At 62.4% G+C, this 57671-nt stretch carries 46 protein-coding genes and 1 other RNA gene (2 of these 47 cut by a window edge); 25 read left to right on the top strand and 22 right to left on the bottom strand.

Features of this window, described 5'->3' with window-relative positions:
- On the top strand, positions 1 to 369 hold the 3' portion of the coding sequence (locus tag IC234_RS11440; RefSeq protein ID WP_190924599.1) for a leucine-rich repeat-containing protein kinase family protein. 948 nt of this gene lie to the left of the window's left edge; 369 of the gene's 1317 nt are visible here — the last part of the coding sequence; its start codon lies beyond the left edge, outside the window; the stop codon is at positions 367 to 369.
- A 9-nt stretch (positions 370 to 378) separates the two neighbouring features.
- On the opposite strand, the gene IC234_RS11435 is transcribed toward IC234_RS11440, so the two are convergent.
- Positions 379 to 1305: an alpha/beta hydrolase gene (locus IC234_RS11435; protein ID WP_190924597.1), complete on the bottom strand. Its 927-nt coding sequence runs from the start codon at positions 1303 to 1305 to the stop codon at positions 379 to 381.
- 140 nt (positions 1306 to 1445) lie between these two features.
- Here IC234_RS11435 and IC234_RS11430 point away from each other — a divergent pair, with 140 nt between their 5' ends.
- Both IC234_RS11430 and IC234_RS11425 read left to right on the top strand, forming a co-directional pair.
- The gene (locus IC234_RS11430) at positions 1446 to 2267 is read left to right on the top strand and encodes a transporter (protein WP_190924595.1); all 822 of its coding nucleotides are present in this window, start codon (positions 1446 to 1448) and stop codon (positions 2265 to 2267) included.
- Positions 2268 to 2366: 99 nt separating this feature from the next.
- Positions 2367 to 2819: an META domain-containing protein gene (locus IC234_RS11425; protein ID WP_190924593.1), complete on the top strand. Its 453-nt coding sequence runs from the start codon at positions 2367 to 2369 to the stop codon at positions 2817 to 2819.
- 59 nt (positions 2820 to 2878) lie between these two features.
- Here IC234_RS11425 and IC234_RS11420 read toward each other — a convergent pair whose 3' ends face one another.
- The gene (locus IC234_RS11420; RefSeq protein ID WP_190924591.1) at positions 2879 to 4231 is read right to left on the bottom strand and encodes a M20/M25/M40 family metallo-hydrolase; all 1353 of its coding nucleotides are present in this window, start codon (positions 4229 to 4231) and stop codon (positions 2879 to 2881) included.
- Positions 4232 to 4235: 4 nt separating this feature from the next.
- The gene (locus IC234_RS11415) at positions 4236 to 7676 is read right to left on the bottom strand and encodes a pyruvate carboxylase (RefSeq protein WP_190924589.1); all 3441 of its coding nucleotides are present in this window, start codon (positions 7674 to 7676) and stop codon (positions 4236 to 4238) included.
- A gap of 202 nt (positions 7677 to 7878) precedes the next feature.
- Here IC234_RS11415 and IC234_RS11410 point away from each other — a divergent pair, with 202 nt between their 5' ends.
- From IC234_RS11410 to IC234_RS11380, 7 genes are all read left to right on the top strand, one after another.
- Entirely contained in the window at positions 7879 to 8595 is a 717-nt protein-coding gene (locus tag IC234_RS11410) for an SDR family NAD(P)-dependent oxidoreductase (RefSeq protein WP_190924587.1), read from the top strand.
- Positions 8596 to 8727: 132 nt separating this feature from the next.
- The gene (locus IC234_RS11405; protein ID WP_190924585.1) at positions 8728 to 10053 is read left to right on the top strand and encodes a cryptochrome/photolyase family protein; all 1326 of its coding nucleotides are present in this window, start codon (positions 8728 to 8730) and stop codon (positions 10051 to 10053) included.
- A gap of 50 nt (positions 10054 to 10103) precedes the next feature.
- Entirely contained in the window at positions 10104 to 10733 is a 630-nt protein-coding gene (locus IC234_RS11400) for a TetR/AcrR family transcriptional regulator (RefSeq protein WP_190924583.1), read from the top strand.
- 89 nt (positions 10734 to 10822) lie between these two features.
- Positions 10823 to 12127: an ABC1 kinase family protein gene (locus tag IC234_RS11395; RefSeq protein WP_190924581.1), complete on the top strand. Its 1305-nt coding sequence runs from the start codon at positions 10823 to 10825 to the stop codon at positions 12125 to 12127.
- Between the two features lie 71 nt (positions 12128 to 12198).
- Positions 12199 to 12744 (top strand): hypothetical protein, encoded by a 546-nt coding sequence (locus IC234_RS11390; protein WP_190924579.1) that lies wholly within the window; start codon positions 12199 to 12201, stop codon positions 12742 to 12744.
- Between the two features lie 41 nt (positions 12745 to 12785).
- Positions 12786 to 13664, top strand: a complete 879-nt coding sequence (locus IC234_RS11385) for a dienelactone hydrolase family protein (RefSeq protein ID WP_190924577.1) — start codon at positions 12786 to 12788, stop codon at positions 13662 to 13664.
- Positions 13665 to 13791: 127 nt separating this feature from the next.
- On the top strand, positions 13792 to 14262 hold the full coding sequence (locus IC234_RS11380) for an Mpo1 family 2-hydroxy fatty acid dioxygenase (RefSeq protein ID WP_190924575.1): 471 nt from the start codon (positions 13792 to 13794) through the stop codon (positions 14260 to 14262).
- A 16-nt stretch (positions 14263 to 14278) separates the two neighbouring features.
- Here IC234_RS11380 and IC234_RS11375 read toward each other — a convergent pair whose 3' ends face one another.
- From IC234_RS11375 to IC234_RS11315, 13 genes are all read right to left on the bottom strand, one after another.
- Positions 14279 to 14695 (bottom strand): hypothetical protein, encoded by a 417-nt coding sequence (locus IC234_RS11375; protein WP_190924572.1) that lies wholly within the window; start codon positions 14693 to 14695, stop codon positions 14279 to 14281.
- A gap of 86 nt (positions 14696 to 14781) precedes the next feature.
- Positions 14782 to 16122, bottom strand: coding sequence for a helix-turn-helix domain-containing protein (locus tag IC234_RS11370; RefSeq protein ID WP_190924570.1), 1341 nt, complete (start codon positions 16120 to 16122; stop codon positions 14782 to 14784).
- 131 nt (positions 16123 to 16253) lie between these two features.
- Positions 16254 to 16970 carry a phenylalanine-4-hydroxylase gene (locus IC234_RS11365; RefSeq protein WP_190924568.1) on the bottom strand — a complete coding sequence of 239 codons (717 nt, stop codon included), beginning with the start codon at positions 16968 to 16970 and terminating at the stop codon, positions 16254 to 16256.
- A gap of 271 nt (positions 16971 to 17241) precedes the next feature.
- The gene (aroF, locus tag IC234_RS11360) at positions 17242 to 18246 is read right to left on the bottom strand and encodes a 3-deoxy-7-phosphoheptulonate synthase (protein WP_190924566.1); all 1005 of its coding nucleotides are present in this window, start codon (positions 18244 to 18246) and stop codon (positions 17242 to 17244) included.
- Between the two features lie 159 nt (positions 18247 to 18405).
- Positions 18406 to 19185, bottom strand: a complete 780-nt coding sequence (trpA, locus tag IC234_RS11355; protein WP_190924564.1) for a tryptophan synthase subunit alpha — start codon at positions 19183 to 19185, stop codon at positions 18406 to 18408.
- Between the two features lie 28 nt (positions 19186 to 19213).
- Positions 19214 to 20416 carry a tryptophan synthase subunit beta gene (trpB, locus tag IC234_RS11350; protein ID WP_190924562.1) on the bottom strand — a complete coding sequence of 401 codons (1203 nt, stop codon included), beginning with the start codon at positions 20414 to 20416 and terminating at the stop codon, positions 19214 to 19216.
- A complete protein-coding gene (locus IC234_RS11345) occupies positions 20413 to 21147 on the bottom strand; it encodes a phosphoribosylanthranilate isomerase (protein WP_190924560.1) in 735 nt (244 codons plus the stop codon). Before IC234_RS11345 ends, trpB begins: the two co-directional genes overlap by 4 nt.
- Before the next feature lie 9 nt (positions 21148 to 21156).
- Positions 21157 to 21984, bottom strand: a complete 828-nt coding sequence (trpC, locus tag IC234_RS11340) for an indole-3-glycerol phosphate synthase TrpC (protein WP_190924558.1) — start codon at positions 21982 to 21984, stop codon at positions 21157 to 21159.
- A gap of 149 nt (positions 21985 to 22133) precedes the next feature.
- Positions 22134 to 23129, bottom strand: a complete 996-nt coding sequence (gene trpD, locus IC234_RS11335) for an anthranilate phosphoribosyltransferase (RefSeq protein WP_190924556.1) — start codon at positions 23127 to 23129, stop codon at positions 22134 to 22136.
- 90 nt (positions 23130 to 23219) lie between these two features.
- The gene (locus IC234_RS11330) at positions 23220 to 23792 is read right to left on the bottom strand and encodes an anthranilate synthase component II (RefSeq protein WP_190924554.1); all 573 of its coding nucleotides are present in this window, start codon (positions 23790 to 23792) and stop codon (positions 23220 to 23222) included.
- 15 nt (positions 23793 to 23807) lie between these two features.
- Entirely contained in the window at positions 23808 to 25235 is a 1428-nt protein-coding gene (locus IC234_RS11325; RefSeq protein WP_190924552.1) for an anthranilate synthase component I family protein, read from the bottom strand.
- 304 nt (positions 25236 to 25539) lie between these two features.
- A complete protein-coding gene (locus tag IC234_RS11320; RefSeq protein WP_190924549.1) occupies positions 25540 to 26769 on the bottom strand; it encodes an alpha/beta hydrolase in 1230 nt (409 codons plus the stop codon).
- A 3-nt stretch (positions 26770 to 26772) separates the two neighbouring features.
- Positions 26773 to 27468: a hypothetical protein gene (locus IC234_RS11315; RefSeq protein ID WP_190924547.1), complete on the bottom strand. Its 696-nt coding sequence runs from the start codon at positions 27466 to 27468 to the stop codon at positions 26773 to 26775.
- 628 nt (positions 27469 to 28096) lie between these two features.
- Here IC234_RS11315 and IC234_RS11310 point away from each other — a divergent pair.
- From IC234_RS11310 to IC234_RS11295, 4 genes are all read left to right on the top strand, one after another.
- A complete protein-coding gene (locus IC234_RS11310) occupies positions 28097 to 31108 on the top strand; it encodes a SusC/RagA family TonB-linked outer membrane protein (protein ID WP_190924545.1) in 3012 nt (1003 codons plus the stop codon).
- Between the two features lie 12 nt (positions 31109 to 31120).
- Positions 31121 to 32773 carry a RagB/SusD family nutrient uptake outer membrane protein gene (locus IC234_RS11305; protein ID WP_190924543.1) on the top strand — a complete coding sequence of 551 codons (1653 nt, stop codon included), beginning with the start codon at positions 31121 to 31123 and terminating at the stop codon, positions 32771 to 32773.
- A gap of 147 nt (positions 32774 to 32920) precedes the next feature.
- The gene (locus IC234_RS11300) at positions 32921 to 33736 is read left to right on the top strand and encodes a SusE domain-containing protein (RefSeq protein WP_190924541.1); all 816 of its coding nucleotides are present in this window, start codon (positions 32921 to 32923) and stop codon (positions 33734 to 33736) included.
- A 170-nt stretch (positions 33737 to 33906) separates the two neighbouring features.
- Positions 33907 to 34755 carry an N-acetylglucosamine kinase gene (locus IC234_RS11295; protein WP_190924539.1) on the top strand — a complete coding sequence of 283 codons (849 nt, stop codon included), beginning with the start codon at positions 33907 to 33909 and terminating at the stop codon, positions 34753 to 34755.
- A gap of 98 nt (positions 34756 to 34853) precedes the next feature.
- On the opposite strand, the gene IC234_RS11290 is transcribed toward IC234_RS11295, so the two are convergent.
- Complete coding sequence (locus IC234_RS11290; protein ID WP_190924537.1) at positions 34854 to 37682, bottom strand: DUF4961 domain-containing protein; 2829 nt, start codon at positions 37680 to 37682, stop codon at positions 34854 to 34856.
- Positions 37683 to 37818: 136 nt separating this feature from the next.
- Here IC234_RS11290 and IC234_RS11285 point away from each other — a divergent pair, with 136 nt between their 5' ends.
- From IC234_RS11285 to rnpB, 5 genes are all read left to right on the top strand, one after another.
- Entirely contained in the window at positions 37819 to 38802 is a 984-nt protein-coding gene (locus tag IC234_RS11285) for a DUF2279 domain-containing protein (RefSeq protein WP_223827612.1), read from the top strand.
- A gap of 134 nt (positions 38803 to 38936) precedes the next feature.
- The gene (locus tag IC234_RS21800) at positions 38937 to 40169 is read left to right on the top strand and encodes a Smr/MutS family protein (RefSeq protein ID WP_223827611.1); all 1233 of its coding nucleotides are present in this window, start codon (positions 38937 to 38939) and stop codon (positions 40167 to 40169) included.
- A gap of 151 nt (positions 40170 to 40320) precedes the next feature.
- On the top strand, positions 40321 to 41241 hold the full coding sequence (locus IC234_RS11275; protein ID WP_190924535.1) for a metallophosphoesterase: 921 nt from the start codon (positions 40321 to 40323) through the stop codon (positions 41239 to 41241).
- Positions 41242 to 41325: 84 nt separating this feature from the next.
- A complete protein-coding gene (locus IC234_RS11270) occupies positions 41326 to 43182 on the top strand; it encodes a M1 family metallopeptidase (protein WP_190924532.1) in 1857 nt (618 codons plus the stop codon).
- A gap of 353 nt (positions 43183 to 43535) precedes the next feature.
- An RNA gene (gene rnpB / locus IC234_RS11265) (RNase P RNA component class A) lies at positions 43536 to 43933 on the top strand.
- A gap of 89 nt (positions 43934 to 44022) precedes the next feature.
- Here rnpB and IC234_RS11260 read toward each other — a convergent pair.
- Positions 44023 to 44469, bottom strand: a complete 447-nt coding sequence (locus IC234_RS11260; RefSeq protein WP_190924530.1) for a c-type cytochrome — start codon at positions 44467 to 44469, stop codon at positions 44023 to 44025.
- An 8-nt stretch (positions 44470 to 44477) separates the two neighbouring features.
- Positions 44478 to 45758 (bottom strand): PQQ-dependent sugar dehydrogenase, encoded by a 1281-nt coding sequence (locus IC234_RS11255; protein WP_190924528.1) that lies wholly within the window; start codon positions 45756 to 45758, stop codon positions 44478 to 44480.
- 234 nt (positions 45759 to 45992) lie between these two features.
- On the opposite strand from IC234_RS11255, the gene IC234_RS11250 reads away from it, so the two are divergent.
- The gene (locus IC234_RS11250) at positions 45993 to 47156 is read left to right on the top strand and encodes a sigma-54-dependent transcriptional regulator (RefSeq protein WP_190924526.1); all 1164 of its coding nucleotides are present in this window, start codon (positions 45993 to 45995) and stop codon (positions 47154 to 47156) included.
- Positions 47157 to 47224: 68 nt separating this feature from the next.
- Here IC234_RS11250 and IC234_RS11245 read toward each other — a convergent pair whose 3' ends face one another.
- Together IC234_RS11245 and IC234_RS11240 are read right to left on the bottom strand one after the other, a co-directional pair.
- Positions 47225 to 47722, bottom strand: a complete 498-nt coding sequence (locus IC234_RS11245) for an SHOCT domain-containing protein (protein WP_190924524.1) — start codon at positions 47720 to 47722, stop codon at positions 47225 to 47227.
- Between the two features lie 118 nt (positions 47723 to 47840).
- Positions 47841 to 48839, bottom strand: coding sequence for an acyl-CoA synthetase family protein (locus IC234_RS11240; protein ID WP_190924522.1), 999 nt, complete (start codon positions 48837 to 48839; stop codon positions 47841 to 47843).
- Between the two features lie 118 nt (positions 48840 to 48957).
- Here IC234_RS11240 and IC234_RS11235 point away from each other — a divergent pair, with 118 nt between their 5' ends.
- Positions 48958 to 49521 (top strand): hypothetical protein, encoded by a 564-nt coding sequence (locus IC234_RS11235; RefSeq protein WP_190924520.1) that lies wholly within the window; start codon positions 48958 to 48960, stop codon positions 49519 to 49521.
- A 72-nt stretch (positions 49522 to 49593) separates the two neighbouring features.
- On the opposite strand, the gene IC234_RS11230 is transcribed toward IC234_RS11235, so the two are convergent.
- Positions 49594 to 52014 carry an alpha-ketoacid dehydrogenase subunit alpha/beta gene (locus tag IC234_RS11230; protein ID WP_190924518.1) on the bottom strand — a complete coding sequence of 807 codons (2421 nt, stop codon included), beginning with the start codon at positions 52012 to 52014 and terminating at the stop codon, positions 49594 to 49596.
- A 248-nt stretch (positions 52015 to 52262) separates the two neighbouring features.
- Here IC234_RS11230 and IC234_RS11225 point away from each other — a divergent pair, with 248 nt between their 5' ends.
- The 4 genes from IC234_RS11225 to IC234_RS11210 all read left to right on the top strand — a co-directional run.
- Positions 52263 to 53033 (top strand): DUF1573 domain-containing protein, encoded by a 771-nt coding sequence (locus tag IC234_RS11225; RefSeq protein ID WP_190924516.1) that lies wholly within the window; start codon positions 52263 to 52265, stop codon positions 53031 to 53033.
- Between the two features lie 495 nt (positions 53034 to 53528).
- Complete coding sequence (locus IC234_RS11220; protein WP_190924514.1) at positions 53529 to 55046, top strand: tetratricopeptide repeat protein; 1518 nt, start codon at positions 53529 to 53531, stop codon at positions 55044 to 55046.
- On the top strand, positions 55030 to 56655 hold the full coding sequence (locus tag IC234_RS11215; protein ID WP_190924512.1) for a glycosyltransferase family 2 protein: 1626 nt from the start codon (positions 55030 to 55032) through the stop codon (positions 56653 to 56655). Before IC234_RS11220 ends, IC234_RS11215 begins: the two co-directional genes overlap by 17 nt.
- Before the next feature lie 37 nt (positions 56656 to 56692).
- Positions 56693 to 57671: the 5' portion of a glycoside hydrolase family 26 protein gene (locus IC234_RS11210; RefSeq protein ID WP_190924509.1), read on the top strand. 194 nt of this gene lie beyond the right edge of the window; the window shows 979 of its 1173 coding nt (coding positions 1–979); the start codon lies at positions 56693 to 56695; its stop codon lies beyond the right edge, outside the window.

The following is a 57671-nucleotide window of genomic DNA, read 5'->3' as shown; positions in this document are numbered from 1 at the left end:
ACCCTAAAAACGGCCCTTTGCATTGCGCAGGGTATTGCCGCTGCGGCCGGTCATTTGCACGCGCAGGGCATTCTGCACGGCGATTTGTACGCCCACAACGTGCTGACGACCGCCGACGGCAATGCGCTGCTGGGCGACTTTGGCGCGGCCAGCTTCTTCGCACCTGAGGGCGAGGCCACCCCTGCCCTGCAACGGCTGGAAGTACGAGCCTTTGGCTGCCTGCTGCAGGAATTGCTGGCGCATTGCCCCGAAGCGGAGGGCTCCCCGCAGGCATCAAGTCTCCAGCGGCTCGAGCAGCAATGCCAGCAGCCTCACGTGGCCGCCCGGCCCTCCTTCGGCGAGATTCAGCAGGTGCTGGCTGGTTTGTAGCAACGCCTCCTACTTATTCAGCCAGCCGTTGGCGTCCATCCAGTTGCGCAGGCGGTCGGTCCAGAGGTCTTTGGTGGTTTTGTTGTTGAGGCCGAAGCCGTGGCCGCCTTTGGGGTAGAGGTGCAGCTCGGCGGGCACGCCGTGGCGCAGGCAAGCCTGGTAGAACACGATGCTGTTGTTGACGGGCACGGTTTTGTCGTCCTGGGCGTGCACCAGGAAGGTGGGCGGCGTTTGGGCCGATACCTGCAACTCGTTGGAATACCGGCGAATTTGTTCCGGCGTGGGCGTTTTGCCCAGCAGGTTATCCCGTGAGCCGCCGTGTTTGAGCGTGTCGCTGAAGCTGATGACGGGGTACATCAGCACCAGAAACGCCGGCCGCACCGACTCGGGACTGGGCTTGTCGCCCACCGGTTTTGCAAACTGCGTGCCCGCCCACGCCGCCAAGTGTCCCCCGGCCGAAAAGCCCATCAGGCCGATGCGCTCGGGGTTGAGGCTGTATTTGGCCGCCTGCTGGCGCACCAGGCGCAGGGCCTGTTGGGCATCGAGCAAGGGCGCGATGGATTTGTCGGGCTGGCTTTGGTCGTTCGGCAGGCGGTACTTGAGCACGAAGGCCGTGACGCCCATTTCGTTGAGGCGCTTGGCCACGTCGTAGCCTTCGCTGTCGATGGACAGGCGGGCGTAGCCGCCGCCGGGGCAAATGACCACGGCCGTGCCATTGGCCGTGCCCGCCGGCGGCACAAAAACCGTGAGGTTGGGCTGCACCACGTTGGAAATGCGCACCCCGCCGTTGGCCAGCGTGAGGCTGGTTTCCTGCACCGCGCTGGGCTTGGAATCGGGAATGGTGCCAGTGTATAGCGGGAGAGTTTGCTGGGCGTGTACGTGTACCGGAACAGCAGCAGCAAGGGCCAGTAAGCCGAGGACAAAGGACTTTTTCATAAGCAGCGCAATTGTACGCAGAAAATAATTTTATGGCCAATGAGTGGCACAATATGAAATCTAAGTAGAACTTTTCAAATAAATTTCCAGAAAACGCAACCCTGAATGAACCATGCCGTAGCGGGGCGGGTCTGGAGAACATGCGAAAGACCACTCTGCTGGCCGCCGCCGCCCTGCTGGGCAGCCCCGGCCTCACCCTGGCCCAAAACACCGCCGAGGAAAACAACCCCAATGTGGATGCCCCCTTTGTGCGGAACATTCGCGCCGACCGTCCCGGCCAAACCATCACGGCCCAGGTACTGCAGCCCGGCCGCTTTCAGCTCGAAACGGGCTTCCAGCGGCAGTTTGGCGGCAGCAGCCTGGCCCAGAGCTTGAGCGCGGCCACGCTGCGCATCGGTTTTTTCAATAGCATGGAGCTGCGCGTGACGCAGGGCTACCGCCATAATGGCCCCACCATGACCACCGAGGCCGGCTTGGTGGAGGCCCGGGGCTACGCGCCCACGGTCATCGGCACCAAGCTCATGATTTCGCCTAACTACGACACTCGCACCCAGGTCGCCATCATGGTAGAATCGGCCGTGCCGGGCACGGGCAGCGCGGCCCTCAAGGCCACCACCTGGGCCCCCACCGGCCGCCTGCTGGTGAGCGAGCAACTCGGCGAGCGGTTTGGCCTGGAAGGCAACTTTGGCTTCAGCCAGCCCGGCATCACGACAGCCGATATCAGCAAAGGCCAGTTCCTCGGCTCGCTGGCTCTCAACGGGCCGCTGAGCCAGAAAGCCGGCTTTTTTGTGGAAGCATTCGGCTACGGCCGTAGCGGGCTCAACATGGGCACCACGGCGGGCCTGTACATTCGCCCCGTGCCCGCCATGCGCCTCGACGTAACGGCCGGGCAGGTGCTGGGCGGCACGGCGGCCGGCACCACCACGGTAGGCGCCGGCCTCACGTTCAAAGTGGGCAACTAACGCAAGCTCATCCTTAGCGGCGCCAACATTCAGCAAAAGCCTGCGTAATCACGCAGGCTTTTCGCGTTTGGAAAGGCCTTCCTTTAGTTGCGTTCTGCTATGCGTTCTTCCGTTCTGATTCTGGCCCTGCTGGCCACTGGCTGCAATACCCGCCCTGCCCAGGAAACTGCGGCAACTGCCCCAGCTGCCCCCACTACTCCCAACGCCCCGCTCCGCGAAACCCACTGGGTGCTGCGGCAAGTGGCCGGCAAGCCCATTTCGGTGCCCGCCAACACCCGCGAGCCTTACCTCACGCTCCGCGCCGACGGTACGGCCGAAGGCAACGGCAGCTGCAACCGCTTCCGGGGCAGCTTCTTCAGCGAAAACGAGAGTGAGCTGAAGTTCAGCCCGCTGATGAGCACGCGCATGAGCTGCCCGGCCATCGATACCGAAAACGCCTTCACCGGGGCCCTGGCCAAGGCCAACAGCTACGAAATCAGCGGCGACACCCTGCGGGTGCTGGATGCCAGCGGTGCAGCTGTGGCCCGGCTGGAAGCCGTATATCTGAAATAGGCGAATGGGCGAATGGCTAAATTGATGTCGAACTAACTCATTCACCAGTCGCCCATTGCCTAGTTCCGGTCGTCCGTCAGCGGGGGAATGCGGCTGGGCGTTTGCTTGCCGGCCACGATGCCGCTGGCGCTCTGGGCAATGGCCTGAATGACGGCCGTCATGTTGGTGAGGTCGAGGGTTTCCACTTCATCGTCGACGGAGTGATAAAGGCCGTCGGTCGGAATCTGGTCGGTGCTGATGGTGTGGGCCGGCACGCCTAGGCGGGCCAGGGTGGCATTATCGGACCGATAAAACAGGTTTTGCTCGGGGTACGGGTCGGGCTCGAAGCGGAACTTGCTGCCCGTCAGGTTGGCTTGCAGCAGCTTGCCGAAATCAGACCTCTCGTAGCCCGTGATGAAGGCCGTATTGGGGCCGAATTTGGCTTCCTTGCCAATCATCTCGATGTTGAACATGGCCGTTACCTGCGCGGGGTCGAGCTGACGGGAGAAGAACTGCGAGCCAAAACCGCCCACTTCCTCGGCGGCGAAGGCCACGAAGATGAGCGGGCGGGCATTGTCGTTGCGCTTCTTAAAGTATTCGGCCAGGGCCACCACGGCCGTCGTACCGCTGGCGTCGTCGTCGGCGCCGTTGGCAATGGAGTCGCCGGCAGCCGTGGGCTTGAGAATGCCCAGGTGGTCGTAGTGGCCCGAAAACACCACGTTTTCCTTGGCGCGCTTGGGGTCGCGGCCGGGCAGCTGGCCCACAATGTTGCGCAGCTCCACGGGCACCACCACGGCGTTGGCACTGATGCGGTAGGTGAGCGTGGCCGGGCGGGCGCCCAGCACAAATACCGTGGCGAAGGGCTTGGGCGGCTCGGCGCTAGTGGTGCCCCGGCCCAGGTAGCCCTGCAGCTGGCGGAAGGCCTTGGTCTGGGCCGTATCGACAAACACCAGCGTGTTGGCCGTGGGGTTGAGGTAGCCAAACAGCTTGCGGCGCTCCACGGGCTCGGCGCCAATGACGGCCACTGTGGGCGGCTGCGCATCTTCGCTCGACCAGTTGATGGCGGGCTGGCCAGAAACGGCCACCACCTGCGCGGGCGCCAGGGCTTGCCCGTTGATGAAGGCCCCTACCGGGCCGGTCTGGCTCTGGTACACGGTGAGCTTCTGCTCAAAGCCCGCCTGGCCCGCCAACGGCTTCAGGCCGATGCGCTTAAACTCTCCGGCCAGAAAATCGGCGGCGCGCTGGCCCCCGGGCTGGCCCGTGCCGCGGCCCTGCATGTCGTCGGCGGCCAGGGTTTGTACCACACGCGTCACGGTGGCGCCGGAAACGGCAACGGCTTTGGCAACCGGTTTGGCGGCGGGTTTGGCGGCTTTTTTCTGCGCGGCGGCGGGCAAGGCAGCCAGCATGCAGCCCAGCAAAAGAATTTTGTTCATCGGGTTAGTTAAGGGTCAGCACCAAGTCGTCGGCAGCCACGCGGGTGCCTTCGTGCAAAACTATGTCGGCCACGGTCAGGTCCTGCGGGGCGGTGATGGTGGTTTCCATCTTCATGGCCTCGATGACGAAGAGCGGCGTGTTTTTGGTGGCCGTCTGGCCGGGCTTCACCAGCACTTTGCTCAGCATGCCTTGGAGCGGGGCGCCCAGCTGGCGCGGGTTGGCCTTGTCGGCCTTGGCGTTGCTGATTTTGGTAACGGCCACCGACTGGTCGCGCACCTGCAGGTTGCGGGTCTGGCCGTTGAGGGTGAAGAAGATGGTGCGGCAGCCTTCCTCGTTCAGCGTGCCCACCGACTCCAGGCGCACGATGACAGACTTGCCCCGGGCGATTTCGATGATGGTTTCCTCGCCCGGCTTCAGGCCGTAGAAGAACACCGACGTGGGCACCTTGCTCACGTTGCCGAACTTCTGGCGGTGCGCCCAGTATTCCTCAAACACCCTGGGATAGAGCAGCGACGACAGCAAATCGGTGAACTTGGCGCCGGGGAATTTCTCCTGAAAAGCTGTCCACTCTTGGTCGAAGTCGATGGGCGCGAGGTGCTCGTTGGGCCGGTCGGTGAAGGGCGTTTCGTTCTTCAGAATGAGCTTCTGCAGCTCCTGGGGCCAGCCGCCTTCGGGCTGGCCGATGTCGCCGCGAAACAGCTCGCGCACCGACTCGGGGAAGTTCAGCCCCTCCCCGCGTTCCATCACGTCCTGGGGCGTGAGGTTGTTCGACACCATGAACAGGGCCATGTCGCCGACCACCTTGCTGCTCGGCGTCACCTTCACGATGTCGCCGAACATCTGGTTCACGTCGGCAAAGCGCTGCTTCACTTCCTCAAACTTATCAATAAGGCCCAGCGAGGCCGCCTGCGGGCGCAGGTTGGAGTATTGCCCGCCCGGAATCTCGTGCTGAAATACCTCCGACGTACCCGCTTTCAGGCCCGATTCAAAGGGGTAATACATCTCGCGCACGGCCTCCCAGTAGTTGCTGAACTCGTTGAGCGAGGGCTGGTCGAACTCGCGGTGGCGCGGCGTGCCCCGAAACATTTCCACCACCGAGTTGAAGTTGGGCTGCGAGGTGAGCCCCGACAGCGAGCCAATGGCCACGTCGATGACGTTGACGCCAGCCTCCACGGCCTTGGCGTAGGTGGCGGGCTGCAGCGACGACGTATCGTGCGTGTGCAGGTGGATGGGCAGCTTCACCGTATCGCGCAGGCCCTGAATGAGCTCGGTGGCGGCGTAGGGCTTCAGCAGGCCCGCCATGTCCTTGATGCAGAGAATGTGGGCGCCGGCGTCTTCGAGCTGCTTGGCCAGCCGGAGGTAGTAGTCGAGGGTGTATTTGGTGCGCTTGGGGTCCAGAATGTCGCCGGTGTAGCAGATGCTGGCTTCGGCCAGCCGGTCGGTTTTGTTGCGCACAAAGCCAATGCAGGCTTCCATGCCCTTCATCCAGTTCAGCGAGTCGAAAATGCGGAAGATGTCGACGCCGGTTTCGGCCGCCTGCTGCACAAACCGCTCGGTCAGATTGTCCGGGTAAGCCTTGTAGCCCACGCCATTGGCCCCGCGAATGAGCATTTGGAGCAGAATGTTCGGAATGGCTTCGCGGAGCCTGGCCAGGCGCTCCCAGGGGTCTTCGTGCAGGAAGCGCAGGGCCACGTCGAAGGTGGCACCGCCCCACACCTCGAGGCTGAAGGTCTGGGGGTGCATTTTGGCGTAGGCGCCGGCCACTTTCAGCATGTCCCAGGTGCGCATGCGGGTGGCCAGCAGGCTCTGGTGGGCGTCGCGCAGGGTGGTGTCGGTGTAGTGCACCAGCGGCTCGTCGCGCAGCCATTGGGCAAAGCCTTCGGGGCCCAACTCGTGCAGCTTCTGCTTGGTGCCGGGCGCGGGCGCCTCGTGGCCCGAGTGCGGGATGTGCGGCCGGCGCGGGTTGGCGCGCGGGTCGAGCAGGTTTTTCACGTCGGGGTTGCCGTTCACCACCGTCTCGCCGATGAAGCCCAGCAGGCGGGTGGCGCGGTCGCGCCGGGTTTCGAACTTGAACAGCTCGGGGTGGTCTTTGATGAAGTCGACGGTGGCGTGACCGGTCTGAAACTCCTCGTTGCCGACGATATTCTTGAGGAATTGAATGTTGGTTTGCACGCCGCGCACGCGGAATTCGTCGAGTGCGCGCAGCATTTTCTGGGCCGCGGCGTGCAGCGTTGAGGCGTGGGCCGACACCTTCACGAGCATTGAGTCGAAAAACGGCGACACCACCACGCCCTGATACACCGAGCCCTCGTCGAGGCGAATGCCGAAGCCGCCCGCCTGCCGGTAGGCCACAATGGTGCCGTAGTCGGGCTTGAAGTCGTTTTCGGGGTTTTCGGTGGTCACGCGGCATTGCATGGCAAAACCGGCGCGCAAGGGCTTCACGTCGGGCCCGAGGCCAATTTCGGGGTCGCTGAGCTTGTAATCGGCCGCGATGAAAATCTGGGTTTTGATAAGGTCGATGCCCGTAATCATCTCGGTCACGGTGTGCTCTACCTGGATGCGCGGGTTCACCTCAATGAAGTAGATGCGGTCGTGCTCGGGGTTCACCAGGAATTCCACGGTGCCCACGTTGTCGTAGCCCACGGCCCGCCCGATGCGCAGGGCGTACTCGTACAAGAGGTGGCGCTGGTGGTCGGGCAGGTTCATGGCCGGGGCCACTTCCACCACTTTCTGAAAGCGGCGCTGCACCGAGCAGTCGCGCTCGTAGAGGTGCACCAGGTTGCCGTGGTGGTCGCCCACCAGCTGCACTTCGATGTGCTTGGGCTTCTCCACGAACTTCTCCAGAAACACGGTGTCGTCGCCGAAGGCGTTCAGGGCCTCGTTGCGGGCTTCAAAAAAGCCCTTCTCCAGCTGCTCGTCGTCGCGGATGACGCGCATGCCGCGCCCGCCGCCGCCGGCCGCCGCCTTCAGCATCACGGGGTAGCCGATGCGGTTGGCCTCGGTTTTGGCGGTGGCGAAGTCGACCAGCTCGGCCTCGCTGCTCTCGATTTGGGGCACCTGGCACTGCTGGGCCACTTCCTTGGCGCGCACCTTGTCGCCGAGGGCTTCCATCACCTCGGGGCGCGGGCCCACGAAAATGATGCCTTCCTCGGCGCAGCGGCGCGAGAGCGTGGCGTTTTCGGACAGGAAGCCGTAGCCGGGGTGAATGGCGTTGGCCCCGTTTTCCTTGGCCACCCGCAGGATGCTCTCGATGTCGAGATAAGGCTTCAGGGGCTCGTCGTCGCGGCCTATCTGGTAGGCCTCGTCGGCTTTGTAGCGGTGCAGCGAGTACCGGTCCTCATAGGTGTACACGGCCACCGTGGGGATGTTGAGCTCGGTGGCGGCGCGCATGACGCGAATGGCAATTTCGCCGCGATTGGCGACCAGGAGTTTAGTTATGTTCATATGCGAGTAGTGGGATAAACGCGCTTACGGCGAAACTACGCCAAAGGCTGCTACCAACCTGCGTTTCCCCATTTTTTCCAGCGAAATTTCGCTATAAGAGAATCTTCGGCAAACGTTTGCATTTTCATTTGGCAGCCTTTCCGCCGAAACTTTCGCCCTGATACAGGGTTAGCAAGGCATTCGCACAGCTAAGCTTTCCCGCATGGATTTTACCGACAAAAACATTCTGCTCATCGGCGCCTCGTCGGGCATTGGCCTGGCCACGGCCCGGCTTCTGAGCTCCCTCCACGTCAACTTATTTACGGCCTCGCGCCACCTGTCGCCGGAGCTAGCCGAGCTGGGCACCACCCACATAGCCTACGACGCCACCCAGCCCGTGGGCACCGCCTTCGATGCCCTGCCCGACGTGCTGCACGGCGTGGCTTATTTCCCCGGCAGCATCAAGCTGCGGCCGTTTGAGCGCATCCCGACCGATGATTTCCAGGCCGATTTCGACCTGAACGTGCTGGGCGCCGTGCGCGTCATCCAGGCCACCATCAAACGCCTGAAAAAAGCCGAGGGCACCGCTTCCATCGTGCTGTTCAGCACCGTGGCGGCCGATACGGGCATGAGTTTCCACGCCAGCATTGCCACGGCCAAAGCCGCCGTGGAAGGCCTGACCCGCGCCCTGGCTGCCGAGTACGCCGCCAGTGGCGTGCGCGTGAACTGCATCGCGCCCTCGCTCACCAACACGCCCCTGGCCGCCGCCCTGCTCAACTCGCCCGAAAAAGTGGAGGCCGGCGGCAAGCGCCACCCGCTGCAGCGCATCGGCCAGCCCGAAGACCTGGCCTACACCGCCTCCTTCCTGCTTTCCGACCACAGCTCGTTCGTGACCGGCCAGGTGCTGGCCGTGGATGGCGGCATGGGAAAACTGAAATAGGTAGAAAAACGTCATGCAGAGCGCAGCGAAGCATCTTGCCCATCGTAAGTAATCAATTTACTATGGCGGGCAAGATGCTTCGCTGCGTTCTGCGTGACGTTCTGCTTTGCATAGATAACCCAACTTACCAACATGAAAGTCTGCCTTCTCTGGCACCGGCGCGACCTGCGCATTCACGACAATGTGGGCCTGGCGGCCGCGCTGGCCAGCGGCCTGCCGGTGTTGCCGCTGTTTATTTACGACCGCGACATTCTCGACCACCTGCCCAACAAGGCCGATGCCCGCCTCACCTTCATTTACGATGAAGTAGAGAAGCTGGCGCACGAAACCGAGGCTGCCGGCGGCACCTTTCTGGCGCGCTACGGCCGGCCGCTAGAAGTGCTGGAGCAGTTGGTGAAAGATTTCGACGTGGCCGCCGTGCACACCAACGAGGACTACGAGCCCTACGCCACCGAGCGCGACACGGCCGTGGCCAAGATGCTGAAGAAGCACGGCGCCGAGCTTCACGCATACAAGGACCAGGTCATCTTCGCCAAGGATGAAATCATGACCAAATCGGGCACTGTGCCCAAGGTGTTCGGCGCGTACCTAAAGGCCTACACCGCCAAGCTGACCGACGAGTTGCTGGAGCCGCACGACTCTAAAAAGGCGTTCAAAAAAGCCAACCTGCACCACATTTCCAAGGAGAAGGCGGGCAGCCGGCCCACGCTTAAAAGCATGGGGTTTGAGCGCAAGGAGCAGTATTTCCCGCCGGTGAAGCTGCCGGCCGAAAACCTAGTGCGCAACTACCACAAAACGCGCGACACGCCCGCCGATGAGCACGGCAGCACGCGCGAGTCGCTGAACCTGCGCTTCGGCACGCTGAGCGTGCGCGAGGTGGTGAAGCAGGCCAAAGAGCTAAACCCGAAGCTACTGGCCGAAATCATCTGGCGCGATTTCTTCATGATGCTGCTCTGGCACTTCCCCAACACCGCCACCGAGAGCTACGACCCCAAGATGCGGGACATTCCCTACCGCAACAACGAAGACGAGTTTCGGGCCTGGTGCGAGGGCCGCACCGGCTACCCGCTGGTGGACGCCGGCATGCGCCAGCTCAACGAAACCGGCTACCTGCCCAACCGCGTGCGCATGACCGTGGCCGGCTTTCTGGTGAAGCACTTATTCATCGACTGGCGGTGGGGCGAGCGGTATTTCGCCGACAAGCTCCTCGACTACGACATGGCCAACAACGTGGGCAACTGGCAGTGGATGGCCGGCACCGGCGCTATCTCGGCCCCGTGGTTCCGGGTGTACAGCCCCGAAAGCCAGCAGGCGCAGGTCGACCCCCAGATGAAATACATCAAAAAATGGGTGCCAGAAGTGGGCACGGCGAAGTATCCCAAACCGATTGTGGACCACAAGTTTGGACGCGAGCGAGCCGTGGAGGCCATTCGGGCGGCGCGCAATGCCGCGTCGTAGCATGGACTCTGCAATCAGAACCTCCCGCCTACTCAACCGGTTGTACTGCCATGGAAAAGGACCGCATCAAACAAGCCTATCTCGACTTCGTGCTCAACGAAGGCCACCCGCCGCAATCGGTGTTCAAGCTCACCCAGCAGTTGGGCGTGGCCGAAGCCGAGTTCTACCAGCATTACCCCAACTTCGAGGCCATTGACCGCGAAATCTGGGCTGATTTTGGGCGGCAGGCGCGCGAAACGGCCGCGGCCGAGCCGGTGTGGGAGGGCTACGGCAGCCGCGAGAAGCTGCTGGCGTTTTATTACACGCTGCTCGAAATTCTCAAAAACAACCGCTCCTACGCCCTGATGAGCCTGCGCCGCTCGCTGCACCGCATCCCGGCGCTCTCGCCACGCGTGCTCGATGACTTCCGGCAGGACTTTGAATATTTCGTGAGCGACCTGCTCAGCGCCGGGCGCGTGAGCGGCGAAATTGCCAACCGCCCGTTGGTGCAGGACGGCTACCCGCGCTTCTTTTGGCAGCAGGCGCTTTTTGTGCTGGGCTACTTCGCCAAGGACGACACGGTGAACTTCGAGCGCACCGACGCGGCCGTGGAAAAAGCCGTGACGCTGAGCTTCGACCTCGTGGGCCGCAACACGTTGGATTCGGCCGTGGATTTCGTGCGGTTTCTGGTAAGACGCTAACGCTGCAATGAACAGTGAACAGTGAGCAATGAACAGTGCCGTTCAATGAAATTCTGACTACCTGTTCGTTGTTCACTGTTCACTGATTTATGGACGAACCCCAAACCTCCCTGCCGACCACCAAGGTGGCCCGCGCCGCCCGCTTTGCCAAAACCGGCTTCAACGTCGGCACCAACTACATTAAGCACTACGCCAAAAAGGCCGTGGGTGCGGAGTCGACCACCGAAGACCTGCACGCCGCCAACGCCGCCGAGCTCTACGGCACGCTGAGCGAGATGAAAGGCTCGGTGCTGAAAGTGGCCCAAATGCTGGCCATGGAGAAGAACATGCTGCCCACGGCTTACGCCGAGCAGTTTGCCCAGGCCCAATACTCGACGCCGCCCCTCTCGGGCCCGTTGGTGGTGAAGGCGTTCCGGGATGCCTTCGGCAAGTCGCCGTTTCAGCTCTTCGACGAGTTCGAGCCCGAGGCCCGGCAGGCGGCTAGCATCGGGCAGGTGCATTTGGCGCGCAAAGACGGCAAAGCCCTGGCCGTGAAGGTGCAATACCCCGGCGTGGCCGACAGCATCAAGTCGGATATCCGCCTGGTGAAGCCCATTGCCCTGCGCATCATGGGGCTGAACGAAGCGCAGGTGCGGCCTTATCTGGAGGAGGTCGAGACCCGGCTGCTGGAGGAAACCGATTATAAGCTGGAACTGCGGCGCGGCCAGGAAATCGCGGCCGAGTGCCAGGGGCTGCAGCATTTGGAGTTTCCGGCCTACTACCCCGAGTTTTCTACGGCCCGCATTCTCACCATGGACTGGCTGCCCGGCCAGCACCTGAAAGAATTTCTGGCCACCAACCCCAGCCAGGAAGTGCGCAACCAAATCGGCCAGGCGCTGTGGGACTTCTACCAGTTCCAGTTCAACACCCTGCATCGCCTGCACGCCGACCCGCACCCCGGCAACTTCCTCATGCGCGCCGACCACGGCGGCACCCTCGGCGTGCTCGATTTCGGCTGCGTGAAGGACGTGCCGCAGGACGTGTACCAGCTGTTCACTGCCCTGCTGGCCCCCGAAACCATTGCCGACGAAGCCCGCCTGGCCGAGCTGCTCACCCACGCCGGCGTGCTGCGCCCCACCGATGCCCCGGCCATGCGCGCCCTTTACTTGCGCACCCTGCAGGTATCACTAGAGCTGGTGGGCCGCCCCTTCCGTCAGCCCACTTTCGATTTCGGTGACCCGGCCTACATGGCCGCCCTTTACGCCCTCGGCGACGACCTCATGGCTGACCCCGAACTGCGCAAGCAGCGCGAGCCCCGCGGCTCCGAACACTTCATCTACCTGAACCGCACCTACGTGGGCCTATTTGCGCTGCTCACGGAGCTGGGCGCGGCGGTCAAAACGGGCATGATGTAGCACGTACGTCGGCTTGTGCCCGTCCGAATGACCATTCGGGCACAAGCCGACGTACGTGCTACATTTCGGCAATGAACCTCCGAACCGAGCTGCTGCGGGAACACTCGGCGCGCCAGACCCAACGGCTGGCCGACTACGCCAGTGCCCACCCTACCGCCTTGGCTGAGCTGCTGCAACTGTTCTGGTACGGCGCGGAGCGGGAGCGCCAGCTGGCCGCCGATGTACTGGGCTGGGTGGGCGAGCGCCGGCCGAAGTGGCTGGTGCCGCATTTGCCCGGCCTGCTGGCCGCTGCCCAACCCAGCCCCGACCAACACCCGGCCGTGCGGCGGGCGGTGGTGCGGGTGCTGCAAGTTGTGCCCGTGCCCGAGGAATGGCAAGCCCTGGCTTTCGACACGTGCCTGAGGTTGCTGCGGGCACCGCGCGAACCGGTGGCCATTCGGGCCTACGCCCTCACGGCGGCTGCCCGGCTGGCCGGCCCCTACCCCGAGTTGGCTGCCGAAGTGGTATTGGCCGTCGAAAACGCCTTGAGCACCAGCACGTCGGCGGCGCTGCAGAGCCGGGCGGCGCGCGAGCTGCCAAAACTTCGCCACCTTGCGCGGGAAGTTTTGCCGGATTAGCTGTTGCGCTTGCTCATTTGCTTTCATTCTTACCCAACCCAATGTTCACTAAAAAGCTACTCACGCTGGGCGCGGCCCTGCTCAGCCTCTCGTTCTCGGCTTCGGCCCAACAGATGGCCAGCTGCTGCGCCCGCCCGGCCGCCAACCTCTCGGCTTCGGCCACCGAGGCTTTTGCCATGCTGGCCACCAACAAAGATTTTTCGGGCGGCCACGACGCGCCCCTGCCCTTCGTGTACGAGGGCACGGGCAAAGAAATCACTTTCAAAACCCCCGATGGCAGCACCGGCAAGGGCTTCGAAATCAAGAGCGCCAAGGCCAGCAACAAGTACCTGTTCGTGATTCACGAATGGTGGGGCCTGAACGACTACATCAAGAAGGAAGCCGCCACCTTCGCCGCCGAGATGCCCGACGTCAACGTCATCGCCGTCGACCTTTACGATGGCAAAATTGCCACCACCCCCGAAGATGCCGGCAAGTACATGGGCGAGGTGAAAACCGAGCGCGCCGTGGCCATCCTCAAAGGGGCGCAGGCCTACGCCGGTCCCAAGGCGCAATTTGCCAGCATCGGCTGGTGCTTCGGCGGCGGCTGGAGCCTGCAGGAAGCCCTGCTCGGCGGCAAGCAGACGGTGGGCTGCGTGATGTATTACGGCATGCCCGAGAAGGACGTGGCCAAGCTCAAAACCCTGAATTCCGACGTGCTGGGCATCTTCGCCAGTCAGGACAAGTGGATTAATCCCGAGGTGGTGGCCCAGTTTAAAAAGGACATGACGTCCGCCGGCAAAAGCGTCACCATCGAAAGCTACGACGCCGACCACGCCTTCGCCAACCCGTCGAACCCCAAATACAAGAAAGACGACGCCGCCAAAGCCCACGCCCACGCGCTGGCCTACCTGCGCGGCCGCTTCAAGTCGAAAGCGTAAGGGTTTAGCCCTGCCGTAAAAACGCGACACTTCGCGCCTCTACCCCGTGCTACAAGCGCCTTCCCACATGGGAAGGCGCTTTTTTTGCTACTTTGGTACACACTCCGCTACGCAAATTCCCACCATCATGGCCCCGCTTGCTTCCCTCCTCTCCGAATACGGCGAAAGCCATCAGAACCCCACCAACAAGTTGGTGCACTGGGTGTGCGTGCCGCTGATTATGTTCTCACTCCTCGGCCTGCTGTGGTCGGTGCCGGTGCCGGCCGCCGTGCAGCAAATCAGCCCCTGGCTGAACTGGGGCACGCTGGTGATGGCGCTGGCCCTCGTGTATTACGTGCGGCTGAGCGGGCGCCTGGCCCTGGGCATGGTGCTGGTATGGGTGGCCATGGCGCTGGCCCTGCGCGTGGTGGCAGGCGCGGCGTTGCTGCCGCTGTGGGGCATCTGCCTCATCATCTTCGCATTGGCGTGGGTAGGCCAGTTTTGGGGCCACAAGGTGGAAGGCAAGAAACCCAGCTTCCTCAAGGACCTGCAGTTTCTGCTCATTGGGCCGCTGTGGCTGCTGCATTTTGTGTACCGCCGCCTGGGCTGGGGGTACTAACGGCGCATTGCCGGGGCTATTTCACCGCTGCCCCCGTGGCGGAAACCGGCTCGTAGGTCATGGCCAGCTGCTTGGTATCGCCCGTAACGGTGAGGTCGAGCACGGCTTGCTTGGAACTGGGGTTGAGCAGCACGGCCGTGGAGCCCTCGGCAAACCGGAGCACGCCGCGCTGCCCCGGAACCAGCGTGGTTTTGCCAAAAATGCCGCCGCCCCGCGGCCGCTCCCGAATCTCGACGGGTACCGGCCCCACGTTGTGCGCCGACACGCGAAAAGCGCCGGGCTGCCCACCGCCCAGAATGAATTGCTTGCCCGCCTCAATGAGCAGGTGCGAGTGAATGGTGCCCGCGAGGGCCAGCAGCGGCAGCAGCCCAATGGCAACGAAACCCACCAGCCCGGCTCGTTGGCCTGCCAGCAGTCTAAACAGCTTTTTCATGAGAAGTGCGGTTAGTGAATTGACACCCAAAGGTCTTTCTTCACCAGGCGGCCCGCGCTTCAACTTATGGCTTGGGCCCTACCGGCTTACGATTTGGGACGCGCAACTTCTCCCGGCGTGCGCCCCGTCAGCTTCTTGAACACGCGGTTGAACGTGGATTTCGAGTTGAAGCCCGACTCTAACGCAATGCCTACCAGCGAGTAATGCGCCAGGCGTGGGTCTTGCAGCTTGCGCTCGGCCTCGGCCACGCGGTAGCTGTTCACAAAGTCGTTGAAATTCTGCCCGCAGCCGGTGTTGATGACGTGCGAGAGCAGGGAAGTATTGGTGCGGAGGCGGTGGGCCAGCTCGGCCAGGGTCAGCTCCGGTTCCAGCCAAGGCTGCTCGTCGGTCATCAGGGCCAGCAGCTTGTCGCGCCACGGGTGCAGCTCGGGGGCCAAGGCCGCCGGTGGCGGGCCGGGCAGAGCAGCATCCGACGCTACAGGTGCCACCACCGAAGCTTCGGGGGCGAGGGCTACCGGGCGGGCGGCATCCAGATACGAGTTGGGGCTACTCGAGGCCTCACCCAGGCGTGGCTCCAAAGTGGGCACCTCTGGCGTGATAACCTGGGGCATAGCGGCTGAATCTTCGATTTCGGGCTCGAAGCGGAGGGGCGTGACGGCGGCAAAATTCGCCTGCAAGCCCACGATGCTTAAGTAATAGATGAGGGCGCCGTTGGCGAAGTAGGCGTACCAGTAGCCGCCGTAATCCAGCGGGCCAATGGCCCGGTTCACTACTTCGAAGCTTAGCCACAGCACCAGGCCCAACAGGGCTACCACCAGCAAATCGCGCAACCCCCGAAACCGCAGCCGGGCCGTATCGGAGAAGTTGTCGTCGAGGTAGCGGCGGTAGCGGCGGAAGAGCCGCAGCGTGGCCAGCCCGTAGCCCAGCATCAGCCCGTAGCCCAGCCAGTTGGCGGGCGCACCCAGAAAGTCGAGAAAGTTGACGGCTGCGCCCTTGGTGCCGTAGTGGTAAGGCAATGCCTGCCCGTGCAGTGCGCGGCTCCAGACCAAATCGTAAAGGGCCGCTGCGGCGTAGAGCCCCACAAGTATCAGTCCCGGCAACAAGTGCCGCCAGTGCCTGCGTAACGTAAACTCCTGGTTGGTGAGGCTGCGGAAGTACAGGTAAAACGCCGGCCCCCACAGCACCCAGGGCTGCCAGGGCACGTAGAACATGGCGGTGGAGTAGCCGTCGTGGCTGTCGTACCAGCCGGCGTAGCCCAGCATCCACTGCGCCACGGGCAGCACGTTTAGCAGGAGCAGCAGGGCCAGCAGCCCATCGGGCAAGGCACCAACGCGCAGGGCCTTCAGCAGCAAATGCCCCGCCAGCACCAGCCCCCACAACACAAAAGGCAGCAGCAACCCGCTATGCGACCCAAATTGAAACAGCATGCCGCGAAGCTAGTACACAGGCCCTTGGATTTGGCTACGGCGGCCATTACCAAGCGCAAATAAGCCGATGCCGCCCCGGCGCAACGCTAGCTGAACCGGGGCGGCATTGCCGGTCAGTACCGGCCGGCAGCCTAGCGGCCCGTGGCCAGAATGCCAGCCAGCTCCTCCACGCACTCGGAGAGCTGCTCCCAGGCGGGCAGCATGAAGTACTGGTTCTGGTAGCGGGCACCGGTGACGGGCGTGCGCAGCACGGTGGCCAGGTCGAAGGCCGGGCGCGGCGTCAGCTCGTTCACGCAATGGTGGATTTCGCCGGCCGACGACAGCAGGCCCGCCCCGTAGAGCATGGGCCGCCCGTCGTGCTGCACCATGCCAAACTCGGCCGTGAAGAAGTAGAGCGCCCACAGCTGCTCGCGGGCCGGCGAGCCCTCGGGCTGGGCCACGTAGGCCTGCCCGAGCTCGTGCAGGAAGTTGGCCAAGCCCTCCTCGAGCAGCATGGGCACGTGCCCGAACAAGTCGTGGAACAAGTCCGGCTCGGGGCTGAAGTCGAAGGCGTACATCGGCCGGATGCGCGTCACCACCGGAAACTTGCGCTCGGCCAGCAGGGCGAAAAACGCAGCCGGCTCAAACGGGCGGCCCACCGGGGCCAGCTGCCAGCCGGTTTCCTCAAACACCGTGGCGCTCAGCTCCCGGATATCGGGGATGATTTCCCGCCGGTAGCCCAGCCGGGCCAAGTTGTCCCAAAACACCGGCACGGCGCGACGGTGCAACAAGGCGGTCTGGCGGTCAAACAGCATTTTCCAGATGAGCTGGTCTTGGCTGGCGGTGGCGGCATTCGGGTTGGTAAACATAGCTAAACGATTAGGGTAAGCAGTGGTAACAGGCGAGACTGTTAGGCGAAAAAAAAGCCCGATATCCTGGCGGATTCGGGCTTTTGAAGGTTTCTAGAGAAAATCGGGTTTCATGCCTCGTCTTCCGGTAGCGCCAATCGCAGCCCGTACCCGCCCTGTTTGGGGGCGGTCATTAGGGTATTAATGCAATTGACGAATTGGTGGCGCATGAGTGAGACGAATTTAGGAACCGATTCTGGAAATGCAAGCATTTCCCCACATTAATTTTTGGTTATTCCAGCTCCTGGCGCAGCGCGTACACGCGACGCAGGTTGCGAATCAGGCGGGCCGATTCGTCGAAATCCAGCGTCTGCGCCCCGTCCGAAGCAGCAGTTTCGGGCGTTTCGTGGGTTTCGTACACGATGCCGTCGGCCCCGGCCATTACGCCGGCCAGCGCCATCGTGGGCACGTACTCGCGGATGCCGATGCCGTGCGAAGGGTCCACAATCACGGGCAGGTGACTCTTGGCTTTCAGGATGGGCACTGCGTTCAAATCCAGGGTATTGCGGCTGGCCGTTTCGAAGGTGCGGATACCGCGCTCGCAGAGAATCAACTTCTCGTTGCCGCCCGAAAACACGTATTCGGCCGAGGACAGCAGCTCCTCAATCGAGCCCGAGATGCCGCGCTTCAGCAGCACCGGCTTATCGACGCCGCCCAGGGCATCGAGCAGGTTGAAGTTCTGGGTGTTGCGCGCGCCAACCTGGAATACGTCCACGAAGTCGTGCATTTCCTCCACCTGCGACACCTGCATTACCTCGGTCACGATTTTGAGGCCGCGGGCCCGGGCCATGCGGTGGAAATCGCGCAGCCCCTCCAGCCCCAGCCCGCGGAAGGCGTAGGGCGACGAGCGGGGCTTGAACACGCCGCCGCGCATCAGGCGCACGCCGTTGGCTACGAGGTGGTCCATCACCTTTTCCATCTGGGCCTCGCTCTCGATGCTGCAGGGGCCGGCGCACAGCGCCAGCGCGCCCTCGCCGATGGTCACGCCGTCTCCGAGGTCGAGCACGGTGGGCTTCACGCGCCACTTGCGGCTCACGAGCTTGTAGTCGTCGCTCACGCGATGCACGTCGCGCACGCCCGGCAGCTGGCCGATGGTGCGGATGTCGAATTCCTTCTTGCCAATGGCCACCAGGTAGTGAGCGTGCTGGGTCGTGACTTCAGTGGCTTTGTAGCCCTGCTGCTTCAGGTGCTCGGTGATGGTGGACACCGAGGCATTTTTTTCGAGTTGAATTATCATGGGGTCGTTCTGGCGCCAACCTCACCCCCTGACCCCCTCTCCAAAAAAGAGGGGGCACCGGTCTCAGGTGGACGACGCTTGTAAGAATTTATTAGAAATGCGAACACCAGCGCAGAGCCGGTGCCCCCTCTTTTTTGGAGAGGGGGTCAGGGGGTGAGGTTACGCCGGCTTGATGCCGCGCACGAAGCGCGCCGCTTCGGCCGGGGCGTCGGTGGCATCTTCCAGGGCGCGGATGAGGGCCGAGCCGATGATGGCCCCCTCGGCGTGCTCGCAGGCGCGCTCGAAACCGGCTTTGTCGCCGATGCCGAAGCCGATGAGGCGCGGGTTGCGCAGCTTGAGGGCGGCAATGCGCTCGAAGTATTGCTGCTGCGCCACGGCATCGGGCAGGGTGGTGCCGCCGGTGGTGCCGGGGCCCGAAACGAGGTAGAGGAAGGCTTCGGAGAGGCGGTCGAGGTGGCGGATGCGCTCCTCCGAGGTTTGCGGGGTGATGAGGAAGACGGCTTTCAGGCCGTACTTCTTGAAGGTTTCCTGATAGAACTCTTCGTACTCGGCCAGCGGCAGGTCGGGCAGGATGAGGCCATCGACGCCCACTTCAGCGGCCTGGCGGCAGAATTCTTCGACCCCAAACTGCATCACCGGGTTAAGGTAGCCCATGAGCAGCACCGGCGTTTCGGGCACGGCGGCGCGCAGGCCCTTGAGCTGCTCGAACAGCACGGGCAGGTTCATGCCGTTGGCCAGCGCCACCGAGCTGCTGCCCTGAATGACCGGGCCATCGGCCAGCGGGTCGGAAAAGGGCATACCGATTTCGAGAATGTCGGCCCCGGCGTCGACCAAGGCTTTGGCCAGCGGAATGGTGTCGTGCAGGCTGGGGTAGCCGGCGGTGAAGTAGGTATTGAGCAGGTTGGTTTTGCTCGCGAAGGCGTGTTTGATGCGGTCCATATATAATTAGGTATCGGGAAGCCGCAGGCTACACCAGCTTGTCCATGTTCTTGAGGTAGGTTTCCAGGTCTTTGTCGCCACGGCCGGAGAGGTTCACCACCACCACATCGTCGGGGCCGGCGCCGAGCTGGCCGAGGGCGGCCAGGGCGTGGGCCGTTTCGAGGGCCGGGATGATGCCTTCCATGCGGCTGCACTCGGCCACGGCGGCCAGGGCGTCGTCGTCGGTGATGGCGATGAACTCGGAGCGGCCCACCTCGCCCAGGTGCGCGTGCAGCGGCCCGATGCCGGGGTAGTCGAGGCCCGCGCTCAGCGAGTAGGGCTCGGTAATCTGGCCGTGCTCGTCCTGCATCAGCAGGGTTTTGCTGCCGTGAATGATGCCCGGCGTGCCCAGCACCGACGTAGCGGCCGAGTGCCCCGAGTGGATGCCGTGCCCGGCGGCTTCCACCGCAATCAGGCGCACGCTCGGCTCGTCGAGGAAATGGTAGAACGCACCGGCCGCGTTGGAGCCGCCACCCACGCAGGCCACCACGAAATCAGGCAGCTCGGTGCCGGTTTTTTCCAGCAGCTGGGCGCGCATCTCCTCGCTTATGATGGCCTGCAGGCGGGCCACCAAATCGGGGTACGGGTGCGGGCCCACCACCGAGCCGATGATGTAGTGCGTATCGACGGGGTTGGCAATCCAGTCGCGGATGGCCTCGTTGGTGGCGTCTTTCAGGGTCTGGCTGCCGCTTTCGGCGCGGCGCACTTCGGCCCCGAGCAGGCGCATGCGGGCCACGTTGGGGGCCTGGCGCTCAATGTCGACGGCGCCCATGTATACCACGCAGGGCAGGCCCATGAGGGCGCACACGGTGGCGGTGGCCACGCCGTGCTGCCCGGCGCCGGTTTCGGCGATGATGCGCGTTTTGCCCAGCCGCTTGGCCAGCAGAATCTGGCCCACGGTGTTGTTGATTTTGTGGGCGCCGGTGTGGCACAGGTCTTCGCGCTTGAAGAAAATGCGGGTGCCGTATTTCTCCGACAGGCGCTTGGCCTCGAACAGCGGCGTGGGCCGGCCCACGTAGTCGCGCAGCAACTGCTTCAGCTCGGCCTGAAACTCGGGCTCGGCCATGATGTCCAGGTACTGCGTGCGCAACTCCTCCACGTTGGGATAGAGCATTTCGGGCACGAACGCGCCGCCAAACTGGCCGTAGTAGCCGCGTTCTGTGGGCTGTTGGTAAGAGGTCGTAGCAGTCATAAAGTTGGTGCGCCGGAGCGCAGTTGAGTGAGCATTTGGGCCAGGCGATTGGCATCTTTCATGCCCGGCGCAGTTTCGAAACCGCTGTTCAAATCGACGCCGGCCAGGCCAGGCAGGCGCAGGGCCGCCAGCTCGGCGGCGTGTTCCAGCCCCAGCCCGCCGGCCAGGAAATAGGGCACAGGCAGGTTGTAAGACTGCAACAAATTCCAGTTGAAAACGGCCCCGTTGCCGCCGGGCGCGGCGCCTTTGGTATCAAACAAAAAGTAGTCGCAAAACGGCACGTAGGGCAGCAGGGCATCGAAATCAACTGCCTCCCCTACCGAAAACGCTTTCAGTACCAGCAGGCCGGCTTCGTTCAGCTCCTCGCACTGCGCGGGCGACTCCTGGCCGTGCAGCTGCACGGCGGCTAAGCCGAAGCGCTGGGCCGCTGCGAGGATGTTGGCGGTGGTTTCGTTCACGAACACGCCCACTTTCCAGATAGTCGGCGGCAGGGCGCGCACCAGCTCGGGAGCAAGCACCTCGCCTACAAAGCGCGGCGATTTCGGCGCGAAGATGAAGCCCAGAAAATCCGGCCCCAGCGCGGCCACGCCGGCCAGGGCGGCCTCGTCGCGCATGCCGCACACTTTCACCAGCAGCCGCGCCGGGGCCTCGGGAGCCGCGGCAGCAGCTTTCGCACCGGGCACACCAGCGGCAGCGGCTAAAGCAGAAATATCGGGGCGGGGCGTTTTCATGGCCGGCAACTAGGCTACTACCGACTCGATTTTCGGCAGGGCGGCGATTTCCTGCACCAGCGCGGCGCAGGCGCGCTCGGGCCGGGCGTGGCGCATAAAAGCCTCGCCCAGCAGGAAGCCGCGGAAGCCCACTTCGCGCAGCTGCCCAATGGCGGCGGCCGTGGAAATCCCGCTTTCTGACACCTTCACAAACTCGTTCGGAATGGCTTCGGCCAGCGCCATCGAGGTATCGAGGCTGAGGCTGAAGTCGTGCAGGTTGCGGTTATTCACGCCGATGAGGTTCACGGCGTCGGCGTTGATGGAGCGAGCCAGTTCTTCGCCGTCGTGCACTTCGAGCAGCACTTCCAAGCCCAACGAGCGGGCCAGGCGGCCCAGCGAATCAATTTCCTGGGGAGTGAGCACGGCCGCTATCAGCAGCACGGCGTCGGCCCCGATGCTTTTGGCTTCAAGAATCTGGTATTCGTCCACCACAAAATCTTTGCGCAGGATGGGGCAGAAATTGAAGCGCCGCGCCGTGGTCAGGTCCTCGTTTTTACCGCCGAAAAACTCGGTATCGGTGAGGACGGACAGCGCCGCCGCGCCGGCCTGCATGTAGCCCAGCGTGGTGCGCTCGACGGGCGCATATTGGTTAATCCAGCCCTTGGAAGGCGACTTGCGCTTGAACTCGGCAATGAGCCCGCTGCCGCCTTCGCGCAACAGGTACTTGCGCAGCGACAGTGGCTGCGAGTTGAAATACAGGCTGGTTTCGAGCAGCTTAGTGGGCACCAGCTCGCGGCGGCTGGCAATTTCCTGGCGCTTGTGGGTGACGATGGTATCGAGGATGGTGGCTTGGGACATGACTTTAGGTACCTATGAGCAAAGAGAACGTCATGCTGAGCGCAGTCGAAGCATCTCGCGCGTGTTAGTAATCAATGCTTAAACAACGAAGCAGTAGAGATGCTTCGGCTGCGCTCAGCATGACGTTCTCTTTATTATTTCTTAATTACTTATTGGGTGGCCAGCATGGTTTCAAACGCCCTTTTCGCCGCGCCCGAGCCCAGCGACTCGCGGCTGAGGGCCAGGGCGTCGTCCCAGCTCAGGCCGGGGCGGGCGCACTGCAGGGCCAGGGCGGCGTTGGCGGTGGTCACGTTGCACTGGGCTTCGGTGCCGTACCCATCGAGCACGTGCTTGAAGAGTTCGGCGGCAGCCGTTACGGTGCTGCCGCCGGACAGGTCGTCGGGCGTGCAGGCCGGCAGGCCCAGCGTGTCGGCGGTGAAGAGGCGCTCGCCTTCGAACGACGACACCACCTTGGCGGGGCCGGTGAGGGCCAGCTCGTCGTAGCCGTCGAGGGCGTGCACCACGGCGTAGCGCGCGCCGGTGGGCTGCATCAGGTAGTGGTAGAGGCGCTGGAGCTCGAGGCTGAACACGCCCAGCAGCTGGGCCGTGGGCCGGGCCGGGTTCACCAGCGGGCCGAGGATGTTGAAGAAGGTGCGCAGCCCCAGCTCGCGCCGGATGGGCCCGGCGTGCCGCATGGCCGGATGAAAAGCCGGCGCGTGCAGAAAGCAGATGCCCGCCCGGTCGAGCTGCCGCCGCAGCTGGTCGGGGCTGGCTTCGAAGTTGTAGCCGAAATGCGCCAATACATTCGACGCGCCCGACACCGACGACACACCGAAGTTGCCGTGCTTGGCCACCTTGGTGCCCGCCCCGGCTACGATGAAGCAAGCCAATGTGGAGATGTTGAGCGTGTTTTTGCCGTCGCCGCCCGTGCCCACGATGTCGACGACGTCGTGCGTACCCAGCTCGGGGTCGCGGCTGAGGTCGAGCAGGGCCTGGCGGAAGCCGGCCAGCTCGGCCACCGTGATGGGCCGCATGCGGTACACGGCCAGGAAAGCCGCCGTTTCGGCCGGGTTGGCCCCGCCCTCACCCAGCTGGCACATGGCGGCGTGGGCCTCGGCATGCGTCAGGGGCTGGTGGTCGAAAAGCTTGGTGAGAATCTGTTTCATTTAGGTTTTAGTTGATTGTTGTCAGTTGTTAGCCTCATTCATCATCAACTGTCGGCTTCTGCCTGACAACTGACCACGAACAACTGACAACTAATCCGCCAGCCAGTTTTCCAGCATCTGCGCGCCGTGCTCGGTGAGGATGCTTTCGGGGTGGAACTGCACGCCGCGTACATCGTAGTCGCGGTGGCGGAAGGCCAGCACTTCGCCGTTGGCGTCACGAGCCGTCACTTCCAGCGTCGCGGGCATCGACTCGGGCCGCACCGCCCACGAGTGGTAGCGCCCCACCTGAAACCGCGCCGGCAGCCCGGCAAACAGGCGCTCATCAGCTACGGTTACTTCGGCTTCATTGGCCACGCCGTGCAGCACGGCGGGGATGTTATAAAGCTCTGCGCCGAAGCTTTCAGCCAAGCCCTGATGGCCCAGGCATACTCCCAGGATGCGCTTGGTGGGCGCATACTTGGCGATGATGGCTGGCATCAGGCCCGCTTCCAACGGAATGCCGGGACCAGGCGAGAGCAGGATGGCGTCGTAGGCTACGACATCTTCGAGGGCCAGCTGGTCGTTGCGTGTCACGGTCATGTTCGGGCCGTGGCCGAGCTCACGCAGCAGGTGCACTAGGTTGTAGGTGAAGGAGTCGTAGTTATCGAGAACGAGGATTTTCATGGCGACAGGCTGGAATTATTTCACGTTTTCAGCGGCCCGCAGCGCGGCGCGCAACGCGCCCAGCTTGTGGTGCACCTCCTCCAGCTCCGACTGCGTGTTGGAAGCCGCCACCACGCCTGCGCCGGCCTGGAAATACAGCTGGTTGCCGGTGCTCAGAAACGAGCGAATCATAATGGCGTGGTTGAAGCTGCCATCGAAGCCCAGGAAACCCAGGCAGCCGCCGTAGTAGCCGCGGGCGGTGGGCTCGAGCCCATCAATGAGCTGCAGGGCGCGGAACTTGGGCGCACCGGAGAGGGTGCCGGCGGGGAAGGTATCGGCCACCACCTGCAGAGTATCGGTGTTTTCGGCCAGCTCGGCCGTCACCTTGCTCACCAGGTGAATGACGTGCGAGTAGAACTGGATTTCGCGCAGCGTACGCACTTCTACTTTGGTGCCGTGGCGGGCCAGGTCGTTGCGGGCCAGGTCCACTAGCATCACGTGTTCGGCGTTTTCCTTGGGGTCGGCGGCCAGGCGCTGGGCGGCGGCGGCATCGGCGGCGTCGTCGCCGGTGCGGCGGTAGGTACCCGCAATGGGGAACAGCGTGGCCTCGCGGCCCTGCACCAACACCTGCGCCTCGGGCGAGGAGCCGAAGATTTTGTAGTCGCCGTAATCGAAATAAAACAGATAGGGCGAGGGGTTGATGGACCGCAGCGCCCGGTACACGTTGAACTCGTCACCCGAAAAACCCTGCTGGAACCGGCGCGAAAGCACAATCTGGAATACGTCGCCGCGCAGGCAGTGGGCCTGGCCCTGGGTGAGGCGGGCCAGAAATTCGGCATCTGTCTGGTTGCTCTGCTCCTCGCCTACCGTGGCGAAATCGAAGGCCGGCACGCTGGGGTGGCGCACCAGGTTTTCGAGTCGGTCGAGGCCGTCGGTTTCGGCCGGGGCCTCGCCGGCCACGCTGTGCTCGAACAGATACAGCTCCTGGCGGAAGTGGTTGAAGGCAATGACGTAGCGGTACACCCCGTAGCGAATCAGCGGAATGTCGCCGGCCGGCACCTTCTCCGGGTTCAGCTGCACGTCCTCGAAGCTTTGCACGGCCTCGTAGCCCATGTAGCCAAACAGGCCGGTGCTGATGAAGGGCAGCTTTTCGGCCGCGGCATCGGGCGTGCCAGCAGCGGCAAATTCACGCAGCCGGGCCAGTGTCTCGCGGGGCTGGGCCAGGGTTTCGGTGGTTTCGGGTATGCCGGGCAGCAACTGGCGCAGCACGCCGCCACGGCGCAGTTCAAACGTGGCCAGCGGCTCGCACACCAGGTAGCTGAAGGCGTTTTGCTGGCCGTGGTAGTCGGCGCTTTCCAGCAGCAAGCAGTTGGCGTACTGGTCGCGCAGGCGCAGAAACAGGCCCACGGGCGTCACGGTATCGGCGAGCAGGCGGCGGGAGCGGGTGATGAGTTGGTAAGGCACGAGGTCGAAAAAGGAGGTAGCGTAAACGAAAAAAGCCCGGCTTGGGGGCCGGGCTTTTTGTGATTGCAGGTAAAATCAGGTTGACTTCACGAGGCGCACAGGCAGGCCGGACCGATGTTTCGGAACTGCCACCACCAAGCCTGAGAAGTACGAGGAGAAGTCATAAGGGAAAGTCTGCTTTTTAAAAGCACGTCGCAAAGATAAGGCAACCTTTTTAAAATAGCAGCAATGTTATTCGTTATCCATTACAATAAAAACATACATAAGGTTGCGATGCCTCCAAATTTGCAACCGTATGCCGTCATTACTGGCGCCCGGCTTGTTTTGCGGGCGCCCGCCCCCCTGCCGGCAACGTATTGATGCCGAACAGGAACCGATAGGCCGCCGGAAACTCGCGCCGCCAGAACCATTCGCGGTGCTGACCGTCAGCCGGCGCCGAGAAAGCCAGATGGTCGGCCGGCACGCCCTCGGCGCGCAGCTCATCGCGCCATTGGGCCATGAGCGGCAGCATAGTTTCCGATTCGGTGGTGCCGCACACGAAATAAAACCGCGCCGTGCGCGCCGCCGGGTGCGTTTTGGCAAAGGCGCGTAGCGAATCGTTGCACACCCAAAACGCCGGCGAAAAGGCCCCCACCCGCCCAAAAACCTTCGGGTACTTCAAAGCCGCGTACACCGAAATGAGCCCGCCCAGGCTGGAACCGGCGATGCCGGTATGGGCAGCATCGGGCCGGGTGCGGTAGTGCGCGTCGATATAGGGCTTGAGCGTGCGGGCCAGAAAATCGACGTAGGCGCCGCCTTGCCCGCCCTGGTGAGGTTGGTCGCGCAGGGCAGCGCTGGGCCACGGAATGTATTCGTCGGAGCGAAACTGGTCGCCGTTGTCCATGGCCACCACAATGCTGCCGGTGGCGTCCTGCCCGGATTTGCGCAGGCGGTCGAGGGTTTCGTCCACGCCCCACTCGCCGCCGAAGCTGGTGGCGTCGTCGAACACGTTTTGGCCGTCGTGCAAGTAGAGCACCGGGAAGCGGCGGGACGGATTGGCCGCATAGTCGGCGGGCAGGTACAGCCACACGCGCCGCTGCCGGCCCAGCTGCGGCATATTGAACGCCGCCGACAACACCCGCACCTGCGGCGTAGCGGTGTGCTTTTTGGCAGCCCCGTTATGGTCGCTCCAAGCCAGCACTTGAGCGGTTATCTCGCGGGCATCCGTCAGGTTGGCCGTGCGGTTGCCAATCTGGTCGCCCTTGCCGTCCACCTCCACCGTGGGCCAACTGCCGCGCGTGAACTTGTATTCGATGCTGCCCAGGGCGGTTGGCAAGTCGAGCTGGTAGCTGCCATCGGCTTGACGGCGCAGGGCATGGGCGCGGCTGTGCGGATTCCAGTTATTAAAGGAGCCCGCCACGAAAAGAGTATCGGTGGCCGGCGTGGTGGCGGGCACCCGGGTCAGCTTGAGCAGCACCTGAGCGTTGGCCGTACCCCACAACAAAACCAAGGCGCCGAACAGCAGCGCCGCACGTTTGAGCCGTCGTTGCATCATTCGTTAGCGGATGGTTTCGCCGGTGCCGGCGCCGCGCTCGGACGCGTCCATCTTGCGCAGCGTGTACACGGCACGCACCGAGTCGACCCCGGGCAAGCCATTGGCCTGGAAGTCCAGAAACGAACCTTTCTTCTGCGGGCCTTTCACGAAATGCCGGTATTCTTCAGCCGATTCGAGCACTACGTATAAGTAGCCCGACGAAGGCACTTTCAGGCGGGAGTAGAAGTTGCGGCCGTCGCCCACGGGGCGGCGCGTGTCTTCGGCCACGGCGCTGGTGCCCAGCAGGCGGTACTTGGTCACGTCGCTGCCCGGCAAGGCCAGGTTGCCGAGGCCATCGACGAATACCTCGCGGCGCATCATGAGGTGCTCCAGGTCGAGGGTTTTGAGCAGGCCCAGGTTTTCCTCCGACATGATGAGCTGCTGCACCGATTTGCCGGGGGCGGGCTCTTCATAGTACACGAGCACCGGTTTTTTGAGCTTCACCTTATTCACCACAATGGGCTGGGCAGTGGGCTCGTCGGCATTGCTCTGCGACTGAATGGGCGAATACACCGGCGGGGGCTTGGGTGCCGCTTTGCCGGCCGGCTGCTTGGTTTTGCCTTTGGGAACGGGCTTGCGCGTGCCGGGACGGCTTTGCGCACTGACGCTGAGCCCGGAAGTCACCAAAAGCAAGGCAACGAGCAATAGGTGCTTTTTCATTTTCTAAGGAAAAGCCAAATGTAACGACGCAGGAGTGCTGGTGCAAGGGCACTGGCAGGGCGGTGCGGCGCCAGCTACGCAAGATAAGGTCCGCCAGAATTCAATTTACGTGGCTGGCCTCCGCCCAGGTGCCAAATTAGCAAACCGTCGTCATTTGGCCGGTTCCGGGCCGGCGCGGCGGTTGTACGTGGCCAGCCTATACGGGTGCCGCAACAGGCGCCGGCGGCCTTGCGGGCCCGCTGCCGGTGACGGCGGAAATTTTGCTAAACTGCCCACAAAATTTCTGCAAAAAAAAGGTGCTTCGCGGCCCATTGTGCAAACGTTTGCGTACCTTAGTTTTGCCTTTCCGATGGCCGGCTTTGTTTCCTGCATGCATCTTTTACATCATGTTATTGATTATCTGACCATTGCTCCCGACTACTAGGCCTGAGGCCGCCATTGGCCCGGACTGCCCCATGGGCCTCCACCTACCGGCAACAATACAGACCGAAAGCTGTCTTACATCAAAGCTGACGCCTTTTTTCAGGTAAATTGTTGGACGACTGGCACCCAATCGTTTTCGCTGTTTCCCAATACTTTTTACACACTCCATTACCCGCTCACATTTTCCCACCAAATTCCCGTTTTCATGAAACACCCTTATCTAGCGAAACTACTGTTTCTGCTACTGTTCGCCGCCTACGGCTTCCCCTCAACGGCCCAGGCACAAACCGGTACCATCAGCGGCCGCGTCACTGATGGCAAGAACGAAGGCATTCCGGGCGCTACGGTCCTCATCGAGGGCACGTCGCTGGGCAGCTCTTCGAACGTGGACGGTACGTACTCCATCCAGAACGTGCCGGCTGGTCCCCAGACGGTGGTGATTTCGTTTGTGGGCTACAACTCGGTGCGCCGCCCCGTGACGGTGGTGGCCGGCCAGAACGCTGAAGTAAGCGCTTCGCTGGCCGAAAACACCACCCAGCTGTCCGAAGCAGTGGTGGTGGGCTACGGCACGCAGCGCCGGCAAGACATCACCGGGGCCGTGGCCACGGTGGACTCGCGCCAGTTTGTGCAGGGCCAGGTAACGAACTCCGACCAGCTCATTCAGGGCAAAGTGGCCGGGGTGAGCATCACCACGAGCGGTGGGGCGCCGGGCGCGCCTTCGACCGTCCGCATTCGCGGCAATTCCTCACTCAACGCCAACAGCGACCCGCTGTACGTCATCGACGGCGTGCCCGTGGATAAGAACGAAATCAAGGGCGTTTCGAACCCGCTTACTCTTATTAACCCCAGCGACATTGAAACGTTCACCGTGCTGAAAGACGCCTCGGCCACGGCCATTTACGGCAACCGCGCTTCGGGTGGTGTTATCCTCATCACCACCAAGCGGGGCCTCAAGGGCGAAAAACTGCGCGTGGAACTGAACTCCCAACTCGGCGTTTCGACGGTGGCCCGCCGCTACGAATCGTTGTCGGCGGGGGAATTCCGCGACTTGGTAACTGCTAACGGTGCCCCTGCTCAGATAGCCACGCTCGGCACGGCCAACACCAACTGGCAGAACGAGATTTTCCGCACCGCCGCCACCTACGACAACACCGTGAGCCTGATTGGCAGCGTGGCCAAGGTACCGTTCCGGGTATCGTATGGCAACCTCTACCAGGAAGGCATTGTCATCACCAACAAGTTGAAGCGCAACACGGGCTCCATCAGCCTGAGCCCCATGTTGCTCGACGACCACCTGCGCATCGACATCAACGCCAAGGGCAGCGTGCTCGATAACCGCTTCGCCAACTACGACCAGATTGGCATCGCGGCCTTCTTCGACCCCACGCAGCCGGTGCGCGCCAGCGAGGCCCAGTTTGGCCGCTACGGCGGGTACTTCCAGTTCCTGGGCCCCACGGGTGGGCCGCTGGGCAACGCCCCCGGTAACCCGGTTGCGGCGCTGAACAACGTGAACGACATCAGCACGGTTAAGCGCCTCATCGGCAATGTGCAGTTTGACTACAAGGTGCACGGCGTGGACGGCCTGCGGGCCAACCTCAACCTGGGCCTTGACATCTCGCGCAGCAAAGGAAGCAAAGACATTTCGCCAGCCGATTTTGGTGGTTACAACAAGGATGCACCCAACAATCCCGGCCTGAACGGCTCCTACACCCAGTCGTCGGTGCAAGACAAGGACATGAACCTGCTTGAAGCCTACCTGGCCTATGGCAAGCAGTTTGGCGGCACTAAGTTTGACATTCAGGGGGGCTATGCCTACCAGACCTTCGTCGACCAGGGCCCTAACTTCCTCACTTACCGCTCGAACCGGACGACCTTGGTCAATCCGGACGCTAAGCTGACGGTGCCCGGCTTCTACAACAAATACGTGCTGGTGTCCTACTTCAGCCGAGCCACCGTGAACGTGCAGGACAAATATCTGCTGACGGCGACCCTGCGCAATGACCGGACCTCGCGCTTCCGCAATGGCTACAACAGCGGCTGGTTTCCGGCATTGGGCCTGGCCTGGCGCGTGAAGGGCGAAAGCTTCCTGAAAGACAACACCACCATTTCGGAGCTGAAGCTGCGGGCCGGGTACGGCCGCACGGGCCAGCAGGAAATCGGCGGGGCCTACGACACGCAGCCGCGCTACGCGCTGGGCAACTCGGAGGCACAGTACCTGTTCGGCAATGCCGCCACGGGCTTCATCGTCGGCCCGCTGGGCTACAATGCCGTGCTGACCTGGGAAACCACCAACACCCTCAACGCCGGCCTGGACCTGGGCTTCCTTGACAACCGCTTAACCGCAACCGTTGACGTGTACGAGCGCAAAGCCAGCGACCTGCTGGTGGAAGTGAACGTGCCCGCCGGCTCGAACCTCGTGAACCGCCTTAACGCCAACCAAGGAACGCTGCGCAACCGCGGCATTGAATTGGGCCTGAACTACGGCGTCATTCGTTCGGAAAACCTGAACTGGGACGTGAACCTGAACGGGGCTTACAATGTTAACAAAATCACCAGCCTAGGCCTGCAGGACGCCAGCTTCCCCGGCGTGCAATTGGGCGACATTGGCGGTGGTACCGGCAACCAGATTCAGATTCGCAGCGTGGGCTTCCCGACCGATGCTTTCTATGTTCGCCAGCAGGTGTACGGCCCCGACGGCCGGCCCGTGGAAGGCGTGTACGTGGACCGTAACGGCAACGGCACGACCACCGATGACTTTTACCGCTACAAGCAGCCTTCTCCCCTCGTGACGCTGGGCTTCAGCTCGAACGTGACCTACAAGAAGCTGTTCCTGGCCTTCACGCTGCGCAGCAACCTCGGCAACTACGTGTATAACGCCAACGCCGCTGACCGCGGCACCTACGCCAACGCCCAGGCTTCGACGCTGTTTGTCAACAACCTTTCCCCGGACGTGCGCAACACGGGTTTCACCCGTCAGCAGCTGTTTTCGGACTACTACGTGCAGAACGCCTCGTTCCTGCGCTGCCAGAACATTTCGCTGGGCTACAACGTGGGCAAAGTGCTGGGCGCTTCGTCGCTGCGCATCACCGGCAACGTGCAAAACCCGTTCATCATCACCAAGTACAAAGGCGTGGAGCCCGAAATCAACGGTGGCATTGACCGCAACTTCTACCCCGTCGCCCGTACCTACACGCTGGGCATCGCCCTTGGCATCTAATTCCCACCAACCATGAAGAATAATTCCTTTTCCCGTGGGTTAATCACCCTCGCACTGGGCACGGCCCTGGCCGGGCTCGCCACCTCGTGTCAAAAAGACCTCGACCAAACCCCCAAATACGAGCCCACGCCCGACAAGGTGTACGTGAACCTGGCCGCTTACAAAAGCGTGTTGGGCAAGCTCTACGGGGGGTTTGCCCTCACCAGCTTGGGCGGGGCCAACGGTGACAGCGACATCAAGGGCATCGACGGCGGCACGGGCAACTACCTGCGCCAGTTGTGGAGCGCCCAGGAGCTGACCACCGACGAAGCCGTGGTGGCCTGGAACGACCCGGGCATTCAGGACTGGCACAACATGAACTGGGATGCCAACAACCCCCTGTTGCGTGGTCTCTACAACCGGGCTTACTACGAAATTAGCCTCTGCAACGAGCTCATCCGCGAGTCGTCGGACGACAAATTGACCAGCCGCCTGCCCTCCGGCGACGTGGCGGAAGCCAAGCGCTACCGGGCCGAAGCCCGTTTCCTGCGGGCCGTGTCTTATATGCACGTCATCGATTTGTTCGGCGGCGGTCCGTTTGTGACCGAAGCCAACGAAGTGGGCGTAGCGGCACCGCCCTACAATACCCGGCAACAGCTCTACGCTTTCGTCGAAAGCGAGCTGTTGGCGCTCAAGTCGGAACTGGCTCCTGCCCGTGGCAACGAGTTCGGCCGGGTGGACCAGGCCGCAGCCAGCGGCATGCTGGCCCGTCTGTACCTGAATGCTGAGGTATACAGCGGCACGCCGCAGTACGCCAAGGCAGCGACCGAAGCCCAAGCCGTCATCAACAGCGGGTACTCGCTGGTGACGCAAGCCAGCTCGGCTTCTTCGGCGTATGGCCGCAACTTTTTGGCCGACAACAACCTGGCCCCGGCATCCAACGAAATCATCTGGTCGATTCTGCTGGACGCTACCCGCACCACCACCTACGGCGGCACGACCTTCCTGGTGAACGGCTCGACCAACGGGGCGTCGGCCGGCTGGCAGCGCTACGTGGGCCAAACCACGGGCTGGGGCGGCATGCGCGCTACCCGCGCGCTGTTTGACAAGTTTTTCCTGCTGGGTGCCGACACCACGGTTGACCGCCGTGGCCGTTTCTGGACGCGCGGGCAGACGCTGGAAATCAACGACCAAAGCCAGTTCACCCAAGGCGTTGGCGTTACTAAATACCGGAACATCAATTCGGATGGTTCGCTCATCGTAGGTTCGCAGAACTTCTCCAGCGTTGACTTTCCGATGCTGCGTTTGTCCGACATGATGCTCATTTACGCCGAAGCGGCCGCCCGTGGCGCCGCTGCCCGGGCCACCGGCCTTGAGTACGTGAACAAAGTCCGCCGTCGGGCATTTGGTCTCAACATCAACGCCCCCAGCGCCGCTGCCGACATCACCGATGCGCAAATGACCACGGACTTCATTCTGGACGAGCGCGCCCGCGAGCTGCACTGGGAAGCCCAGCGTCGTACCGACCTCGTGCGGCACGGCAAGTTCACCAGCGCCTCGTACCTGTGGCCCTGGAAAGGCGGCGTGGCCGCCGGCCGGGCAGTGGGTGACTTCCGGAACCTGTTCCCCTTGCCCACTTCTGACCTGACCGCCAACCCCAACCTGAAGCAGAACACGGGCTACTAAGACAGCATACAGGGCGGTGCGCTTTGTATCGTCCTGTATACGCTAGCTCCGGGCGGCCTGGAGTTTTTTCCTCCTGGCCGCCCCACTGCTAGCCCAAGCTTGTCAAGCATCTCGCCGTTGCTTTCACTTTCAACCGTTATTTCCGATATGAAAAATTTGCTTACTCAAGCCCTGGCCGTTGCCGTTGCGCTGACGAGCCTAGCTTCGTGCAACAAGGACGAGGACAAGGCGACCATTGCCCCCTCGGCTTCGCTGTCGCTTAAGTCCTCGACCAACACGGTAGTGCTGACGCAACTCAACGACGCCAACGACATCATCACCTACAACTGGAACGCGGTAAGTTTCGCGCTGAGCGGCACCGATGCCTCCAAGGCTCCGGGCGTTACTTACCAAGTGCAGATAGCCAAATCAGCCGACGGGTTCGGCTACCCGGCAGTCTTTGATGCAGGCACCAACCTGACGAAAACCATCAAGGTGAAGGACCTGAACGATGGTCTTAACGCCATCGGCATTGCTACCCAGAAGCCCGTGCCGGTGTATGCCCGCGTAGTGGCCGTGGTGGGTGGCGACAACCACACGTTTGCGTCGGCACCGGTGGCCCTTACGGCCACTGCCTACCCGGCCTGTTTGCCGCCCAACGCCGACACCTGGGCCCTGGTTGGCCCGGCCGGCCTTGGCTGGCCCAGCGGGGGCGCCTCCGAAGACGGCATTCCGCTGACTTGGAACTGTGCCCTCCAAGCGTATACGGCGCGCGCTGCCCTCAACGCTGGCGAATTTAAATTCCGCAAAGACAAGGCATGGTCTATCAACCTCGGCGGGGCCGGCAGCCTAACCCAGGGCGCGCCCCTGTCGCTCAATGGTCCGAACCTCTCCATTACCACCCCTGGTACTTACACGGTGAAACTGACCGTGAACGGCGCGGGCGCCGGTGTATCGGGTGGTACGGTGACGGTGACCCCCTAACTCAGTTAGTTGTGTTACGCATGCGCTGAAACGGCCAGTCCGGTTCAGCCATCGTTTGGAAAGGGCCGCTAGATTGCTAGCGGCCCTTTTTTGTTCAAATGGGACAAGACTTTCCCCGGCCTTTCCCCAACTCCTGAGTACTTTCGCAGCTACTCCCAACCCGTTTTCTCATGATTCTAATTGCCGACGGCGGTTCCACCAAATGCAGCTGGTGCCAGCTTGACGACGCGCGCAACCGCGTTTACTTCAACACCGAAGGGTACAACCCCGATTTTATTGACACGGCCGGCATCGCGGCTTCGCTGAACCAGCACCTGCCCGACACCCTGCCGCGCGACCAGGTGCGCGACGTGTATTTCTACGGCGCCGGGGTGTCGTCGGCCCAAAAGGCGGAGGTCATTGCCGGGGCGTTGCGCCAGCTGTTTCCCAACGCCAAGGCCCACGTGACCGAAGACCTGCTGGCCGCGGCCCGGGCGCTGCTGGGCCGCAAGCCGGGCTTTGCCGCCATTCTGGGCACGGGCACCAACTCCTGCCTCTACGACGGCGAGAAAATCACCTACAACGTGGACTCGCTGGGCTATTTCCTGGGCGACGAAGGGTCGGGTTCGTTTTTTGGCAAACGCCTGCTGCGCGACTATTTGCGCGGCCTGCTGCCCGACGGTCTGCAGGAAGCCCTGAAGGAAGAGTACAAGCTGGGCACGCGCAACGAAATCCTCGACCGCCTCTACAACCAGCCGCTGCCCAACCGCTACCTGGCCAGCTTCGCCAAGTTTGCCTACGACCACAACAACGTGAGCTACTGCCGCGACATCGTGCTCGAAGGCTTTGAGACTTTCTTCCAGAATCTGGTGCTGCACTACCCGCGCTATCAGGAGTACACCTTCAACTGCGTGGGCTCGGTGGGCTACAATTTCCGCGACGTGCTGACGCAGGTGGCCAAAAGCCACGGCATGGAAGTGGGCAAAATCATCCGCTCCCCTATCGATGATTTGGTGGCGTACCACGAAGAGGATTTGTAGGCTGCGCTGCCCGGCAACGTGCAGTTGCCGCCAAGCTCACCGCAAACAAAAAGGCCGCTTTCCTGGGAAAGCGGCCTTTTTGTTTGCGGTGAATCCCGTTAATGCTGCACCACCAGTCGAATGGTTTGGCTGTGCTGCGGCGTGGTGAGGCGCACGAGGTACACGCCCTCGGCCAGCCCTTGCACGGGCAGGCTCACGCTGTGCGGGCCGGCGGCTTGCGGCGCGGCCGTGCTCACGGTGCGCACGGTGGCGCCCAGCAGGTTCTGCACGGTCATCGTAACGGCGGCCGGGGTGGGCAGCTCGTACTGCAGCAGCGCGGTGCTGGCGGTGGGGTTTGGCGAAGCCGTGAGGCGCAGCACGGCGGCGGCCGCCTGCGTGCGGGTGGGCAGCAGGGTGGCCTTCTTGATGCGGCGCGAGGTGTACACGGCGTAGGCGCCGGGTTGCAGCGTAATCAGTGCGTTGGGGTTGGTAACGGTGATGCTGTCGCCGCTGAGGTAGTTGTACCACTTGCCGGTGCTCTGGAAGGCCGGGTCGATGGTGGTGGAAGTCACGTCGAAGTTGCCAATGATGGTGACCTTCGTGTTGGCGTCGCTCAGGTGAATGGACTTGGCGGCACCAGCCAGCGACTGCGTGTAGGTGGTGGGATTTTCAAACACCGGCTCCTTTTTCTTGAGCGCGATGAGGGCCCGGTACACGTCGTAGAGCTGGCGGCGGTTGGCGTTCTGGTAGTAGTTCCAGAGGATGGGCTTGTTGCCCACGCGGCCGTTCTGGTCGATGCTGATGTCGTAGCCCAGCTCGCCAAACTGCCAAATCATTTTTGGGCCGGGCACGGTGAGGAAGAAAGCCGCGGCGGCTTCGGTGCGGGCCAGGGCGGTGTTCAGGTCGCGCACGTTGTGGGCGGGGTTGGTCTGGTTGCCGTAGGTGATGTTCTTGAACATGAGCCGTTCCTCGTCGTGGCTTTCCATGTAGGTCACCAGGTTCGGGCCGGCAAAGTTGCGGGTGCCGTAGTAGCCGCCGCTGAAGTTCGAGGTGCTCACGTAGCCCATGGTGGCTTCGTTGTAGTTGTAGTTCATGTTGCCCCACAGCATCATGCCGTAGTTGGCCAGCACCTGCTCCTCCGAGTTATCGGCAAAGTGCTCCAAAATGCAGTACAGGTTGGGGTCCACAGCCTTCATGGCATCGTAGTAGTCCTTCCAGATGTTGATGCGCGACTGGTCGTAAGCGCCCCAAGCCCCCACGTTGGTGGGGTTGTTCACCTGCGTGAAGCCCTTGCTCAGGTCGAAACGGTAGCCGTCGACCTTGTATTCCTGCAGCCAGAACGCCATCACCTGCTTCGAGAAATACTTGGTGAACTGGCTTTCGTGGTTGAAATCGTAGCCCACGTTGAAGGGGTGCGTGGCGTCTTGGTTGAACCACGGGCTGTTGGCGGCGGGCTTGCCGGTGGCGTTGTCGAAATATAGCTGCACCATCGGCGACTGGCCGAACGAGTGGTTCAGCACCATGTCGAGCACCACGGCCATGCCGCGGCGGTGGCACTCGTCGATGAGGCGCTTTAGGTCGTTTTTGGTGCCGTAATACTTGTCGGGTGCGAAATAGAACGAGGGATTGTAGCCCCAGCTCTCGTTGCCTTCAAATTCGTTGATGGGCATCAGCTCGATGGCATTCACGCCCAGCCGGCTCAGGTAGTTGAGCGTGTCGCGCAGGGTCTGGTAGTCGTGGCGGGCCACGAAATCGCGCAGGTGCAGCTCATAAATCACCAAATCGGCGCGGCTGGGGCGCTGGTAATTGGTCGTCGTCCACACGTAGGGCACTTGGTTGGTTTGCAGCACCGACACGTTCCCGGTCGTCGCGCCCGTGGGGTAGGGCTTCAGGTTGGGGTAGGTCACGCTCGGGATGAACCGGTCGTCGTTCGGGTTCAGGATTTTCTCGCAGTACGGGTCGGCCACGCGCAGCTCCCCGTCCACGAGGTACTGGTAGGCGTACTCCACGCCCGGCGTCAGGCCGTTGATTTGCACCCACCAGCGGTTGCCGTCGGGCGTGCGGTTCATGAAGGCCGAGTTGAGCGTCTGCCAGTTGTTGAATTCGCCGATGGCGTACACAAACTGCTTGTTCGGCGCCGTCAGGTTCAGAATCACCGACGTGCCGCCGTTCAGGTAGGTGATGCCGTCCTTAGCGCCGGCGGGCAGGGCCGCCGTCACCACCGTGGGGCGCACCACAAACACCAGCGAATCGACGGCCTGCGACGTGCCGCTCACCGCGGTGAAACGCACCACGCTGCGGCCCGTCTGCGAAATGGTGATGTTCGACGTCAGCGTGGTGGCGTTGGCTTGCTGAGCCACCTGGGTGCCGTTGAGGGTAAAGGCCAGGTTGGCCGAAGCCGAGGCGGCGCCGGTCACGCTCACCTGCGTGTTCTGGTTCACGAACAGCGGGTTGCCGTTGGTGCCCGGGCTGGGGCTGGTGATGCGGGCCGTGAGCGCCGCCTGGGCGGCATCCACGAAAATATCGCCGCCACCCGCGGCCCGGCCCACCACGGTGCCGTCGGCATTCTTGAAAATCATGCCCAGGCGCAGCAGGGTTTCGCCGGCCGGAATGGGGTAATAGGTGCGCGGCGTGAAGGTGATGCGGTAGATGTTCGGATTGCTGGCGTCGCGCGTCATCAGGGCCGTGGGGTCGGCCTGGTTGAAGGTGGAGCTGTGCACGTTGCGCCAGTTGGTGTTGCTGGAGCTCAGGTTGGTCACGGTGCCGGTCCAGATGTAGACGTTGCCGGTGAAGTTGGCCAGCGCGCCGTTGCCCTGGGTGGCGTCGAAGGTGATGGTCACGGGCGTGGTGTCGGTGAAAAACACTGGCGACGTGGTGACCACCTGTGCCTGCGCCGTCCAGGCCAACAGGCTGCACAGCAGGATGGTAATTCGGGTAAATGTTCTCATTGGGGAATTTTTGGTGGGATGGATGAAGGAACAGCAAGGCCCCGCGCAAGGCCTTGTGCAAACGATAGCGCAAGATACAACTTCTGGCCTCTTCGTGGGGCAAAACCGCCTACCTTTGCGGCTGATTCTTGCCCGCATGACGTTTATTTCCTGCCCATTTGTTCCCATACGACGTTGGCTGTTGATGGGGCTGTGGGCCGTGGGCGGACTGGCCCTGGCGCCCGCCGCCAGCGCGCAGATTCCCACCCGCGCCGATAGCACCGTGCTGCTCGCACCGCAACCGGCGGCACCGCCGTCTCCCGATTCGTTGGCGATGCGCAAGCGGCGCCTGCGCTTGCTAGTAGGCGGCTCGGCCGTGGGCTACGGCGTCATCTACACGGGCCTCACCACCGCCTGGTATACCGGGGAGCGGGTGCCGCTGCACTGGTTCAACGACTTGCCCGAGTGGCAGCAGCTCGACAAAGCCGGCCATTTCTGGGGCGCGTTTCAGGAAAGCCGCGGCGCTGTCGACATGCTGCGCTGGGCCGGCCTGAGCGAGAAGAAAGCCATTTGGTACGGCTCTTTCGTGGGGTTTGCCATTCAAAGCCCGCTGGAAATCCTGGACGGGCGCGACCCGGAATATGGCGCCTCGGCCACCGATTTGGCGGCCAATTTTCTGGGCTCGGCGGGCCTGCTGGCCCAGCAGCTGGCTTGGCACGACGTCCGCATCATGCCCAAATGGTCGTTTCACCTCACCGGCTACGCCCAGCGCCGCCCCAACGTACTGGGCAGCAACGTACCCGAGCGTTGGCTCAAGGACTACAACGGCCAGACGTATTGGCTCTGCACCGACGTGGGCGCTTTTCTGAAGCCCGGCAACCGCTGGCCGCGCTGGCTGCAGCCCGCCCTGGGCTACGGCGGCGAAGACATGGTGTACAACGACGACGCCACCAACGCGGCGGCCGGCCTGCGCCCCTACCGCCAGTTTTACTTGTCGCTCGACGTCGACCTTCGGCGCATCCCCACCCGCAGCGTGGTGCTCAAGCGGGTGTTCTACGCCCTGAGCATTTTCCACATGCCGGCCCCGGCCCTGGAATACAACCCACGCAACGGTTTCGGCTTCCACGCGCTCTACTTATAGGCCCGGGCCGGCTAAAATCCGTTAGGGAAACCCGGGCGGCCCCCGTTGCCCGTACTTTTGACGAACTCACCCGCCTCTGGCAGCCGTTCTTCACGCCGTAGAACTGACCTGGGAGCGGGCAAATTAGAACTGTTATGAACGTAGGAGATAGAGTCCGGCTGCTGACCGGCACCGAAGAAGGAATCGTTACCCGCCTGCTCGACAGCGAACTGGTGGAAGTGGCCATCGACAACGATTTTACCATCCCCGTGCTGCGGCGCGAAGTGGTGGTGGTGGCCCAGGAAGAAGGCAAGAACTTCGACCGCGCCGCCCCCGACCTGGGCCCCGGCCAAGCGCCCGGCCGCAACGCCAACGCCAGCAAAAAAGACAAAAGCAAGCGCCCCGGCCAGCCGGCCGCCGCGGCCCCGGGCCGGCCGGCGCAGCCCTCGCTGCAGGAGGCCCTGGCCGCCGCGGCCTCCAGCGGCGCGGGCATCGCCAAGCCGGCCGGCATTGTGCCCGGAACTGCCGGCGCCAAGCAGCCGGCAGCGGCCAAGGGCCTGTTCCTGGCCCTGGTGCACCAGTCGCCGGAGTTGCTGGCCGTCACGCTCATCAACAACACCGAGGCCGACGTGCTCTACACCTACGGCGAGGAAACCAGCGCCCGTCCCTACCGCGCCCTGGCTGCCGACAAGCTGGGCCCCAAAGCCAGCACCAAGCCCCTCTCCTTCCTGCACCTGAAGGATTTTGAAACCTGGCCGGCCGTGGTGTTTCAGCTGCTGCCCACCAGGCTCAACGGCGACGCGGCCTACGAGCTGCTCACCAAGCGTCAGGCCTTCAAGGCCAGTACCTTCTACAGCAGCCAGAAACCGGCGCCGGTAATTGGCAAGGAAGCCTACCTCTTCCAGCTCGACGAAAAAGCCGCCGCCGCCATCGCACCTGAGAAACTCGCCGAAGAAGCCCCGGCTCCGGCTCCCGCCGCCCAGGCCAAACCCGCCGGCGTGGATGCCGCCGCGCTCAAGGCCCAGCTCAGCGGCGATGCACCGGCCAAGCCGGCTGCGGTAGTAGCGGCCGCGGCGCCCGCGCCCGCTGCGCCGGTAGTAGCCCCGCCCCACGAGTTCGACCTGCACCTCGAAGCCTTGCGGCCCGACAACAAGGAGGACTTGAGCAATACCGCCATCCTGCGCCTGCAGCTCGATGCGTTTGAGGATGCGCTGAGCCGCGCGCTGGCCACCAACATGCACGAAATCGTCTTCATCCACGGCATGGGCAACGGGGTGCTGCGCAAGGAAATTCACCGCCAGCTGAGCCGCAACAAGGATATCAAGTTCTTTGAAGACGCGCGCAAAGAGAAGTTTGGCTTCGGTGCCACGCTGGTGCGCTTGAAGTAGCACTTCGGGCTTCTCGCCGGACAAGTAAAAACGTCATGCAGAGCGCCAGCGAAACATCGCGCGTGCAAGAGTAGATAATTACTTCTGCGCGCGCGATGCTTCGCTGGCGCTTTGCATGACGTTTTAATTTCTTTCAAATCCCTTTCCTACCATGTACGACCTCATTGGCGATATCCACGGCCACGCGGCCGAGCTGCATCGGCTGCTGAAAAAACTGGAATACGCTCCCGATGCGCAGGGCATTTATCGCCACCCGGTGGGGCGTCAGGTCATTTTTTTGGGCGATTTCATCGACCGGGGGCCGCACATCCGCGAGACGCTGCAGGTGGTGCGCGGCATGGTGGACGGCGGCACGGCCCTGGCCGTGATGGGCAACCACGAATACAACGCCCTCGCGTTTTGGGAATTTGACCCCGGCGGAGGGCACCTGCGGCCCCACTGGCCCAACCACATTCTGCAGCACCTGGAAACCATCAAGGAGTTCAGCAGCAAGGAGCGGTTTGCGGAGTGGCGCGACTACCTGGCGTGGTTTCGCACGCTGCCGCTGTTTCTGGAGCTGCCGGGGCTGCGCGTGGTGCACGCCTGCTGGGACGCCCGCTTCATTGCCTACCTGCGGCAGGAACTGCCCGATTCCCGCCTGACGCCGGACTTTCTGCTCCGGGCCAGCCGCGTCGGCTCGCCCGATTTCAAGGCCATTGAAGTGACGCTGAAAGGCCACGAAACCAAACTGCCCGGCGACCACCATTTCTTCGACAAAGACGGCCACCGCCGCACCATGGTGCGCACCGCGTGGTGGCGCGACCCGGCCGCCTCCACCTACCACGACTACTACCTCGAACCCATCGACGCCCTGGCCGACCAGCCCGTGGACGTGGCCGCCCTGCCCCACGCCGGCTACTACCAGGACGAAACGCCCGTGTTCTTCGGCCACTACTGGCTGCGCGGCGAGCCCCGGATTCTGACGCCGCACTCCGTGTGCCTCGACTATAGCGTGGCCAAGGGCGGCGAGCTGGTGGCTTACCGCTGGCACGGCGAGCAGGTGCTCACGCCTGCCGGACTGGTGCGGGCCTGAGTCAGGGGATTTTGCCAGACGGCAGGCAACGGTGCCCTTTCCGCACCGTTCTTTGTCCTTTACCCGCAAAATCAACGGCGTCCCATGCGTTTTCTTTACCTGCTGCTCCTCTCCCTGCCCGCGCTGGCCCAGCAGCCCCTGCCCATCCCGCGCAACCTGCAGGCCACCTACGCCAAAGGCACCCGCACCGAAAGCGGCCAGCCCGGCCCCAACTACTGGCAAAACACCGCCGATTACGACTTGGCCGTCACCTTCGACCCCACCACGCGGCGCGTGAGCGGCACCGTCGGCATCAAGTACCAGAACAATAGCCCCGACTCGCTGCGGCAGGTGTGGTTCAAGCTCTACCCCAACATCTACCAGAAAGGGGCGCCCCGCAGCCGCCCTTTCTCGCCGGCCGACGTGGGCGAGGGCATGAAAATCACCGCCCTCACCATCAACGGCGAGGTATTCAACGTAGCCAAGCTGGCCATCGAAGCCACGAACATGGCCGTGCCGCTGCGCCGGGCCATAGGGGCACGGCAGTCGGCCACGGTGAGAGCCACGTACTCCTACGTTCTCAACAAAGGCTCGCATCAGCGCACCGGCGAGATTGAGCCGGGGGCTGACTTTGTGGCGTACTTCTTCCCGCGCATTGCGGTCTATGATGACATCGATGGCTGGAACCGCGTGCCCTACACCGGCGACCAGGAGTTCTACAACGACTTCTGCAACTTCAAAGCCGCCATCACCGTGCCCAAAAACTTCGTGGTGTGGGCCACCGGCGATTTGAAAAACACCGACCAGGTCCTCGCCAAAAAGTACGCCCAACGCCTGCGCGATGCGGAACAGAAAGACGCCGTGGCCTTCGTCATCTCGGCCGAAGATGCCCAGCGCCGCGACATCACCGCCCAAAACCCGCAGAACACCTGGCGCTTCGAGGCCCGCAACGTGACGGACTTCGTGTTTGCTACCGCCGACCATTACGTGTGGCAATCGACCAGCCTCGTGGTGGACCCCGCCACCAAGCGCCGCACCCGCGTCGACGCCGTGTACAACCCCACGCACAAGGACTACGCAGAAGTAATTGATTTCAGTCGCAAAACGGTAGAGGCCATGAGCTACACCTTCCCCAAGTGGCCTTTCCCCTACGCCCACGAAACGGTATTCGACGGCCTCGACCAGATGGAGTACCCCATGATGGTGAACGACAACCCCACCGAAACCCGCGAAGACGCCATCACCCTCACCGACCACGAAATCTTCCACACGATGTTCCCTTTCTACATGGGCATCAACGAAACGAAGTACGGCTGGATGGACGAGGGCTGGGCCACCATCGGCGAGTGGCTGATTTCGAGCCTCATCGACCCCAAGCTCGACGACGACTACGGCGTGGCCCGCTACGCCAGCAGCGCCGCCACCGAAAACGACCTGCCCGTGGTCACGCTCAGCACCCAGCAAACGGGCCTGCCGTTCTTCCTCAACTCCTACCCCAAGCCCGGCATGGGCTATTTGTATGTGAAGGACCTACTCGGCGACGAGCTGTTTACGCAGGCCCTGCACACCTACATCCGCCAGTGGAACGGCAAGCACCCCATGCCCTACGACTTCTTCAACAGCATGAACGCCGGCGCGGGCCGCAACCTGAACTGGTTCTGGCAGCGCTGGTTTTTTGACGCCGGCTACCCCGACCTGGCCATCGCCGGCGTGACTAAAACCGCCGCCGGCTACGATGTCCAGGTGCAAGCCAAAGGCAGCAAGCCCGTCCCCGTCGACCTCACCGTGACCTTCGCCGACAACACGACCCAGAAACTTCACCGCACCATCAGCGTCTGGGAAACGGGCGCCACGTCCGTCACCGTGCCCGTAGCCACCAAGCAACCCGTGACGCGCGTGACGCTGGGCAGCACGCTGGTGCCCGACAGCTATCCGAAGGACAATGTGTGGGAGGGAAAGTAGCACTGCACGATGATTAAGTTAGCACCACCGCTTTTCCAGATTCTACAAGAAGAGTTGGCTTATGGAAACGAAATAGTTGAAGACACGGCCTGGTTGCCTGACTGCATTATGCTAATCATTTTGAGGAAGAAATTCCGTAGGGAATATCCAATTTCAGCCGGCATTCAATTTCTTAAAATTGAAGACCACCACTATTGGTATGCCGAGTATAATTGCAAATCCGCTGAGGGCAATCATTCAATTGCTTGTGGATTCGACTCCTGACTAAGATGATTAAATACCAATGCAGTCGAGTTGCTTCGACTTCGTTCAGCGTTACAGGTCTGGATGGTTTGGGTGTACCTTTGCCCGCAGTGATGGGTCGCCCCACCGCGGCGCTTTCGGGCGACGAGGAAAGTCCGGGCAACGCAGAGCACCTTGCTTCCTAACGGGAAGGACTGGCGCAAGCCAGGACAGCGAGTGCCACAGAAAATTACCGCCTACGTCGCCCTCGGGCGGCCGGTAAGGGTGAAAAGGTGCGGTAAGAGCGCACCAGCGGGCGGGTGACCGTCCCGGCTGGGTAAACCTCAGGGGTTGAAAGACCAAATAAGCTGGCACGCCGGCGCGGCCTTCGGGCGGCACCGGCACCGGGCGGCTCGTCCGGCGCCAGCGGGTAGGTTGATGGAGCCTTTCCGCGAGGACTGGCCTAGATAAATGGTGGGGCAGCTGCTTCGGCAGCGGACAAAACCCGGCTTACAGACTCATCACCTCACATAAAAAAAGGCTCTTCCCACACGGGAAGAGCCTTTTTTTATTCATTGGCCGTCATGCTGCGCGCTACATGACGGCCTTTTTTCACGCTTATTTCTTGTTAGCGGCCCGAATAGCCTTCACCTCGGCCGCGCTCAAGGCGCTGGCTTTGTTGCCGAAGGAGTTGCGGACGTAGGTGAGCACCGCCGCAATCTGGGCGTCGGTCAGCGACTCCTGGGCGGGCATCACGTTGTTGTAGGGCTCGCCGTTGATGTCGACGCCCTGCAGGCCGTTGAGCAGCACTTTGGTGAGGCGGGTTTTGTCGCCCAGCACGTAGTCGGTTTTGGCCAGCGGCGGGTTCAGGCCGTCCACGCCCAGGCCGTCGGCCTGGTGGCAGCTGAGGCAGTTTTGCACGTACACCGACTTGCCCTGGGCCAGCACGGCGGCGGGCACGCCCACGGCTTTTTTGGCGGGGGCTTTCACGGGCGTTTTTTTCTGGGCGGCGGCGGGGCCGGCCGCCACGGCCAGCAGCGACAGCAGAACAACTAATTTCTTCACGAGCGGGCTTATTTCTTGTTGTACACGATGCGGTAGATGGTCCCGGCCTTGTCGTCGCTCACGTAGAGCGAGCCATCGGGGCCCTGGGCCAGGCCGCAGGGCTTGTGGTCGGCGCGACCGGACGCCACCTTTTCCGGCGAGCCGGCGAAGTTGTCGGCAAACACTTCCCACGGACCGCTCGGCTTACCGTTTTTAAAGGGTTGGAACACCACGTAGTAGCCCTTCTGCGGCTCAGGGGCGCGGTTCCAGGAGCCGTGGAAGGCGATGAACGCGCCGTTGCGATACTTTTCCGGAAACATGGTGCCGGTGTAGAACAGCAGCGCGTTGGGCGCGGTGTGGGCGGGGTAGGCCGCAGCGGGCTCCAGGTACTTGGGGTCGGCTTCCTTCTTGCCGTCGCCGCCGTACTCGGGGGCCAGCATTTTCTTCTTCTGAATAGGGTCGTAGTACAGGAAGGGCCAGCCGGCGTTGGCGCCTTTGGTAAGGGCGTAGAGGCACTCAGCAGGCAACTCGGCCGACTGTTTCGTGTCGTACATCTCCGGGAAGATGTCGTGCAGCTGGTCGCGGCCGTGCTGCATCACGAAAAGCTGGTTGGCCTGCGCGTTCCAGTCGAGGCCCACCACGTTGCGCAGGCCCGTGGCGTAGCGGCTGCCGCTGCCATAGCCCTGGTTCAGCTTGTCGGCCCGGAACTGCCAGATGCCGCCCGCCGAATCCAGAATCGGGCAGTTTTGCTGGCCCAGGGAGCCTTTCTGCCGGTCTTTGATTTGACAGGAGTTGGAGTAGGCGCCGATGTTGACGTAAAGGTTGCCGGCGTTGTCGAGGGCAATGGATTTGCTTTCGTGCTGGCGACGATTGATGAGGCCGCTCACTATTTTTTCGGGCTGCGTGGGGTTGGTCACCTCCCCTTTCGCGTCCAGCTTGTAGCGGTACACGTCTTCGTCGGACGAGGCGTAGAGGTAGCCGTCTTTCACGGCAATGCCGGTGCCGCCGTAGCCGCCGAAGCCGCCCGTCACCGTGGCTTTGCCCGTCGCGGCGGGCTTCAATTCAAGGATGCCTTTGCCGTCTTTGGGCCGGTTCAGCTTCACGTAGATGTTGCCCTGGGGCGTCACGGCAATGTGCCGGGCCCGGCCGCCGGTTTCGGCCACCACCAGCGCGCCGAACCCGGCCGGCAGCTTGAGGCCGGCGTTGTTGGGGTCGGGGGCCACGGTGGGTCGGCTGGTGAGGGAGTAGAGGCCGAAGCTGCTGGCCAGAGCCGCCGCCAGCAGCAGCGGACGGGTGAAGTTATTGTTCATGGATGGAAATGTTGGTTGAATAGAGCGAAGTAGAGACGCAACATCTTGCGTCTCGTCGTTGAACGGTAACACTGAACGAGCCACAGACTGTGCCGTTCAAATAAACAACATCAGCAACGACGAGACGCAAAATGTTGCGACTCTACTTCGTTCAATATCCTGCCTTAAACTCCCACCGCCGCTTTTCGTTACCTTCGCCCCTCTCCATTTGCATTCCATCGTATTCCATCCCGCATGCCCCGCATCCTCATCATCGACGACGAAAAAGCCATCCGCAACACGCTGAAGGAGATTTTGGAATTTGAAAGCTACCAGGTCGACCAGGCCGAAGACGGCCCCGCCGGGCTCGACATGCTCATTCAGCAGAAGTACGACGTGGTGCTCTGCGACATCCGCATGCCCAAAATGGACGGCCTCGAAGTCCTTACCCGCGCCCAGGCCATGGGCACCGACGCCGCCTTCATCATGGTGTCGGCCCACGGCAGCATCGACACGGCCGTGGAAGCCACCAAGAAAGGCGCCTACGACTTCCTGCCCAAGCCCCCCGACCTCAACCGCCTGCTCGTGACGGTGCGCAACGCCCTCGACCGCACCAAGCTGGTGAGCGAAACCAAAACGCTGAAAAAGAAGCTCTCCGTCACGAAAGGCTCCGAAATGGTGGGCTCCTCGGCCGCCCTCGGCGCCGTGCGCAAAGCCATCGAGAAAGTGGCCCCTACCGATGCCCGCGTGCTCATCACCGGCCCCAACGGCGCCGGCAAGGAAATGGTGGCCCGCCAGCTGCACGAGCAAAGCAACCGCGCCCAGGGCCCCATGGTGGAAGTAAACTGCGCCGCCATTCCGTCGGAGCTGATTGAAAGCGAGCTGTTCGGCCACGAAAAAGGCTCGTTCACCTCGGCCGTGAAGCAGCGCATCGGCAAGTTCGAGCAGGCCGACGGCGGCACGCTCTTCCTCGACGAAATCGGCGACATGAGCCTCTCGGCCCAGGCCAAGGTGTTGCGCGCCTTGCAGGAAAACAAAATCACCCGCGTGGGCGGCGAAAAGGAAATCTCGGTGAACGTGCGCGTGCTTGCCGCCACCAACAAGGACCTGCTGCAGGAAATTGCCGACAAGAACTTCCGCGAAGACCTCTACCACCGCCTCTCGGTCATCGTCATCAAGGTCCCGGCCCTCAACGACCGCCGCGAAGACATTCCCGAGCTCATCCAAAAATTCCTCAACGACATCGCCGCCGACTACGGCAACAAGCCCAAGAAAATCGACCCCGCCGCGCTAGAGTACCTCCAGGGGCTCGACTGGCGCGGCAACATCCGCGAGCTACGCAACGTGGTGGAGCGCCTCGTCATCATGAGCGACGACACCATTTCGGCCGATGACGCGAAGGCGTTTGCTGGGAAGTAATAATATTCCCTTATTTAAAAAACGCAAAAAGGGCTCCTGATACCGGAGCCCTTTTTGCGTTGTATCGTTTAACAACTACTTAATAACTTATTCTTTTCCGACTCGAATTCATCATTGGTTAAAATGCCCGATGCTTTAAGTTCGCCAAGCTTTTTTAACTCATCCATTTTGTTTGATGTAGTCATTCCAGCACCTGGTTGTTTGAGCTTTGCTTCAAACAACTTTTCCATAACCAATTTATGTATCTTTTCTGCCTTGTCGCCAACTTTCGAAGAAAAAGCCCTTAGCACGATGGTATTGGGGTCCGTCATGCTTTGGGGAGACGAATAGAACGGGCCTACGGTCGCATCGCTCTCTTCGGTGCCAGGAACTATAAATTTGAAGTACCCATTGGAAAAAAATGTAGGTTTTTTGTATTCAATGGTAACAATGTCTTTGTAGAAATAAATACGCTCACCCACAAATCCTCCCTGGCTCATAAACCCATTAAATGTTGCTCGAGACAGGGTAATGTGGTCTTCGAAAACCATCAATTTGCCATTCTGGCCATTAATTTCTGCAAGCATCGGAAATGTCAACTTAATACTTTCGTTTTAGTAAGCGTGCCAAAGTTCACATAATTTGAAGCAATAGGCGTGCAAACATTGTGCGAAATAAATTTACGTTAAAAGCAACCTGACTTATTTAAACCATCTGATTACACCCGCGCACGTCCGAATTATCCATTCGGCCCAGCACCTCGAATGAGCCGTCCTCGTGCATCCGCGCCAAATCCTTGGTTTCGATAAAAGCGCAGGAATCAATATTGGCTAGGTCAATCACATTGATGGCGCCATCCTTTCTATTCCCAATCGAAAACGGGTCCGACGGGTCGCGCAGTAGCACGCGCAGCGGCGCGGGGCAATGGAAACGGCCGTCGCCCAGCGAGTAGGCCTGGCTGAGCAGTTCCGTCATGCCATATTCGGAATGAATGCCCGCCGGGCCAAACGCCTGCTGCAATTCGGCGTGCAGTTCTTCGCGAATCATCTCGCGGCGTCGGCCCTTCATGCCGCCGGTTTCGAGCACGGTGAGGCCTTGCAGCTCCGGCGCGGGGCCAGTCTCGGCGGCAAAATCGAGCAGGGCGTAACTCACGCCGATGAGCATGACGCGGCGGCCAGGCACCTGCTTGGCTTCGGCCAGGGCGGCGCGCAGGGCGGCGTGGTCGTGCAGGAAAAAGGTGGGCTGAGTTTGGCCCGATTGCCGGGCGAAATAATCGACCATGGCCACCAGCGAGGAATTGCCCTGCTCCAAGTACGACGGCAGCAGGGCCAGGAAAATCCAGCCCGAGAGCGGGCCGTAGTATTGCTCGAAGATGCGGGCCGCGTTTTCGCGATACAAATCGGGGTCGCGCACGAGGTGGCGGCTGCGCTGCTGCAGGGTAGTGCCGCTGCTCAGAAACAATTCCTGAGCCTCCCACTGGACGGGCTCGGTCCGCACCTCATGGGTTTTGAAGAATTCGATGGGCAGAAAGGGAATATCGGCCAATTGAGCTACCGCAGCAGGGTTGCGGCCCAGCTGCTGCAGGTACTCGGCATAAGGCGGGCAGTGCACGGCCTGGTGCCGGAACAGGGCCAGCGCAGCTTCTTCAAACGACGCGGCGGTGAGCGTGGGCAGGGCCTGTAAAAATTCAGTGCGGAAACTCATGAGCGGGAAACGCGGTTGGCAACGCAGACCGAACCAAGCAGCCCGGCAAATCGTTGGGAAAAACGTACTTTGGCGACGATTCCGCCGTTGTGTTGCTGTCTAGTCATTTCCTGCCTTTATGAACCCGCTTCGTACCCTTGCCGCTGCCGCTGTTTGCCTGGTGGGGCTGTCCCTCAGCAGCTGTTTGAATGCGCCCGAATACCCAGAGACGCCTTCCATCGACTTCAACTCGCTGACCATGGTGCGCAATAAGCCAGCGGGCCAAACCGAAATCGACACGCTGAAATTTGCGCTCGATTTCCGCGACGGCGACGGCGACCTAGGGCTTTCCGACGAAGACATCAAAGTAGCGCCCTGGAACGCCACGAGTGGTGGCCCCAACAACCGCGGCTACAGCTACAATTATTTCATTCAGCCGTACAAAAAGGTAAACGGCATATTTGTCAAGTTTATCAACGCGGGCGGGGTGGCCGGCGAGTACGACGGCCGTTTCCTGCGCCTTGACGACACCGACGGACGTCCGGCCCCCCTCAAAGGCACGCTCAACTACAAGCTGCCCATTAACATCGACGGCGCACCTTTTTTTCCTGGCGACGTGCTGAAGTTTGAAATCAGCATCATGGACCGGGCCCTGCACCAGAGCAACGTCATCACCACTTCCGAAATAACGCTGGGCCGGTAGCTCAGCATTTTTTTTCTTTTGTTACGCTTGTGCCCCGGTCCGATGGCTGCGCTATCGGACCGGGGCAGTTGCTTAATAGATATCCGGGAATTTCTCGGGTGCGGCCTCGCTCATCAGCTCGTACACCGTGTCGAACACGTCTTCCACGTTGGGCTTGCTGAAGTAATCGCCGTCGGAGCTGTAGGCCGGGCGGTGGGCTTGCGCGGCCAGGCAGCGCGGCTGCGAGTCGAGGAAGCGGTAGGCGCCCTGCTCGTCCAGCACGTGCTGCATCATGAAGGCGGTGGCGCCGCCGGGCACGTCCTCGTCGGCAAACACCACGCGGTTGGTTTTCTGTAGGCTGTCGGCAATGAGGTGGTCGGTGTCGAAGGGCAGCAGGGTTTGCACGTCGATGACTTCGACGGAAATGCCCACTTCGGCCAGCTGCTTGGCGGCGTCCATCACAATGCGGCACATCGAGCCATAAGTGACCACCGTCACGTCGGTGCCGGTTTGCAGCACTTCGGGGCGGCCCAGCGGCAGGGTGAATTCGCCCACGTTGGCCGGAATGGTTTCTTTCAGGCGGTAGCCGTTCAGGCACTCAATTACGAGGGCGGGCTCGTCGCTGCGCAGCAGGGTGTTGTAGAAGCCGGCGGCCTGCGTCATGTTGCGCGGCACGCAAACGTGCATGCCCCGGATGCTGCCCAGAATCATCTGCATGGGCGAGCCCGAGTGCCAGATGCCCTCCAAGCGGTGCCCGCGGGTGCGCACAATGAGCGGGGCTTTCTGGCCCCCTTTGGTGCGGTACTGCAGGCAGGCCAGGTCGTCGCTCAGAATCTGGATGGCGTAGAGCAGGTAGTCGAGGTACTGAATTTCGGTGATGGGGCGCATGCCGCGCAGGGCGGCGCCGATGCCCTGCCCAATGATGGTGCACTCCCGAATGCCGGTGTCGGTGATGCGCAACTCGCCAAACTTCTCCTGCAAGCCAGCAAAGGCTTGGTTCACGTCGCCAATCTTGCCCACGTCCTCGCCAATGGCGAAAATGAGCGGGTCGCGCTGGAAGTTGGCGTCGAAGCAGGCCTGCAGCACTTCGCGGCCGTCAACCTGCGGGGCACCGGGCGCGAAGGTGGCGGGCACTTCTTCGATGTTGCCCACGGCCAGCTCGCTCTGGCTGAACAGGTTGGAGTTGTAGCGGTCGGCGTTTTCGGCCAGCAGCTGCTCCAGGTGGCGCTGAATGGCGCGGCGGCCGGCGCTGCGCTTCTCGGTGCGCACCTGCCGCAGGGCGCGGCGCAGCGTCCGCACGATGTCGGCCCGGATGGGCGTGGGGTTGGTTTTCAGCTGCTCCACCAAGTCGTGCATGCTGTTTTCGGTGCCGTGGTCGGCCACCAGCTTGTTCAGCAGGGCCACGGCCTCGTCGCGCTCGGCCTTGATGGGGTCGAAGAAGGCGGCCCAGGCAGCGGTGCGGGCCGTTTTGATGGTGGCGGCGGCGGTCTTTTCGATGTCGTCCAGCTCCAGCTCGGTGGCGTGGCCTTCGGCCAGCAGCCACTCGCGTAGTTTGTGCAAGCAGTCGTGGGCTTCTTCCCAGCTCAGGCGGTCCTTGCTCTTGTAGCGCTCGTGCGAGCCGCTGGTGCTGTGGCCCTGCGGCTGGGTGAGCTCCGTGACGTGCACCAGTACGGGCACGTGCTGCTCGCGGCACACGGCGGCGGCGCGCTGGTAGGTATCCACCAGGCTGGCGTAGTCCCAGCCGCGCACCACGTAAATCTCGAAGCCGGGCTCCCCTTCGCCGTCGCGCTGCAGGCCGGCCATGATGGCCGAAATGCTCTGCTTGGTGGTCTGGTACTCGGCGGGTACCGAGATGCCGTAATGGTCGTCCCACACGCTCATGAGCATGGGCACCTGCAGCACGCCGGCAGCGTTCAGGGCCTCGAAAAACATGCCCTCCGAGGTGCTAGCGTTGCCAATGGTGCCGAAGGCCACCTCGTTGCCGTGGTTCGACAGCTGCGTGAACCGGTGCAGCTCGGGATTTTGGCGGAACAGCTTGGAGGCGTAGGCCAGGCCCAGCAAGCGCGGCATCTGGCCGCCGGTGGGTGAAATGTCGGCCGAGGAATTCTTGGTGTGGGTGAGGTCGCGCAGGTTGCCGTCTTCGTCCAGCATGCGGGTGGCGAAGTGGCCGTTCATGGCGCGGCCGGCGGTGGCAGGCTCGGCCTCGGCGTCGGGGTTGGCGTAGAGCTGGGCAAAGTACTGCTCCCAGGTGAGCTGGCCGATGGCCACCATAAAGGTCTGGTCGCGGTAGTAGCCGGCGCGGAAGTCGCCGTTTTGGAAGGCGCGGGCCATGGCCAGCTGCGGCACTTCCTTGCCATCGCCGAAGATGCCAAACTTGGCCTTGCCCATGAAGACCTCCTTGCGGCCGGCCAGCGAGGCGTGCCGGCTTTCCCAGGCCAGGCGGTAATCGGTGAGAAAATCAGCCTTGGTGAGGGAGGTGGCTAGCGCGGGCAGGGCGGTTTCGGCGGCGGACATAAGCAAAGGGAACGGAGAGGTGGGAATTCTTAGGACAGGAGGACGTGCCGGTTGGGGCCGGCCCGCAAAAATACGGAATTGGGGCCGGCTAGGTGGTGCGCGGGGTTTGGGCGTATATTTGGGCTGCAAAGGCCTGGCCCATTGGTTTGTTTTTAGCAGCAAGCCCAAACGCCCTGCCGAGGTTATCTTTTATTTATCGGGGCGGCCCCCGCGTTGGCGGCCGGCGCACGCCCCCTACTCGTTGCGTGATGAAAAGACTTCTTACGATTTGCCTGCTGGCCCTGGCCGGCGCCGCCCACGCCCAGGGCGTGATGCAGTTCGAAACCGACAACCACGACTTCGGCAACGTGCCCGAGGGCACCATGGCCACCCACGAGTTCAAGTTCAAGAACACCGGCAACCAGCCCGTGGTGATTGCCAACGTGCAGGCCAGCTGCGGCTGCACCACCCCCGACTGGACCAAAACCCCGGTGATGCCCGGCAAAACCGGCATTATCAAGGCCATGTACAGCAGCGCGGGCCGCCCCGGCGTGTTCAACAAAACCGTGACCGTGACTAGCAACGCTGCCGAGCCCAGCAAGGTGCTCAGCATCAAGGGCACGGTGCTCACCAAAGACCAGATGAAGCCCATGCTGACGCCGGCCCAGCTGGCGGCCTCGCCCCACCTGGTGCTGGCCCAAACCAGCCACGACTTTGGCAAGATGGAAGCCGGCCAGCAGCCCACCGCCCGCATTGTGGTGAAAAACACCGGCAAAACCGAGCTTGTGCTCGGCCCCCTCACCTCGGGCTGCTACTGCGTGGGCTACAAGGCCTCGCCCAAGCCCATCGCGCCGGGCCAGAGCGCCGTGGTGGAGCTGCTCTACAGCCAGCGCCAGTTGGGCCAGGTGAGCGACGTGGTGACCATTGCCTCGAACGACGTGAGCGGCGACGCCAAACTCACGTTGCGCGCCAACATCGTGCGCGACCTCAGCGGCAACAGCATGGTGAAGGAAAGCGGCACAGCCGTTCCCTTTAAATAACCGCTGCGAAGCGGCCCACGCCGCGCCCTTTTTCTAGCAGGCCCCGCTACTTCAGCGGGGCCTTTTTTTATGTGCGCTGGGCACAGGAAGCAAGCGGTAACAAGTGCCCATGCATTTCTCTGGCGCAGCTCCAACTGTATGGCTCCCTAATCACCACCGATTGGCAGTTGGCCATCTATCAGACCAGCAGCGCTACATGGGGCGCACGGTTCAGTACGGCACCTAGCACTGCCGGTGTTTGAGAGCAAAATTTTCGACTTATTCGCTTTCAGTATTACTAAACTTTGATTAAATCATCATTTCATCATTTACTAGTCCTAACTTTACTAGGTTAGAATCAACTTAATTTTAAGCATTTGCGCGATGCAGGTGCTGTGAATTGGCTGCTTTTACGGGCTATCGGAGTGAATGGGCGCGGCAGTGCCGGGGCCGTTGTGCGCTGCGATGACCTCACACGATTAAATAAGCAACTGTTTTACAGCAGAGTTACCGTTCATGAAAATCAACATTCTACTTGCAGCTATGGGGGCGGTGCTCGGGGCGGGCACTGCGCGCGCGCAAACGGCGCTGCTTCCCGATACGCTGGAATACGCCCGCGCCAAGGCGTATGGGAAGGATTTTGGCGAGGCCGACCGGATACTGACCTTATATAATGCCCGGACATCCCGCCTCGACGGGCTGCGGCTGCAGGCGCAGGTGCTCTATTGGGCGCAGGATTTTAAACGGGCGGCGGCGGTGCACGAGCAGGCCCTGGCCGCTTTCCCCAGTGTGCCCGCCCTGCGCCTCGACTATGCCCGCCTATTGGTGGAGCAAAACCAGCTGGACCGGGCCAAAGACCAGCTCGCGGTGTACGAAACCCAGGACAGCGCCCGGGCCGAATCCGGCCTGCTGCTGGCCCTCATCAGCTACAAGCAGCTGCGCCTGGACGCGGCTCGCAAGTCCCTGGCCGCGGTGCTGCGGCGCTACCCCGGGAATGCGGCGGCTACCGCCCTGCTGCAGGATATCGGCAACACGACGCTGCCTTACTTCCGGGTGGGCAGCCGCTACCTCCACGACGACCAGCCCCTGCGGGCCCTCACGTATGAGGCCGAAGCCACGTTGTTTCGCTCGTGGCTGGTGGCGCCCACCGTGCAGCTGCAGGCCAATTCTTTTTCGCTGCCCGACGACCGGTCTGCTTCCTACTGGCTGCAGGTCGGCAACAAATTCACTTTCCTGCCGCTGGGACTTACGGTGAGCACAACGGGCGGGCTCTTTCAGTATTCGCAGAACAGCGGCGGCTCACTCGCCACGGGCAACCTGCTGCTGACCAAAACCCTGGGCAGCACGCTGGCTCTCGACGTGCAGGCCGCCCGGCAGCCCTACCAGGCCGTGCTGGCCAGCGCCCGGCAGCCGGTGATGGAGCGCCTCCAGGCGCTGGCCGTGCGCTATACCAAGGGCGATAAGTGGCTGGGCAAGGCCGGCGTGGAACAGCGCAGCTACGGCGACGACAACCCCGCCTACTCAACCTACGCCTGGCTGCTGGCGCCGGTGCTTACCCGCCCCACCGTGGTACTCAAGGCCGGCTATGCGTTCAGCTACGCCTCGGCCGAGCGCAGCACCTATACCCCGACGCGCAGCCTGAGCGACGTGGTGCTGAACGGCGGCCCGGTGCCGGGCGCCTACGTGCCTTACTTCACTCCCCGGCACCAATTGGTAAATGCCATGCTGCTGTCGCTGAAGCTGTGGCCGCAGAAAAAGGTGAGCGTGGCCGCCCGCGGCAGCTACGGGGTGCAGGGGCGGGCCGACGCGCCCTACCTCTACCTCGACAAGGCGCTGAACAACGAGCTCTACCTCGCCACCGGCTTTGCCCGCCAGGACTACCACCCCGTGGAAGTGCAGGGCGAGGTGGCCCTGAAAGCGTCGCCTTCGCTCACGGTAGCGGCCACCTACGGCTATTCGAGCCTGATTTTCTACAACCGCCACGCTTTCGACCTTCAATTTCGCTACCATCTGAACCGTGAGAAAAACCGATAACGCGGCCCTGTGGGAATTCCGGGAGGCAGCCACCTCCACGTTTGCGCGCAAGGCCACGCTGGCCAGCCTCATGGTGGCGGGCGTGTTCAGCATCGGCCGGCTGGCCGACTGGTGGTTTCGGGAGGAGCACGTGGCCTCGCTGCCGCTCTATCTGCTGCTCACCTTCATTTTCTGGTGGGGCATCGCGCGCATGGTCATCGTGTGGGTGTCGTACCTGCGCATCAGCAAGCCGCGCTGGCAAGCGCCGCAAGATGGGCTGCGGGTGGCCATTTTTACCACCAGCTCGCCGGGCGAGCCGCTCAGCATGTTTGAGAAAACGCTGGAAGCCTGCGCCCGCATCAGCTACCCGCACACCACCTACCTGCTCGACGACACCCAGGACCCGCGCTTCCGCGAAGCGGCCGAGCGGCACGGCGCCGTGTGGCTCGAGCTGGTGGGCCTGCCCGGGGCCAAAGCCGGCAAAATAAACGCGGCCCTGCAGCGCACCACCGAGGATTTCGTTCTGGTGCTCGACCCCGACCACATTCCGTTTCCCAACTTTCTGGACGAGGTACTGGGCTACTTCCGCGACCCGCAAGTAGGCTACGTGCAGGTGGCGCAGGCCTACTACAACCAGTACCGCTCCTTCACGGCCCGGGCCGCGGCCGAGCAGACCTACGGCTTCTACGGCCCCACCCAGATGGGCATGCACGGCCTCAACTGCGCCGTGGCCATCGGGGCCAACTGCACTTTCCGGCGCGCGGCGCTCGACAGCATTGGCGGGCACGGCATCGGGCTGGCCGAGGACCTCATCACGGCCATTCGCATTCACGCGGCGCAGTGGAAATCCATTTACTCGCCCATCGTGGTGAGCCGCGGCCTGGTGCCCGAGGACCTGGGCTCGTTTTGCAAACAGCAGCTGAAATGGGCCCGCGGAGTGCAGGAAGTGCTGTTTGCCGAGGTGCCGCGCCTCTGGCCCAAGCTCTCGTTTTGGCAGCGCGTGTCCTACCTCACGGTGGGCACTTACTACCTCTCGGGCCTCACCACGGCCTTGTTTCTGCTCATTCCCTACCTCTACTTCTGGTTCGGCTGGCTGCCGGCCAACATGGACTTCTTCGGGTTTCTGGACCACTGGCTGCCCGTGGGGCTCGTCAGCCTGAGCATTTACGTGTTTGTGCAGCGCTGGCTGTGCCACCCCGAAGCCGAGCGCGGCCTGCACTGGCGGGGCACCTTTCTGAAGTTTGCCTGCTGGCCGGTGTTTTTCATGGGTTTTGTGCTGTCCATCTGGGACGGCGAAATTCCCTACATCCCCACCGCTAAACGGGCCGTGAAACAGTTCACGCCCTTCGTGCGGCCGCTGCTGGTGCACCAGGTGCTGTTTGTGGCCACGCTGGCCTACGTGGTGGTGCGCCGCTTCTACTACACGCCCGAAGCCCGCCTTGAGCTCACCAGCGCCAACACCTGGGGCATGGTGCTCTTTGCGGCCCTGGCTTTTTTCATGACGCTGGGCGGCCTTTACGCGGCGTACCAGTCGCTCAAAACCAAAGCCGAAGACCCCTGGGCTTCCGTCGACCTCACCCGCATCACGGACCGGCTGCAGCCCGCCCGCAAGCACAAATCGGCGGCCTGACCCCGCATTACTCTGATTGTTCAGTCCTCCATACTCAATGAAAACCATAGCCTATCGCGCCTCGGCCACCTTGCTGGTCATTTTTCTGGGCCTGTGCGTGTTCAGCCTGCTGGTTTTTGCGGGCAGCAAAAGCCGCGGCCCGCTCGAAGACCTGGCCGCGGGCGTCACGTCCAAAGTAGCGTATCTGGAAAAAAGCATGGCCGGCGGCTACTCGCGCACCGGCCGCGCCGCCGCCCTGCAACGGTTCGACCGCTACCGCACCCAGACCGGGCTGCTGAACGCGCCCGACACCCTGCTGACCGGCGTGTACGACAACAACACCGAAGAATCGTACGAAAGCGTGACCACGCTGGAAGATTCGCTGGGCTTCAAGCTGCCCATCATTCACTTCTACACGGCCTGGGGTAGCCGCAAAGACCAGGGCTTCCCGCAGCTGCGCGCCCAAACCATTTCGGACCTGGGCTCGGTGCCGATGATAACCTGGGAGCCCTGGCTGAACGACTTCGACCCCGCGGTGTATCCCGTGCCCGGCAAGCCCTCGCAGGTGAATGCCAACGGCCTCACAGCCATTGCCGCTGGCAAATACGACGCCTACATCGACAAATGGGCCCGCGACGCGAAGGCGTTTGGCAAGCCCTTCTTCCTGCGCTTCGGGCACGAGATGAACGACCCCTACCGCTACCCCTGGGGCCCCCAAAACAACAAGCCCGCCGATTTCATCGCGGCCTGGCGGCACGTGGTGACGCGCTTCCGGCTGCAGGGCGCCACCAACGCCTCCTGGGTGTGGTCGCCCCACCCGGCCTACACCACCTACCGGGAGTTTTACCCCGGCGCCGCCTACGTGAACTGGGTGGGCATCACCACGCTCAACTACGGCACGGTGGCCCCTTGGAGCAAGTGGTACACGTTCGACGAGATTTTTGGCAAAGCCTACGACGAGTTTTCGCATTACGGCAAGCCATTGATGATTAGCGAAATCGGGTCGTTGGGCGTGGGCGGCAACAAGGCCCAGTGGT

It is taken from the genome of Hymenobacter armeniacus, from assembly GCF_014699055.1.
Taxonomy (GTDB): domain Bacteria; phylum Bacteroidota; class Bacteroidia; order Cytophagales; family Hymenobacteraceae; genus Hymenobacter; species Hymenobacter armeniacus.
Note: the sequence above shows the minus strand (reverse complement) of the source record. Positions and strands in the feature narration are given on the sequence as shown.

Excerpts from the sequence above, each read along its gene's own strand:
- IC234_RS11435 (WP_190924597.1), bottom strand. The coding sequence starts at position 1,305 with ATGAAAAAGTCCTTTGTCCTCGGCTTACTGGCCCTTGCTGCTGCTGTT.
- IC234_RS11430 (WP_190924595.1), top strand. The coding sequence starts at position 1,446 with ATGCGAAAGACCACTCTGCTGGCCGCCGCCGCCCTGCTGGGCAGCCCC.
- IC234_RS11425 (WP_190924593.1), top strand. The coding sequence starts at position 2,367 with ATGCGTTCTTCCGTTCTGATTCTGGCCCTGCTGGCCACTGGCTGCAAT.
- IC234_RS11420 (WP_190924591.1), bottom strand. The coding sequence starts at position 4,231 with ATGAACAAAATTCTTTTGCTGGGCTGCATGCTGGCTGCCTTGCCCGCC.
- IC234_RS11415 (WP_190924589.1), bottom strand. The coding sequence starts at position 7,676 with ATGAACATAACTAAACTCCTGGTCGCCAATCGCGGCGAAATTGCCATT.
- IC234_RS11410 (WP_190924587.1), top strand. The coding sequence starts at position 7,879 with ATGGATTTTACCGACAAAAACATTCTGCTCATCGGCGCCTCGTCGGGC.
- IC234_RS11405 (WP_190924585.1), top strand. The coding sequence starts at position 8,728 with ATGAAAGTCTGCCTTCTCTGGCACCGGCGCGACCTGCGCATTCACGAC.
- IC234_RS11400 (WP_190924583.1), top strand. The coding sequence starts at position 10,104 with ATGGAAAAGGACCGCATCAAACAAGCCTATCTCGACTTCGTGCTCAAC.
- IC234_RS11395 (WP_190924581.1), top strand. The coding sequence starts at position 10,823 with ATGGACGAACCCCAAACCTCCCTGCCGACCACCAAGGTGGCCCGCGCC.
- IC234_RS11390 (WP_190924579.1), top strand. The coding sequence starts at position 12,199 with ATGAACCTCCGAACCGAGCTGCTGCGGGAACACTCGGCGCGCCAGACC.
- IC234_RS11385 (WP_190924577.1), top strand. The coding sequence starts at position 12,786 with ATGTTCACTAAAAAGCTACTCACGCTGGGCGCGGCCCTGCTCAGCCTC.
- IC234_RS11380 (WP_190924575.1), top strand. The coding sequence starts at position 13,792 with ATGGCCCCGCTTGCTTCCCTCCTCTCCGAATACGGCGAAAGCCATCAG.
- IC234_RS11375 (WP_190924572.1), bottom strand. The coding sequence starts at position 14,695 with ATGAAAAAGCTGTTTAGACTGCTGGCAGGCCAACGAGCCGGGCTGGTG.
- IC234_RS11370 (WP_190924570.1), bottom strand. The coding sequence starts at position 16,122 with ATGCTGTTTCAATTTGGGTCGCATAGCGGGTTGCTGCTGCCTTTTGTG.
- IC234_RS11365 (WP_190924568.1), bottom strand. The coding sequence starts at position 16,970 with ATGTTTACCAACCCGAATGCCGCCACCGCCAGCCAAGACCAGCTCATC.
- aroF (WP_190924566.1), bottom strand. The coding sequence starts at position 18,246 with ATGATAATTCAACTCGAAAAAAATGCCTCGGTGTCCACCATCACCGAG.
- trpA (WP_190924564.1), bottom strand. The coding sequence starts at position 19,185 with ATGGACCGCATCAAACACGCCTTCGCGAGCAAAACCAACCTGCTCAAT.
- trpB (WP_190924562.1), bottom strand. The coding sequence starts at position 20,416 with ATGACTGCTACGACCTCTTACCAACAGCCCACAGAACGCGGCTACTAC.
- IC234_RS11345 (WP_190924560.1), bottom strand. The coding sequence starts at position 21,147 with ATGAAAACGCCCCGCCCCGATATTTCTGCTTTAGCCGCTGCCGCTGGT.
- trpC (WP_190924558.1), bottom strand. The coding sequence starts at position 21,984 with ATGTCCCAAGCCACCATCCTCGATACCATCGTCACCCACAAGCGCCAG.
- trpD (WP_190924556.1), bottom strand. The coding sequence starts at position 23,129 with ATGAAACAGATTCTCACCAAGCTTTTCGACCACCAGCCCCTGACGCAT.
- IC234_RS11330 (WP_190924554.1), bottom strand. The coding sequence starts at position 23,792 with ATGAAAATCCTCGTTCTCGATAACTACGACTCCTTCACCTACAACCTA.
- IC234_RS11320 (WP_190924549.1), bottom strand. The coding sequence starts at position 26,769 with ATGATGCAACGACGGCTCAAACGTGCGGCGCTGCTGTTCGGCGCCTTG.
- IC234_RS11315 (WP_190924547.1), bottom strand. The coding sequence starts at position 27,468 with ATGAAAAAGCACCTATTGCTCGTTGCCTTGCTTTTGGTGACTTCCGGG.
- IC234_RS11310 (WP_190924545.1), top strand. The coding sequence starts at position 28,097 with ATGAAACACCCTTATCTAGCGAAACTACTGTTTCTGCTACTGTTCGCC.
- IC234_RS11305 (WP_190924543.1), top strand. The coding sequence starts at position 31,121 with ATGAAGAATAATTCCTTTTCCCGTGGGTTAATCACCCTCGCACTGGGC.
- IC234_RS11300 (WP_190924541.1), top strand. The coding sequence starts at position 32,921 with ATGAAAAATTTGCTTACTCAAGCCCTGGCCGTTGCCGTTGCGCTGACG.
- IC234_RS11295 (WP_190924539.1), top strand. The coding sequence starts at position 33,907 with ATGATTCTAATTGCCGACGGCGGTTCCACCAAATGCAGCTGGTGCCAG.
- IC234_RS11290 (WP_190924537.1), bottom strand. The coding sequence starts at position 37,682 with ATGAGAACATTTACCCGAATTACCATCCTGCTGTGCAGCCTGTTGGCC.
- IC234_RS11285 (WP_223827612.1), top strand. The coding sequence starts at position 37,819 with ATGACGTTTATTTCCTGCCCATTTGTTCCCATACGACGTTGGCTGTTG.
- IC234_RS21800 (WP_223827611.1), top strand. The coding sequence starts at position 38,937 with ATGAACGTAGGAGATAGAGTCCGGCTGCTGACCGGCACCGAAGAAGGA.
- IC234_RS11275 (WP_190924535.1), top strand. The coding sequence starts at position 40,321 with ATGTACGACCTCATTGGCGATATCCACGGCCACGCGGCCGAGCTGCAT.
- IC234_RS11270 (WP_190924532.1), top strand. The coding sequence starts at position 41,326 with ATGCGTTTTCTTTACCTGCTGCTCCTCTCCCTGCCCGCGCTGGCCCAG.
- IC234_RS11255 (WP_190924528.1), bottom strand. The coding sequence starts at position 45,758 with ATGAACAATAACTTCACCCGTCCGCTGCTGCTGGCGGCGGCTCTGGCC.
- IC234_RS11250 (WP_190924526.1), top strand. The coding sequence starts at position 45,993 with ATGCCCCGCATCCTCATCATCGACGACGAAAAAGCCATCCGCAACACG.
- IC234_RS11245 (WP_190924524.1), bottom strand. The coding sequence starts at position 47,722 with ATGCTTGCAGAAATTAATGGCCAGAATGGCAAATTGATGGTTTTCGAA.
- IC234_RS11240 (WP_190924522.1), bottom strand. The coding sequence starts at position 48,839 with ATGAGTTTCCGCACTGAATTTTTACAGGCCCTGCCCACGCTCACCGCC.
- IC234_RS11235 (WP_190924520.1), top strand. The coding sequence starts at position 48,958 with ATGAACCCGCTTCGTACCCTTGCCGCTGCCGCTGTTTGCCTGGTGGGG.
- IC234_RS11230 (WP_190924518.1), bottom strand. The coding sequence starts at position 52,014 with ATGTCCGCCGCCGAAACCGCCCTGCCCGCGCTAGCCACCTCCCTCACC.
- IC234_RS11225 (WP_190924516.1), top strand. The coding sequence starts at position 52,263 with ATGAAAAGACTTCTTACGATTTGCCTGCTGGCCCTGGCCGGCGCCGCC.
- IC234_RS11220 (WP_190924514.1), top strand. The coding sequence starts at position 53,529 with ATGAAAATCAACATTCTACTTGCAGCTATGGGGGCGGTGCTCGGGGCG.